The organism is Hyalangium sp. (assembly GCF_035629615.1).
In the GTDB taxonomy this organism is placed as follows: Bacteria; Myxococcota; Myxococcia; order Myxococcales; family Myxococcaceae; genus Hyalangium.
The window spans coordinates 1-57671 of record NZ_DASPHO010000392.1 but is presented as its reverse complement, the minus strand read 5'-3'; the positions used below and the strand labels follow the sequence as shown (position 1 = coordinate 57671).

The following is a 57671-nucleotide window of genomic DNA, read 5'->3' as shown; positions in this document are numbered from 1 at the left end:
GTGACGCAGCAGCTCGGGTTTCTCGAGATCATCGAGAACATCCCCGATGTCATCGTCATCGTCCGCGAAGACGGGGAGATCCGGTTCGCCAACGCGCATGCGGCGCACACGCTGGGAGCGCCCTCGGCGAGCAGGCTGATGGGCAGGAACTTCATCGAGCTGCTCGCGCCGGAGGATCGGGAGCGCTGCCGGGAGCTGCTCGCGGAGCGCCAGGCCCGGCCAGCGGACGGCGGGTGCGCGGTGCTCCGGCTGCTGCGGGAAGGCCGGGAGCCCGCGGTGGTGGAGGCCTCCCTGCTCAGAGAGATCGACCTCGACGACGAGCGCTCGCTCCTGCTGGTGGCGCGGGACATCACCGAAGAGCAACAACTGCGCCTGCGGTTGCAGTTGGCCAACCAGCTCGCCTCCGTGGGCACGCTGGCGGCGGGGGTGGCACATGAGATCAACAACCCGCTCTCGTTCGTGTCCGCGGCGCTCGTGTTCGTGCAGGAGAGCATGACGGAGCTGGTGACACACCCCGCGCCGGAGCTGTTGTCCGAGGTGAAGCAGTCCCTGGTGGAAGCACTGGAGGGGACGAACCGCATTCGCGACATCGTTCGAGACCTGAAGACGTTCTCGCACAGCGCTCCAGAGGTGGGACAGCAGGCCGATCTGCGCGCCGCGGCGGGGTGGGCCCTCAAGGTCACCGCGCACCAGCTGCGCCACCGCTGCACAGTCCGCCAGGAGCTCAGCGCCGTGCCGCCTGTCGCCGGAAACGAGGCGCGCTTGGGCCAGGTGCTGGTGAACCTGCTGATGAACGCCGTGCAGGCCTTCCCGGAAGAGCGCACCGCGGAGAACCACCTGCGCGTCGCCACCTTCACGGAGAGCGGCAAGGCCATCGTCGAGGTAGAGGACAATGGCCGTGGCATTCCGCCCCAACACCTGGCGCACATCTTCGATCCGTTCTTCACCACCAAGCCCGTAGGACAAGGCACAGGGCTGGGGCTCGCGATCTCCCACGCCATCGTGTCGGAGGCCGGCGGAGAGATTCAGGTGCGCAGCCACAGCTCGACCGGTACCTGCTTCCGCGTGGTGTTCCCCTCGGCAGCGCCGGCGCCCGCGCGCGGCGAAGTCACCGGCCCCTCGCCCCAGCCCTCGCGCGCCCTGCGGCTGCTCATCGTGGATGACGAGGCATCCGTTGGCTCGGCCCTGAAGCGAGCGCTCAGCCGGAACCATGAGGTCGTGACCACTACCGAAGCGCGTCAGGCCCTGGAGCGGCTGCGCCAGGGGGAGCGGTTCGACGTGATCCTGTGCGACCTGATGATGCCGCACATGAGCGGAATGGAGTTCTACCGGGTGCTGCAGGAGCAGTTCCCCGCCATGGCGCGGCGAGTGGTCTTCATGACCGGCGGCATCTTCACGGACGCGGCGCGGGCCTTCATCGCCCAGGTGCTCAACCCCATGGTCGAGAAGCCCTTCGATCGCGACCACATCGAGGCCGTGCTCTCCCGGCTCGCGCCCTCGGACTGAATGCCCCGGCGGATCCTCCGTCAGACAAGACAACACGACGGAGGAACTCGCACATGGCTCTCAAGATCGGCTTCTTCTCCCTGGCTCTCGGCGCGCTGCTCCTCGGTTCTACCGCTCAAGCGGCGGACGCCCAGGCCGAGCATGACGCTTCCAGTGTGGTAGCACGGGACTTCCGCGGCCCCGGCTGGGGGAATGGCTCCAACGGCGGCCACGACAACCGCCGGGCGCCCCCTGCGAACCAGAATGGCCGCTACGAGCTCCGGATGGTGAAGAAGTGGGTGGAGGGCCACTACGAGCAGGTGTGGGTGGCGGAGGACTGCCGAGGCGGCTCGCGGCGCTACGTGAAGAAGTGCGAGGGGGGCCACTATGCGCAGAAGTGGGTGCCTGGGCGCTACGAGCAGCTGGAGCAGTGGGTGTGGGTGCCCTCGCCGCGTCACGGCGGCTACCGGAGAACGTAAGCGCCGCTCCCTCCCGCATCATGCGCTCACAGCCTGGGGGACGGTGCGCTCCTGGCTGCGCTCGGGCACCACCCCGCGCGAGCGCGCTAGGAGATCCTCGAACAGGACCTGCGAGCGCTCTCTCCAGGTGGGCCACGAGAAGTCTGTCGGCCGAAGGCCTTCATGGAGCAGCTGCTCCACCTTCCCGCCCAGCTCTCCTTCCCGGTGGATGTCGAAGAATATCGCATGCGCCCCGACCAGCTCACGAAACACGGGGATGTCATTGGCGAGCACCGGAGTCCCCTGCGAGAGGGCCTCGATGAGCGGGAGCCCGAAGCCTTCGGCCTCGGAGGCCTGGATCAACCCCGCCGCATCCCGGTACAGCCCGGTGAGCTCCTCATCGCTCACGTTGTCCCGCCAGATGAGCGACGCATGCAGGTGCGAATGGCCACGCAGCGTCTGCAGGATCTGCTCGTTCTTCCATCCACCGCTCCCTGCGATGACGAGCTGGACCCGGACGTCGCGGCGCCAGAGGGCCTCGAACTCCGCGAGCACCTTCAGGTGGTTCTTCTTCGGCTCAATCGACCCGACCATCAGGAAGTACGGAGGCGCCCGGCGAACCGCCTGAGTTGCCGTCTGCGCCTCCTGGGGAGAGGCGAGCGCGTGGTCCGAGAACCCGCTCCCATGGTGCAGGATGGTGCTGCTGGGAAGGCTCCGCTTGAACCTGCTCGCGTTGACCGCGGTCACAGCCCGGCGGGTGGCCTCTGAGACGTAATAGATGTGATCGCTGTGGCTCAGCACCTCGAACACCCAGCGCTCGAACTGCTCTCTCCACGGAGACTCGTAGAACTCCGGGTGGGTGATCGGGAGGATGTCATGCACCAGCGGGCAGATGACGAGCCCTCGCTGCCGCAACTGCATGTAGTGGCCTGGCGGGGTGTCATGCCAGTACGCGGGCATGAAGAGGACATCGCCCGGCTGGAACTCCACGCGCCGCCCGAGGGAGTCGTTGACGAGCCGCTTGAGCGAGAAGTAGCCCTTGCGAAAGCCGGCATGGAGCACGTTCCGCCAGAGATCGAAGAACTCGAACGAGAAGAGCCAGCTGGCGAGCCGGAAGAAGGGAACCGCGCACGAGACGGCGAAGAGCCGCAGCACGTGCAGCATGAAGTACATCCCCGACCTGAAGAGCTGGAGGAGGCTCCCGAGGCTCGGCTGGCGACGGAAGCGGCGGAGGTTGCTCCCGACGAGAAAAGGGCGTGCATCGATGAGCTCGCCATTCTGGAGGTACACCGGGAGGAGATCGAACCCGAGCTCGCGTCCGAGCAGGTACCCCTCCTCGAGGTACGCATAGGCCACTCGCGGGATGCCTGTCACCCGGGTGCGGTAATCCACCAGCGAGAAGTCGACAAAGATCCGAGGTCTGCCACGAACCTCCACCTCTGGTTCCATTCCGGGCCGCACGGCTCCCCCCTTCTGTCTGCGCGCCGTATGTCTACGAGAAGCGCGGCGGGGCTGTCAGCGAGTGCTCCGTGGACCTATCCACTCGCGTACACCTCTCCCGGACTTCTGACACTGGCAAAGGTCCGATCCCGTACTTACGTGGCGTTGGACTGACTCCATGCCTACTTCTCCCTGAGCCATGCTCAGGATGCGAGGAGCCATAGGAGTGCTTGCGGTGGCACTGCTCGCGGCGCTGCCGGCCTGCACTCAGGGGGCAGCGGCGCTACCGGACGCCGCGGGTCCGGCGCGCGCCTTCGATACCCGCGTCCTCCACCTCATCTCCATCCAGGTGGCGTCCGAGCACCTCGCCGCGCTGGAGCAGGACCGCGAGCAGCGCGTCCCGTGTGACATCTCTATCAATGGGGTATCTCTGCGCAACGTGGGCATCCGCCAGAAAGGGGGGAGAGGCTCGGTGTCCTCCCTTGCGGGGAAGCCGGGCTGGAGCTTGAAGTTCGATGAGTTCGTCCGCGATCAGACCTATCAGGGGCTGGACCGGCTGCTCCTGAACAACTCGATCCAGGACCGCAGCCTGCTCAATGAGCACCTCGCGTACGAGCTCTACCGCCAGGCAGGGCTCGTCGCTCCCCGAAGCGCGCACGCGATGGTGGTGTTCAACGGGAAGCCCCTGGGCCTCTACGTGATGAGGGAGGCCTATGAAAAGACCTTCCTCCGAGCGGAGTTCGGCGACGGCCGCGGCAACCTCTACGAAGGCCCCTGCTGTGTGGACTTCGCCGCTCCACAGGGAAGCCCCGCCCTGCTGGACCTCAAGAACGAGCAGGAGGAAGAGCGGACTCGCAAGGATCTGGAGGTGCTGGCCACCGTTGTCGAGCAGACCCCAGATGACACCCTGGAGCAGACACTGGAGGCCGTGCTCGACGTGGAGGCCTTCCTCACCAGCTACGCCCTGGATGCGGCGCTGGCGCACTGGGACGGCTACTCCCTCAACCTCAACAATTACTACCTCTACCACCGGCCTGGGGATGGGCGCTTCGTCTTCCTCCCCCATGGAATGGACCAGCTGATGGATCGGCCAGAGCTCGATCCGCTCCAGGTACCTCGGGCCCGTCTGCCTCAACGGGTGCGGGAGCATCCGCGCCTGAACGCTCGCTTCCGCGCGCACCTGAGCCGCGTCGTGACGGACGTCTGGAGCAATTCGGCGATGCGGAACCGCGCCGACGCAGTGCAAGCCCTGCTCGAGACCGCGCCCCATGACGACCCGCGGGTCCGCCAGGAACTGGAAGACTTCGCGACGGCCTTCCCCGTTCAGCTCGAGCGATTCAGCGCCCGCCGCACCTTCCTCGAAGAGCAGCTTGGGCCCACGCGATGACACCCCACTGCGTCGTTCACGGTCTCCCTTTGTCGGCAGCAGCCTGGGAGCTGAGAGGGACCTCCGTGTCATCGAGCAGCAGCTCGAGCGCGCCCAGGTATGCGCGGTAGGTGGGGCCAAGAGTGGAGACGTCAATGGCCTCGTCTGGCGCGTGGATGTTCCGGTAGCGCACCCCGAAGCCGCACGTGGCGGGAATGCCCTGCGTGGCGAGCAGGTTCCCCGTGTTCGAAGGGCCCGCGATCTCCAAAGGTATCGGTGTGCCCCGGACCTCCTCGACGGAGCGCTGAAGCGCCCGGGCCAGCCCGGACTCGGGGGACAGGACGTATGCGGGCCAGCCTGGGAGCACCTCTATCTCCGTGGAGCGCGGCCCAGGTCGTGCCTCATCCACCTTCCGCACGGCATCGCGCACAAGCGCCTCGGCGGCGGCGGCCTCGAAGACCGGCGTCAGGCGCAGGTCCACCTCCACGATGGCGCTGTCCGGCACGAGTGCGAAGTCTCCCCCTCCCCTTACCCCTGTCACCGTGAGCTTGGGCGGCAGCGGGAAGTCCTCGCGCATCTGCTGCGGGAGCGGGGCCGCCTCCAGCGCGCGCACCAGCAGGGCTGCCTGGCTCAGTGCGTTCGTCGCCTTCCGGCGCCCGGCCCCCGAGTGACCCGGCTCCCCATGCACCCGCAGGCGGGCCCGCCAGAAGCCGCGGCTGCCGATCATGATGCGCTCGTCTCCCGGGTAGCCGATGAAGACTCCCGCCACACCCTCTGGCCGCCGGGCCAGCCACGCCCGCATGCCTCCCAGCCGTCCCGTGTGCTCGTCCGCATCGAAGAGCAGCTCCACGGAGCCCTTGCCGAACAGCCTCCTGCGATGGAGCGCCGCGGCGATGTGGCAGAAGATGGCCACCGCGCTCTTGCTGTCGCCGCTCCCCCGCCCGTGCAGCCACCCATCCTGGAGCAGGCCCGAGGCCGGTGGGTGCGTCCAGCGCGCCTCGTCTCCGTAGGACGCCGTGTCCAGGGGTGCGTTGAGCACGAAGCTGGGACTTCCCTGGCCCACTCGCGCATGCAGGGCGACGGGCTGCCCGCGCTCGTCCATCAGCACTTCACTGGAGACCCCCTGCCCATCCAGCCAGTGACGAACGAGGGTAATGGCCGAGTCATAGGCGTCGAGCCCTCCTCGGCTGGGGGTCCGTACCAGCTCCTGGAGCAGCCGGAGGATCGACTCGACCGGAGCCGTGCTCTGGGCGAAGGCCTCCAGGCTCTCTCCCGGCTGCAGCCGATAGCTTCGAGCCATGACCCGGTTGCGCTCCACCTCGTAGACGGACATCCCCTGCTCTTCTCCCGGCAGTCGGATGCCCAGGTTCTGCAAGGCGATCAGCGCCTGGTAGAGAAGGTTCGGATCGCGCTCCAGGTGGTGCTCCAGCACCTCGTCGAAGAGGGGCTTCAGCCCTGGGTAGTGCAGCTTTCCCAGAGCCCACACCGCCAACCCCGCCGACGGGTGCTCCATCCATCGATGAATGAAGCGAGTCAGCGCGTCGCGCAGCAGGTGGACTCCTGCCTCGGAGGTCTCCTGGTCGATGACCTCGGGCGGCCACCCCATGGAGCGTGCGAAGTCCTGGGGATCCTGCGTGGCGGACGACAGGACCGCCTTCTCGAAGAGGAACGCCGCGTTGAGGAGCACCTCCTGGGCGCTCTCGGGCGGGTCGTTCTCGAGTGCATCAGACAGCTGCTCGTAGAGGCTCATCACCCGAGAGCCTACTGCCGCCAGGCCCTCCCACACATCGAGCGTGAGGCCTCATCCCCCTGGGGAGTCCCCCGGAATGAGCTGCTGTCGTCAGTTCAGGGCCTTGGAGAGCGCCTCGGCGATCTCCTTCGCGTAGGCCTCGTTGCGCGCCCCGTCCTCGCCCTCGATGAGGATGCGGACCTTGGGCTCGGTGCCGGAGAAGCGCACCAGCACGCGGCCGTCGTTCCCCAGCCGCTGCTCCACACTGTGGATGGCCTTCATGACCTCGGGCAGCTCACCCAGCTCGCGCTTCTCCCTCACCACCACGTTGAGCAGCGTCTGCGGCACCGGCTCGAAGATGGAGGCCAGCTCGCTCAGCGGCTTGCCCTGCCGGCACATCACCGCCAGCAGCTGCAGCGCCGCCAGCGTCCCATCACCCGTCGTCGACTGATCCAGGAAGATGAGGTGACCGCTCTGCTCGCCGCCCAGGCTGTAGCCGTGCTTGCGCATCTCCTCGACGACGTAGCGGTCCCCCACGCGCGTGCGAGCCACCTTCACGCCCCAGCGCGACACCGCGCGCTCCAGGCCGATGTTGCTCATCACCGTGGCCACCAGCGTCTTCTTCTTCAGCTGCTCGCGCGCCACCAGCTCGCCCGTGCAGATGGCCATGATGGCGTCGCCATCCACCACCTTGCCCTTCTCGTCCACGACGATGAGCCGGTCCGCGTCCCCATCCAGCGCCAGGCCGAGGTGCGCCCCGTGCTCCACCACCGCGCGCGCCAGGCCCTCCGGGTACAGCGCGCCGCACTTCTCGTTGATGTTCTTGCCGTCCGGCGACACGCCCAGCGAGATCACCTTGGCGCCCAGCTCCTCCAGCACCGAGGGCGCCGTCTTGTAGGCCGCGCCGTTGGCACAGTCCACGACGATGGTCATGCCCTCCAGCGTCAGCTCGCGAGGGAACGTGGCCTTGAGGAAGACGATGTAGCGGCCCCGCGCATCCTCCAGGCGGAACGCGCGGCCGACGTTGTCCGCCGTGGGCCGGATGGTGTCCATGTCGCCCGTGGACACCAGCTCCTCCAGCTTCGCCTCCGTCTCGTCCGGCAGCTTGAACCCGTCCCGCCAGAAGAACTTGATGCCGTTGTCCTGGTATGGGTTGTGGGAAGCGGAGATCACCGCGCCTGCATCCGCGCGCATGGAGGTGGTGAGGTTGGAGATGCCCGGAGTGGGCAGCGGCCCCGTCAGCCACACGTCCACGCCCATGGAGGTGATGCCCGCCGCCAGCGCCTGCTCCAGCATGTAGCCGGACAGCCGCGTGTCCTTGCCGATGATGACGCGGTGCCGGTGCGGCCCGTTGCGGATCAGGTACGCGAGCGCTCGCCCGAGCTGCATCGCCACCTCGGCCGTCATCGGGTGGACGTTCGCCACGCCCCGCACGCCGTCCGTGCCAAACAGCCGCTGCGACGCCCGCTCCTCTTTGGGAGACATATTCATCTTGTAAGCCATGTGTGCCGCCTCTCACCTTTTCCCGCGCCGGAGCACCTCCGGCATCCCGCCCGAGCGCCTTATACCGCGCGCTCGACACAGGCTCGAAGCTAGGAAGTCAAACGCCTCGGGGCAACCATGCCAACCATGCGTATTCCTTGGGATCACCTGCCCCTTCAGCCACCCACCTTGGTCGTTGCGTAGAGCGCGCCTCCGTCCGAGGCGGCACGGATGGCCTCTGTCACTGCCAGCGTGTCGCGCGCCTCCGCCACGTCGTGCACTCGCACGAAGTCCGCGGCTCCCAGGGCCGCAACCGCCGCGACCGAACCGAGGGTGGCGGCCAGACGCTCGCTCGCCGGCTTGCCCCCAGTGAGCGCGCCAAGGAACCCCTTGCGGCTGGTTCCCACCAACACCGGCAACCCCAGCATCCGTAGATCACTGAGCCTCCGTAGCAAGAACAGGTTGTGGCCTATGGACTTCCCGAACCCGATACCCGGGTCCACCAGGATGGACTCGCGAGCCACACCCGCGGCCACTGCACGTCCTATGCCGTCCTCCAGAAAAGCGAGCACCTCGTCCAGCAGATCCTCGTAGCGCGGTGCATTCTGCATCGTCTGCGGGGTGCCCTGGATGTGCATGAGGCAACACGCCGCGCGGGCCTCGGCCACCACGCGCGGCAGCTCCGGATCGAAGTGGAAGCCGCTGATGTCGTTAATGAGCACGACACCCGCCTTCAGCGCCTCGCGCGCGACAGCCGCCTTGGTGGTGTCCACCGAGAGGGGCACCTGCGTGCGGGCGCGCAGCCCCTCCAGGACGGGCAGCACGCGGGCCAGCTCCTCCTCGGTGGAGACGGGCTGGGAGCCTGGCCGGGTGGACTCGCCGCCCACGTCCAGCACGTCCGCACCCGCCTCTGCCAACCTCAGCCCGTGCGCGATGGCCGCGTCCGTGGAGGCATACCGTCCCCCCTCGGAGAAGCTGTCCGGCGTCACGTTCACCACGCCCATCACGAAGGTGCGCGAGCCAAAGGTGAACGTACGCCCACCCAGCGTGAGCGGCGCCGGCGCCGCCACCACGCCCAGCGCCCGAGTGAGCACCTCGGCCAGCCCGGAGAGCTCCGAGTCGGCCCTGGCCGCGGCGATCAGCCGATCGAACTGCTCCCGCCGTCCCGCAAGCATCCCGCTGCCCAGGCGGGTGCGCGGATCCCCGGCGACATAGGAGGGGTACTCCTCCCGCCCAGGAGCCTCGGAGGCCTCGAAGAGCCCCTTGAGGAAGCGCCCCTCCACGCGCGTCAGCCCCGTGAGCAGGAGCCGGTACTGGGGCACCTTCTCCAGCAGGTACTCGCGGGCGGGCGTCGGCAGCCCCATCCGCCGGAAGGCGAGCGCGAGCTCCTCCGGACGCTCGGCAAGCAGAGGGTGGGCGCGGATCATGGCGCGGGCTCCAGAGAGGCGGCGAAGAAAGAAGAAAGGCCCTCCCAGCACGGAGCAGGGAGGGCCTGGGTTCTACCGGAGCAGCAGGCTTACGCCTTGTTCGGCTCCATCTTGGGGATCGCCTCGAGCGCGTCGAGGATCTTCCGCTTGTCCTTCTTCTCGGTGGACTTGGGCGGCGGGGCGGTGACGCGCGGGGGCGGCCGCTCGCGGGTGAGGGCTCCGCCCTGGAGGAGGATGTTCACGTCCTCGGCATCCAGCGTCTCGTACTCCACGAGCGCGTCAGCGATGCGCTGGAGGACTTCCTTGTTCTCCGTGAGCAGCCGCTTGCCGTTCTCGTAGCAGCCCAGGACGATGCCGCGCACCTCGGCGTCGATCTGCCGCGCGGTGTCCTCCGAGTAGTCCTTCGTGGCGCTGAAGTCGCGGCCGAGGAACACCTCACCCTCGCTCTTGCCGAAGGCCAGCGGCCCAAGCTTCTCGCTCATGCCCCAGCGGCACACCATGGCGCGCGCCGTCTCCGTGGCGCGCTCAATATCGTTGGCGGCGCCGCTGGACATCTCATCGAACATGATCTCCTCGGCGAGCCGGCCGCCCATCGCCATGGTGATCTGATCGAGGATCTGCTTCCTGTACCCGTTGATCTTGTCCTCGGTGGGCAGGCTCCAGGTGACGCCCAGGGCCTGGCCGCGAGGAATGATCGTGACCTTGTGGAGCGGATCGCAGCCGGGCAGCAGCTTGGCCAGCAGCGCGTGGCCAGCCTCGTGCACCGCCGTGTTCCGCTTCTCCTTCTCCGTCATGATCATGGACTTGCGCTCGGGGCCCATGAAGACCTTGTCCTTGGCGGCCTCGAAGTCGCTCGTGTCCACGCGCTCCTTGTTCTGCCGCGCGGCCATGAGCGCCGACTCGTTCACCAGGTTCTCCAGGTCCGCGCCCGTCATGCCCGGAGTTCCGCGGGCAATCACCTCGAGGTCCACCTCGGGGGCCAGCGGCACGCGCCGCGTGTGCACCTTGAGCACCCCGAGCCGGCCCTTCAGATCCGGCCTCGGCACCACAATGCGCCGGTCAAAGCGGCCGGGGCGCTGCAGCGCCGGATCCAGCACGTCCGGGCGGTTGGTGGCCGCGATCAGGATTACTCCCTCGTTGGACTCGAAGCCGTCCATCTCCACCAGGAGCTGGTTCAGCGTCTGCTCGCGCTCGTCATGACCGCCGCCCAGGCCCGCGCCACGGTGGCGGCCCACGGCGTCGATCTCATCGATGAAGATGATGCAGGGGGCGTTCTTCTTGCCCTGCTCGAACAAGTCACGCACGCGGCTGGCACCCACGCCCACGAACATCTCCACGAAGTCCGAGCCGGAGATGGAGAAGAAGGGCACGCCGGCCTCACCGGCCACCGCGCGGGCCAGCAGCGTCTTGCCCGTACCCGGCGAGCCCATCATCAGCACGCCCTTGGGGATGCGGCCGCCCAGCTTGGTGAACTTCTTCGGATCCTTGAGGAAGGCGACGATCTCCTCCAGTTCCTCCTTGCACTCGTCCGCGCCAGCCACGTCGGCAAACGTCACCTTGTTGTGGCTCTCGTTGAGGAGCTTGGCCTTCGACTTGCCGAAGGTCATCGCCTTGCCGCTCCCACCCTGGAGCTGGCGCATGAAGAAGATGAAGAACAGGAAGAGGAAGACCACCGGCATCCACTGGCCGAGGATGGTCAACCACAGGTTGTTCTGCTCCTCCTTCTCGTACTTCACGTCCACGCCCTTCTCTTGGAGCGTGTTGAGCATGGAGGTGTCAGCCACGGGGCCGGTCGTCCGGAACCGTGTCTTGTTGGGGCCGTACTCGCCCGAATAGATGTTGCCCTTGACCGATAGGGCTCGGACCTCCTTGTCATCCACCTTCTTCAGCAACTGAGTGAAGGTGGGCTCCTCTACCTGGTCGCTGCCTTGAGAGAAGAAGTTATAGAAGGCCACGAACAGGACGATCAGGATCACCCAGAGGCCGATGGTCTTGTAAGTCGAACGCACGTGTCTGCTGCCCTTTCGATGCTCGGCGGATGCGGGCCGCGCTGGAAAACGCCCAGCTAATTCAACAATTTGGGCCGACGCATGGCGAGCCGCCCTGCTTCGGACCGTATCAGCAACAGCAAAAAGCCCTCAACTATTTAGGGGTACGCGGCCATCCCTCATCCGCCCCGTGATGACTCTATAACGGACCGCTACCCCCGTTGCTTGGGCTCGGGGGAAGCCCCCAGAGCGACTGTCCGGAAAAAACCTTGCCTTCCGGCGGCACCCAGAGACCTGGGACCCAGAGCAGCTGCCCCTCCGCGTCCGTTACCACTGGATGGAGATCTCGACGCTCGGCGGGGACCCGGAGGTCCACGAAGAGGTCCTGCAGCTTTCGCGAACCCCCAGCCCCCCGCACACGATCCCCTGGCCTCCGCGTCCGCACGGTGAGCGGCCAGCGGAGCTCCTCCGGGAGCGGCAGGCAGAGCGCTCCCTCGGGCCCAGGCGTGGGGCCAACCATGAAGCGCCAGCCCGTCCCCTCCAGCACCCCCGAGGCGCCCTCTCCCCTCAAGGAGAGTGAGCTGCGCACCGCGGCCCGTGGACGGCCACAGCGCACGGTCCCGCCCGAGGCGCGGAGCTGAAGGCCATGGCTCAAAGTGGCAGAGCGCCCTCGGCCCACTGCATCCAGCGCCCGTCCGAGCGTGGCGTCATCCACTGTCGCTCCGTGCTCGTAGAGCAGGCGCGCGAGCACCCGGCGCCGCAGCGGAGGCTCCAGCGCGCGGACTCCCACCGCGTCCAGGCCTCCCCCGGGCAGCACGAGCCTCTGCCAGGCCGTGGCCGCCAGCTCCTCCAGCAACGCATCGTCCTCGGCGGCCAGCCGCGAGAAGGAAGCCAGCCGCTCCACCACCGAGAAGCCCGCCGCTCGAGAGAGCGCAGGCAGTGCGTCCCGCCGGACCCGAACGCGGAACAAGCGAGGATCGGCATTCATCGGATCCGTCAGGAAGCCCGTGCCCTGCTCCTGGAGGAAGGCCTCGAGCTCCTCGCGCGTGCGCTCCAGCAATGGACGAACGAGCATGCCACGCCTGGGCAGGACGCCTGCTGCTCCCCGCAAGGCCGAGCCTCGCGCGAGCCGCATCAGCAGTGTCTCCGCCTGATCAGAAGCCGTGTGCGCGGTGGCCACCGCCGCGAGTCCCCGCTCGACGCGGAGGGCCTCGAGCGCCTCGTATCGGGCAAGGCGCGAGCGCTGCTCCACGCCCGCTCCGAGTCGCAGGTGCAGCTGCCGCACATGACATGGCAGCGCGTGGAGTACAGCCAGCCGCTCGACCGCTCGTGTGTCCTCTAATGCCTCGGGCCTCAGACCATGGTCCAGGGTGGCCACCTCCACCGTGAGCCCCAGCCGTGCTCGCACGAGCGCCGTGCCGGCGAGCAGCGCGGTGGAGTCCGCACCGCCGGACACCGCCAGCAGCACCGAGCGTCCCGCGAGCCCGAAGCGCCGGTAGGCGGCCTCGAGTGTCAACGTGATCAAGTCCGTGTCGCGGCCAGTGCGGGGCATCGAACAGAAGGGGGAATGGTTTTTCCGGCGGCTGCGTTTACCCATGCGCCATCGGTTGAAGGTACTGGGGGTGGTTCTTATGATCTCCCTACCGGATTCAGGAGCGGAATGGGGGGCGCGCCCGCCGGTGTTGAGAAGGATGATTTTCAAGATTTCATGGCGTTGGGCCTAGGGGTCCCCCCCCTCCCCCTCTGGGCCCACGGGACCGCAAGGACTTGTTCCTCGCGGTCCCTCTTTCCGGAACGCCCCGGGCCTCGCTTTCGAGGCCCGGGGCGTTTCCCTTTTGGGCCTCCAGCACGTTTTGCGCGCGGGTTCCAGGGATTTCACGTAGCCACGACGCTTCTACATGGGGCAGAAAGGCTGCGCGGTGTCACACCCTCGGCTTATGAAGGGGAGTCGTTGAAACCGTTGACCCGCTGGGGCGTCTGTCGGATAACCCCGCCAGTGTGTCTCAGGTCGTCACCTCGCATCCGCTCCGGAGACTCGGTATGGCTGGCACCGACAAGCGCAAGCAATCGCTGTACTTCCCCGAAGAGATGTTGAAGGAAATCCAGGAGGAGGCGACCCGGCAAGACCGCTCCCTTTCCTGGGTCGTGCAGCAGGCGTGGAAGATCGCCCGCGAGCGAATCAAGTCCTTCCCGGCCGTCAACGACGTCACCGGCGACGAACGCCAAGATCCTCGCGAGGAGTAGGAAACCGCATGTCCTCCACTGACCATCGTAAGCAAAGTCTCTACTTCCCCGAGGACATGCTCGAGGAGATCCAGCGCGAGGCGACTCGCCAGGATCGCTCGCTCTCCTGGATCGTCCAGCAGGCCTGGAAGGTGGCCCGCGGTGACATCCGCAAGATGCCCTCGGTCAATGACGTGCTCACCCCGGCCCCCAAGCCGGTCCCCGTGCCGGTAGCAGCGGTGGCGGCTCCGCCCGACGGTGAGCCCAAGCCCTGAGGGGCTGAGCCCGCCCGGCCCTCAGCGTGTGGGCCGGACGGGCCTCGCGCAGTTCTCAAAAACGATGCGCTCGGCCTCACGCAGGGGCCGAGCCTCGGTGGGATACGTCGCCCTCATGTAGGCAGCGACGATGTTCGAGTCCACTCCTCCCTCTTTCTGGGAGTAGACCGGGTTGCGGGCAGGGTCCTGTCCCGCGGTGCCGAAGATGGGCCCGTAGCCGTCGCCCCCTCCGAGCAGAAAGCTGGTCATGCCTACCCGGTAGCGGGCCACCGCATCCCCGCGGGGAGGCAGGGGCACCGGTGTGCCGCCCACAGTGAGTTCCCGCACCCGCTGGCCGCGTGGGTACTCGCAGTCCACGCGCAGCGTGGTGCTCTCGGAGACGTGGAGGAACGCCCCTGAGGGGTTGGGGACGGGCTGCCCGGCCGGGAGGAGCGCCCCCACCGAGTGCTCGAACATGTCCACCAGCTCCTTCTCCGTGAGGTTCACCGTGACGACCTGGTTCTCGAAGAGGAGCACCTCGTGGAGGACGCCGTCCGTCAGCGGGCCATGGGGCAGCATGGTGCGGGTGATGCACAGCCCCTCGGCGCGAATGGAGCCCCCGTTGACGACGCCCAGCACAGCCCGGAGGGAGGAGTCGTCCTCGATGTGCTGGTAGGAATCCGCCGCGAGCTGGCCCAGCGCGTGGTTGTCATGCCGGGCGAAGGGCCGCTCCAGGTAGATGTCCTCGCCCAGGTAGCCCAGCACGGCATCCGGATCGTCCACGAGGGGCTGGCACGGATCGTTGTAGGCCAGGCAGCCAAGCCCTGGGACGAGCGCGGTGGCCAGGAGAGCGGCGAGCGACAGGCGGTTCATCAGTAGCGAGCCCTCAGGGTGAGGTAGACGGACTGGCCCTCGCGCGGCAGCAGGCCCGGGACGCGATCCGGCCGGGGCACGTCGTCGCGCAGGTCATGGTCGAAGAGGTTCTGCGCCACCAGCGAGGCCTCGAAGTGCTCGGCGATGGGCTCGGTGCGCAGCTGCACGGTGATGAGGCTGTAGGCGGGGATCTGGTAGCGGCGGATCAGCTCCAGCACGGAGCGGGTGTTGTTGCGCCGCTCAGCGCCCGCGCGCACCACCACGTCGAAGTTCACCCAGTCGCCAATAGGCATGGACACGCCGGCGTTGAAGCGGGCCTGGGGGGTGTCAGTGAGCAGGCGCGACTGCGAGGGCAGCTCCAGATCCTCGGCGCGGAAGAAGGAGGCGTTGACCCAGGCGTTGGCGCGCTTGGAGGCCTCGAGCCGGGCCTCGGCCTCCACGCCAATCACGCGCACTCCCAGCTCTCGGTTGCGAAGCGGGACGATGTTGCCGGAGGTGTCCACGGGGATGATGGGTGAGCGGAAGCTCTCGTAGAAGAGGTTGCCACGCAGGCGCACGCGCGAGTCTCCCGCGGCCTGGATGACATCCACCCCCAGCTCCACGGTGTCCACGGTGGCGGGGCGCAGCGTCGGGTTACCCTCGAAGCGGCCCTGGTTGTAGTCGGTGTCGGGGATGCGCTCCACGAGCTCCTGGAGCGTGGGGGAGCGGAAGGAGCGCCCGTAGAGCGCCTTGAGCACGAGCGCGTCGGTGGCGGCGAAGACGAGGCCCGCGCGCGGGTTGATGCTGGGAACGAGTCGGGTGCCGGAGATGACGCCGGCGTCATCCGTGGTGGGCAGCTGGGTGGCGTCCACGCGCAGGCCGAAGGTGAGCGTCAGCGGGCTGATCACCGTCCACTGATCCTGGGCGAAGAACCCCAGCGTCATGCGCTGGGCGGCGGCCCCGTCGGCGATGTCCTTCACATTCACCAGCCCCGCGGGCGGGGCGAGCGTGGGTAGGACCCGGTTGTCGAGGGTGTAGTTCGTCTCGTACTCGTAGCTGGCGAGCATCTGCAGCTCGGCCACCAGGCCCACGGAGAGACGGTTGGTGTGGCCCAGGACCATGTCCGAGTCCATGCCCAGGCCCAGGGTGCGCACGGTGACGCGCGTCTGCTCGAGCAGGCCATCCGGGAAAACCTGGTCCGCCCCTTCCCCGGTGCGGAAGCCGTCCGGGGCGAGCTGGAAGAGGCGGTCGGTGTTCTGCTGATCCGCGTAGCCGCGCACGCGCAGGAGGATGCCGTCGGCCACGGCCCGCTCGTACTCGAGGTCCAGCATCGCCACCGTCCAGCTCAGGTCCGAGTCCTCGCCGACGGTGTCGAACAGCCCCACGAGGGCGGTCCGGTCCTCGGTGAGCAGGCGGATGGAGGAGTTCAAGCGGCCAGCCGTGCCGAGATCGTAGGACAGGCCGAGGCCAACGTTGAGGAGCAGGCGCTTGTCATGGGTGTTGCCGGCCGGCTGGTTGGCCTGACGCAGGTTCTGGTTGAGGGTGTCCTGGTCCAGCGAGTCGTTGACGACGGGTGAGGAGTCGCCCGACTGGACCCACACGTCCAGATCCCCGAAGAGACGAAGGCCCCCAGCAGAGACGGCCGAGGAGGCATGGGCGTCCAGCGTCGGGGCGAACGGCTCCTCGCCTCGCTCGGGGAAGCCGCCGCCCGAGACCGAGACACGCACGCCCTCGCTGCGATCGGTGACGATGTTGACCACGCCCAGGAACGCACCCGCCCCGTAGAGGGAGGAGCCCGGGCCCCGGATCACCTCGATGCGATCCAGGTTCTCCACCGGCAGGTTCAGCAGCGCCCGCCCATCGAAGAAGTTGTTGAGCCGGTGTCCGTTGAGGAGGAAGAGCACCTCCGCGTCGTTGCGCAGCCCGCGAATGGCGACGCGGTGGAAGCCCTGAACATCCCGGCTCACGGTGAGCCCGGGCACCACATCAAGCACATCCGCCACGGTCCGCGCACCGAGCGCCCGGAGCTGATCGCGCCCGAAGGACGCGGCGATGGCGGGCACCCGCGTCACGGACTCCGTGTGGCGCGTAGCGAGCGCGAGCGTGTCCTCCGCGCTGTAGAGGGCCAGGTCCTCCTCCAGCTCCGAGCGCGACGGGGACTTCGCTCCACCCAAGGCCTCCGGAGGCTCGAAGTTGATCGGCTCCAGGGGCTCCACCGGGGGAGCCGCCGGAGTGGCAGGGGGAGCAGGGTCGCTCAAGGGAGCGGGGGCGCTCGAGGGGGCAGGCCTGGCCGCGGCCGCGCCCGGGGACTTGCGCCCATTGGGTCGGGCGGGAGGTTCGGGCGGCTGCAGCTCGCTGGAGACATCGGCCGAGAGCACGGCCAGGGCTTCGTCGGGCTCAGGCTCCTTCTTTCGCGAGGTGCCCTTGGCGGGAGGAGCAGACGGCGGGGGTGCCGGTGGCTCCCGGGGCTCTACGACGGCCACCTTGGGGCGCGGGAGCTCTCCCGGGACGATGACGCGAGTAGGTTTGGCGTCCGAGTGGAACACGGGCACGCGCTCGCCCCCCTTGTAGACGGCCTCGATGTAGTACTCGACGCCCGGGGGGATCATGTGCTCGGCGGGGATGGCGCCGCGGTACAGATCGCCGTACTGCCGCTCCATGGCTGCCTCGGCGTAGGGCTCGCCCGGGCCACGGTAGCGGATGATCAGCTCCGTCGCCTTCCGGGCGTCATCTACCAGGGTCCCTTCGAGCCGGAGCGGCCGGTTGGGCTCGGCCTTGCCGGGCGCAGAATGCAACAAGACCGCCTGCTCCTCGGCGCGCGCGGGGGACGCCGCGAGGAGCACGACAGCCATCAGAGTCGTTCGTGCGAGAGCGGTCTTCAAGAGCATGGCGATGGTCCTTTGCCACTGCTGGTGAAGTCAAGGAAGGGGGGTGGGCCGAGAACGCCGTTTTTTTGCCGCCCCTGACGGCACATGAGACGTTGATCAGCGCTTCTCCCTTCCATGCGCGCGTCGCTCGCCCTCCATCTCGCACTCTTTCGCCGGCAGAAGGCACAGATTGCCCGTGCCGTCGACGGCCAGACGTCCGCCTTCCGCGCCTACGAGGCCCGGTACCGGCGGCGGACGGCCAGCTACCGCCACGCGCTCCCCCTCTCCGCAGTCCACCAGCGGGTCCGGGCCGCGGACGTGGTGTACGTGGGCGACTACCACACCCTTCCCCTGGCTCAGGAGACGTACCTGGGGCTGGTGGAGCGGGCCCTGGAGTCGGGCCGCCGGGTGGTCATGGCGCTCGAGTGCGTGGAGGGGCGGCACCAGGCCTCGTTGGATGACTACCTGACAGGGCGTCTGCCTGAGCGCACACTCCTGGAGCGGCTCGGCCGCGCGCCGGGCCCTGGGCTGGACGGATGGTCCGGCTTCCGTCCCCTGCTCGCCTTCGCCCGGCGCCACCGGCTGCAGGTGGTGGGCATCGATCGGCGGGTCCAGGGGAAGCGCTCGCTCGAGCTCCGGGACGCGTATGCGGCGGAGCGCATCGCGCGGGTGGCACGAGCGGAGGATCGGCCGCAGGTGCTGGTGCTGGTGGGCCAGTACCATGTGGCGCCCTGTCACCTGCCTGCCCAGGTGGAGCGAGCGCTCGGAGAGGCACACGCCCGGAGCGGGCTGGTGGTGTACCAGAACTGCGAGGGCGTCTACTGGCGGCTCGCCCGAGAGGGCCAGGCCGGAGCGGTGGAGGCCGCGGAGCTGGCGGATGGCTCGCTCTGCCTGCTCAACGCCTCACCGGTGGTGTGCCAGCAGAGCTTCCTGGACTACCTCGAGGCCGAGGCGGGGGATGCACCTCTCCGGGATCGAAGCGCAGCAGAGCGCTTCCGGGAGATGGCGAGCCTGATCGCGCGGCTGGCGGGCGTGCAGGTGGGCCGTGCCCTGGAAGAGGTGGAGGTGGCGACGGCGGCGGATGGGGATGTGCTGGCGCGCATCCAGCAGCGCGGCCGGTTCACGCAGACGGAGTTGGCGCAGCTGCGGCGGCACATCCTCTCGCGGGAGAGCAGCTACATCCCCCGGGCGCGGATGGCGTACCTGGCGTCGCTGTCGCTGAACCACGCGGCGGAGGAGGCAGCCCACTTCGTGCGGCACTGCGCCGTAGGGGACGCGATGGAGGTGCCCCGGCGGGCGTCCGAGGCGTTCTACGCGCGCTGCATGGAGGAGGCGCTGGGCTTCTTCGGCTCGAAGCTGGTGAACCCGCGGCGCGGATGCGCAGGGCTGGCGGAGTGGGCCCGGCGGGTGGCGCGGATGCGAGGAGTGGAGCGGCAGATCGCGGCGTTCGTGCTGGCGCACAAGGCGGCGGAGTCCGAGGGACCGGACGAGGCGGTAAAGCTGCTGCCGCTGCGGCGGGACCGGCTCTTCCACGGGGTCAGCCACGCCCTGGGGTACCTGCTCGGAGAGGCGCTGTACCGGGCGTTCGACACGGGCCGGGTGGAGAAGGCGGAGATTCGCGCCCTCTTCCGAGACCCGCTACCGGATCCCCGAAGCACCTACTTCCAATGGGTGCACCGGCTGAGCTGAGGCCTCGAGCCGTCTCTCAGCGCACCTGCTTCGCGCGCGTCCCCGCCTGCTTGCGGGCCGCGGGCTTCTTGGCCGCCGCGGGCCTCTTGGGTGCTGCTGCCTTCTTGGAGCTCGCGGCCTTCTTCGCCGCCGCGGGCTTGTTACGCGCTGAGGCTCCCTTGGCACTGTCCTTGGCCTCGTTCCTCTTCGGAGCGCCCTGCCCCGCCGCCACCGAGCTGCTGCCGAGCTGGTCCACGAGCTTCTTCGGGGCGACCGCGCGGTAGCTCTCGTCGACCCACTGGCGCAGCATCTCCATCGGAGGCTTCTCGCCCTTGGCGAAGCTGGCCGAGACCCAGCCGCTCTTGCCCAGGCCGTACCCCGTGGGCGTGGCAAACGGCATCATCAGCGCCGCCGAGTTGGACTGAGGCAGCTTCACGGAGAGCCCGAGCCCGCCCCCTTCATGTCCCATGAAGAGGAAGGCCTTGCCCTTCACCTTGAGGGCGCGGTGGCCCCACGGCATGTCCTCGTGGGCACCAGGGTAGCCGAGCGCGAGGTCACGCAGGGCCAGCTCGTACTTGTTGTCCAGGCTGTTGGACTGAGACATGGATCTCCTCGGGTGGAGTCGGTGAGGCGCGCGCCTATCTAGCGGGATTCCCCCCGTCCGGCGAGCCCCCTCGGACGATCTGGAACCGCAGGGCCTGGGAGCGCAGGGCCTCCGAGTCCCGACTTCCCAGCGCATTGGGCACGTACCAGAAGGCGCCTTCGGCGGAGAGAGCCCAGAGCTGATACTCGCCCACGGGGATGGACGCGAGCGGCGTCACCCCCGCCAGGGCCACCGGGATGACAAAGAGCTGCACGCTCGTGGCGGAGGCCTCGCGCGTGACGTCGCCCTGTAGGAGGGTGACGAAGGGCACCGGGTTGATGACGAGGGGCACGATGACCTGCGAGGCCCCACCATCCGTCTGCAGCGGCACCGCCTGTCCTGGCCGGGGCACGAAGCGCAGGAAGAACTGGGGGAACAGCTCCGGCACCCCATCCCCGTTCAGGTCATCCGCGCTCCCATCTCCATCCGCATCTCGCAGCCGGACGAAGAACCGCGCCTCCTCCCCTCGCAGAAGCCCCAGCCCATCGGCCTCCACGTTGAGCGATGTGAGCGCCAGCGGCGAGTCCGGCACCGTCACCACGCCCCCATCGGTCCCCTCCCCCGTCACCCGGAAGGCGGGAGGCCCATGGTGCATCCGTCGGGTGAGCATCAGCTCCCGCTCCACGAAGCTCCCCGCTGGAACCTCCACCTCCACTCCCGCCTCCGACACCGAGTCTCCGGCGCCAGGCTGGGCGAGCACATCCACGGACAGATCCACGTCCCCGTTCACATCCAGGAAGCCCCACAGCCGGTAGGGCCCCGGAACGAGCTCCGCAAACAGGAACCGGGAATCCCCGGCGCTCCGCCGCAGCTCGGGAACGGCAGTGACGGAGCGAGGCGTGGCCGGCCCCTTGGGAGGACCCTCGCCCGGAGCGAACAGGAACACGTACGCGTCACCCCGAGGGCTGCCGGACCCCACCACCTGCCCCTCGAGGCGACCGGACTGTCTTCCGGGAACGCCCTCCTGCGGGCACCCACCGAGCACCAGGCAACAGGCGAAGAGGGCCACGCGTGAGGAGTTCACGGACACGCCTCACTCTACCCTTCCGGTTGCCCCCGCAAGGGGGTTTGATTCGGGAGTCAACCTCTGGGAGTCCGCCGAAATGAAGATGAAGGATCGCGTGGAGAAGCTCGCCGAGCACCGCCGCCGCAACGAGGGCATGGGAGGCCCCGAGCGCGTCGAGCGCCAGCGCGCCAAGGGCAAGCTGGATGCTCGCTCGCGCCTGACGCTCCTCTTCGATCCGGGAACGTTCGAAGAGCTGGGGCTGCTGGCGGCGCACCACGGCAACCTCCCGGAGGAGGACGAGGCAGACAAGCCCTCCTCGGCGGACGGGGTGATCACCGGCACGGGCGAGATCGGCGGCCGCCCGGTGGCCGCGGCCATCTACGACTTCACGGTGTTCGGCGGATCGATCGGCGAGATCGGCGAGCGCAAGGTCGCCCGGCTGAGGGATCTGGCACTCAAGAACCGGATCCCCATGGTGTGGCTGGTGGACTCGGGGGGGGCTCGGCTGGACGCGTCCGCGGGGATCGATCCCCGGCGCATCGCGGGCTTCGCGGACACGGGCTACCTCTTCCGTGAGCAGGTGGTGATGAGCGGGGTAGTCCCCCAGGTGGCGGCGATGATGGGACCGGGAGCCGCGGGCACCGCGTACATCCCGGCGCTGGCGGACTTCCTGCCCATGGTGAAGGGGACGAGCTCGATCGCCATCGGCGGCCCGTACCTGGTGGAGTCCGTGGTGGGCGAGAAGGTGACGGAGGAGGAGCTGGGCGGCTCCAAGGTGCACAACGAGCTCTCCGGCGTGGCAGACGCGGAGTACGCGGACGACAAGGCGTGCATCGAGGCGGTGCGCGAGTACCTGTCCTTCTTCCCCTCGCACTGCGAGGACAAGCCGCCGCGCCGGCCCTCGTCGGATCCCTTCGATCGGCGCGACGAGGAGCTCCTGAAAGTCGTGCCGGACAGCCCGCGCCAGGCGTTCGACATGCACAAGGTCATCCTGTCGCTGGTGGATGACCGGAAGTTCTTCCCGCTGAAGCCTCGCTGGGCGCGCAACGTCATCACGGGGCTGGCGCGCATCGACGGCTACCCGATGGGCATCGTGGCGAACAACTCGATGTACCTGGGCGGCATCCTGGACGTGAACGCGGCGGACAAGGCGGCGCGCTTCATCAACCTGTGCGACGCCTTCAACCTCCCGCTGCTGTTCCTGCAGGACGTGCCCGGCTTCATGGTGGGCACCAAGGTCGAGCAGCAGGGCATCATCCGCCACGGGGCGAAGATGATGTACGCGGTGGCGAGCGCCACCGTGCCCAAGTTCACAGTGGTGGTGCGCAAGGGCTACGGCGCGGGCTACTACGTGATGAACGGGCGCGCCTTCGAGCCGGACCTGCTGCTTGCCTGGCCGGGAGCGGAGATCGGGGTGATGGGGCCGGAGGGCATGGTGTCGATCGCCGCGCGCAAGCTGCTGCAGAGCGCGGAGAGTCCCGAGGCGGCTGAGGCCCTGAAGAAGGAACTGGCGGAGAACCTGCGCCAGCACATCCGCATCGAGCGCACGGCCGCCCTGGCGATGGTGGATGACGTGGTGGATCCGCGAGACACACGACGGCTGCTGGCTCGGGCGCTCAAGCGCACGGCGAACAAGAAGGTCGAGCGCCCCTTCCGCCGCCGGGAAATCTCACCCGTCTAGCCCCCTGGAAGTCCCAGGAGACAACCTGCGCCCATGTCAGGCTCTCTGCTCCTCCTGGGCTGAATCCGTGCGCTCGATTCGAAGAAGTTCAGCCCAAACAGCTAAAAACGAGCTGAAGCCGAAAAAGAGGGAAGTCCCTTCTTTTTCCCAAGATCCAAGCAAGCGGGTTGTTCCAAGATCCTCTGAGCCCCGCGGTCCGCGGGACTGGCTCGTATCTGAGCCCCGCAGTCCGCGGGGCAGGCTCGTAGCAGAGGAGGCGTGACATGAACCATGGACGCGACAGTCGGGAGACACAGGCTCAACGAAGCCTGGTCTTTGTCGCACTGGTGGGGCTGACGCTGGGATCCGCTTGCGACGTTCCTGGCGGAGCGGAGGAGCTCAACGACCGGAACACGGACAACTTGGAGGGGGTCTGCGAGGTCGTCCCTCCCTTCACGCCGAACTTCGAGCCGGAGCTGCAGTGGGCGTGGACGGGCAGCTCCGTCCTCCCCGAGTTCAACCAGGTGATGATGACGCCCGCGGTCGCGGACGTGAACCAGGACGGCACCCCGGACATCATCTTCAGCTCCTTCCGCGACATCCCCAATGACGACTTCGACTGGCGCGAGGGAGTGCTGCGCGCCATCAGCGGCAGCGATGGGCACGACCTGTGGGCCGTCACGGATCCGGCCCACCGCATCAAGGGCGCCGCCAGCATCGCCGTGGGCAACATCGACGGCGATCCGATGGTGGAGATCTGCGGCATCCCGATGAATGGCCGCGGCATCATCTGCTACGAGAACGACGGCACCTTCAAGTTCCGCTCGGCCGAGGACGCCTTCGACTACAACGAGTGGGGGGGCCCCTCGCTGGCGGATCTGGACGGTGACGGCACCGTGGAGATCCTCGACGGCAACCGCGTCTACAGCAACACGGGCGCGCTGAAGTGGGTGGGCTCGGATGGCATGGGCGGTGCGCAGCACACCGGCCCGGTGTCCTTCTCGGCGGACATTGACGGGGACGGGAAGCAGGAGGTCGTCAACGGCCGCTCCGTGTACCGGTTCGATGGCAGCCTGAAGTGCGCCAACACGAACGTTCCCCAGGGTCTGTCCGCGGTGGGCAACTTCGACGGCGACATCAAGGGTGAGATCGTCGTGTCGGGCCACGGCAAGGTGAGCCTGCTGGATGACGACTGCTCGCTGAAGTGGAGCGTGAACATCCCCGGCGGCTGCGTGAACGGCTGCGGCGGTGGGCCCACCTTGGCGGACGTGGACAATGACGGCCTGCCGGAGATCGGCGTGGCGGGCGAGAACGCCTTCACCGTCTTCGAGACGGACGGCAGCGTGAAGTGGACGAGCGCCATCCAGGACTGGAGCTCAGGCAAGGCCGGCGCCACCGCCTTTGACTTCGACCATGATGGCCGCATCGAGCTCGTCCTCGCGGACGAGGTGTCGCTGCGCATCTACAACGGCGCCACGGGAGCGGTGCGCTGGCAGACGCGCCACAGCTCGGGCACGACGCACGAGAACCCGGTCATCGCGGACGTGGATGGCGACTTCGCCGCGGATCTGGTGGTGGCAACCAACGATCTGGCGTATCCGCCGTACCACGGCATCCGCGTGTACCACGACTCGCAGGAGGGCTGGGCGCACACGCGGAAGATCTGGAACCAGCACGCCTACGCCGTCACCAACGTCAACAATGACGGCAGCATCCCAGCCCACCCGGCGAGCCACTGGCAGCAGCCGAACCTCAACACCTTCCGCTCCAACGTGGCGGGCTACCTGGGCGACGTCTCCTACGCGGCTTCCGATCTGGTCGTCGTTGCCTCCTCCGTGTCCCTCGCATGTGGTGAGGAAGGCACCCTCCTGCTCAGCGCGCGTGTCAGCAACCAAGGCTCCTCCGCGGTCGCCGCGGGGCTCAAGGTCGCCTTCTACCGTGGCAACCCGGCCTCGGGGGGCACGCTGATCGGGGTGGCCACCCTCGTGGACGCCATCGCCCCGGGCGCGAGCGTCCTGGCCTCCGTGACTTCTGGAGCGCTTTCGGGCGGGAGTGTCGAGCTCTTCGTCGTGGCGGATGACGACGGCACGGGCACGGACCGGGAGACTGAGTGCGACGAGGCCAACAACAGCGTCTCCACCACGGTGGAGCTCACCTGCGAGCCCCCGCCGCCGGCCAACCAGCCACCCGTAGCCCTCTGCAAGGACGTGACTGTCAGCGCGGATGCCCAGTGCGGGGCCAGCGCCAGCGTGGACAACGGCAGCCACGATCCGGACAGCCAGCCCGGGCCGTTCTCCATCTCCGAGTCGCCCCCGGGCACGTTCAGCCTGGGCAGCCACACCGTGACGTTGACGGCCAACGATGGGGCCGCCACCGCGCAGTGCGTGGGCCACGTCACCGTGGTGGACACCTCGAAGCCCGCGGTGAGCTGCCCGGCTTCGCGGACGATCGAGAGCTGCGCTCCGAATGGTGCCCAGGTGTCCTTCCAGACGCCGGCGACGGACAACTGCGGCCCCGCGCAGGTCTCCTGCTCGCACGCCTCCGGCTCCACCTTCCCAGTGGGTCAGACGGCCGTCACCTGCTCCGCTTCGGATGGCTCCGGTAACAGCGAGTCCTGCGGCTTCAACGTGACGGTCCAGGGCGATAGCACGCCGCCCGCCATCACCTGCCCCATCTCGGTGGACGCATCGATCAGCCTCGGAGAGATCTCCATCATCGTCCAGTTCGCCGTGTCGGCCACCGATAGCTGCGGCCCGGCGCAGGTCACCTGCAGCCATCCTCCCGGCTCGCTCTTCATCCCGGGCCTGACGCCCGTCACCTGCACCGCCACGGATCCTTCGGGCAACACGGCCTCGTGCAACTTCGGTGTCCGGGTGAGCCTCGACCTCTCCCTGCCGTAGCAGGCGGGGGCTCGAGGGCCCTTGCACCGGCTGCGCGAGCCGGGTGATACCGGGGCTGCTGTCTGCGTCCCCGAGAGCCCGAATGTCACGCCTCCTGGCCTTCTTCCTGTGTGCCCTGCTCCTCCCGGCTGCCTCCGTTCGCGCGGAGAGCACCGGGACCAGGCGGATCGTCGCCGTCCTCTACTTCGACAACAACACCGGGGATGCCTCGCTCGATGTCCTGCAGAAGGGCTTCGCGGACATGATGGTCACGGACCTGTCCTCCGTGGAGCAGCTCCAGCTCGTGGAGCGAGAGAAGCTCCAGCAGATCATCGACGAGCAGAAGCTCCAGCGGACGAAGTACTTCGACAAGAAGACGGCGGTAAAGCTCGGCAAGCTCGTCGGCGCGCAGTACGCGGTGTCGGGCTCGTTCCAGTCCATGGAGCCGGAGCTGCGCATCGACATCAAGATGTTCGAGCTCCTCACGGGCAACGTCCTCGTCACCGGCCAGGTCGTCGGCCTGAAGAACAAGCTCTTCGAGCTTCAGCAGCAGCTCGTGTCCCGGTTTGTCACCGGCCTCGAGCTGAAGCTCCCCCACGCGCCCCGGCTCAGGAGCCGGGCCCCGGACGTGGACACCCTGCTGAGCTACTCCAAGGGCATCGATCTGGTGGATCAGGGCAAGCTCGAGGAGGCTCGCAAGCAGCTCGCTGCCGTCGTCAGCAAGGCGCCCACGTTCCTGCTCGCACGGGAGCGCCATGAGCAGATCCTCGCCCGGCTCAAGGCCGCGGAGGCAAAACGCAAAGAGACGCTCACGGGCACGAGCGACTCGCTCGGGCAGCGTGCCGAGCAGTTCCTCCAGTCCACGCAGCAGGCCGGGCTCGATGAGGATGGGTCCGCCAGGCGCCTCGGCTACCGGCTCGTCCGGATGCGGTACCTGCTCCGCATGCTCCGGCCCCACCTGGCCAAGAGCTACCCGTACGTCATCCTGCCCGGCCACGAGAGCCAGGGCCTCGCCCTGCTGCAGCTCTGGCGCGAGCAGGCGCGGGCCTATGTCCAGGAGAGCCGAGAGCACTTCCGCCGGTTCCAGGTGCTCCTGGAGGGCTTCCCCCGCCTCCCGAGCTCGACCCTGAAGCTCCTCCCCGAGGACGAGGAGCTCCTGCGTGTGGCGAAGTATGGCTCACTGTCGTTCGACGATGAGGCGACGCTCTCCGTGGCGGAGTTCATCCTCCTGGGCCGGACCCGGGGCGACGCCGAGTCTTTGGAGATGGGGCCCACGCTCGCGGATCTGGATCCCACCGCCATGGCGGAAGGCCTCCAGCTGATGGAGCAGGCCCTCAAGGAGGCCGAGGCCACCTCGCCCAGGGAGCAGGAGTTCCGCGTGCGGCGGGTGCTGGAGCTCCATGGAGATGCGCTCCAGCTCCGAGGCCACGTGGAGGAGGCCATCGCGAAGTGGCAGATGATCCTCGATCGCTTCCCCACCTCGAGGGCCTTCCCGCAGATCAGCGACAAGATCAAGACTGCGCTGGGGGTGGGTCCCAACCAGCGCGACAACGCGGGGAAGCAGTACAACGTGGCCCTGGCCTCCTGCGAGTTCAAGGGCATCCGCGAGGGCTTCGATCACGAGACGAACCGGCGCATGAGGACCCAGGGCTACAAGGCGGCGCGCGAGATGTACCTCGAGCTGGAGGCGAAGTGCGGCCAGGAGAAGGAGGCCAGGTGGTACCTCCGGACCCTGCTCGTCAGCGCCAGCATGGACGCCGCGCGCTCGGGGGACTGCGACACCTTCCACGCGCTCTCCCCTCGCTTCCTGGAGCTGAAGGGCAGCCAGAGCGATCTCGACGGGTATCTGAAGAACCATATCCCCCACTGCCGCCGAGAGCCGGAAGCGGGGGCCGTGAGCCCGTCAGCGCCTGCGCCAGCTCAGTAGCCGTGCCGCAGCCACCGTGCCGAAGACGAGCACCGTGAAGGCCGCGGTGTAGCCGAGGAAGACGAACCAGCCCGTCGTCGCCCCTGGGATGCCCACCGAGGGGCTGAGCTCCTGGAACTGGGCCCCAGAGAAGAAGCCGCACGCCAGGCTCACGGGCAGGAAGACGAACACCAGCAGCCCCACCATCCGATCGAACTGGTCCCGCTTGTACTGGTCCAGCTCCGAGGCCTGATCCTTCATCGCCGCCACCGTCTCCTGCAGCCCGTGGATCGAGTGCCACGCGAGGTAGCGCGCGTTGAGATCCGGATCCTCACCCACGCGCGAGTGCCACAGCGAGTTGGTGAACATCATCACATCCGAGCGGACGCTGCGCGCCGGCCGCAGGCTCTGCCAGCGCGAGGTGCGGTAGCGCTGCTCCACCTCGGCCATGCGCCGGCTGATCTCGAAGGCCGAGTAGCGCTGGCCGGTAGCGAGCAGGAAGAGGAGGAAGTCCTGATCGCACCGGAGCGGCGCGCCCTCCTCCGCATCGAGCAGCAGCTCCAGCCGGGCGCCCCCCGTGGGGGTGAGCCAGTGCTCCGTCTCCCCCGCCGCGTCCCTCAGCACCCGGCGGCTCTCCGATGCGGCCTCCGAGGGCAGCCGCTCCAGCGTGGGCACCGTCCCCGAGGCCAGCGCGTGAAAGAGCCCCTGCATGGCGCGCGAGTCGTCCAGCATGGAGGAGCGGCTGCGGGAGATCCGGTAGGCGCCGTAGACGAGCCACCGCTCCGATCCGAGCGGCTCGAGCCAGGGACTCAGCTCCTTCATGGGCGCCAGCTCTAAGAGCGTCCGCCCCTCCGCGAGCGCCGCCTGCTCCTGGGCGAGCGCGTACAGAGAGATCTCCTCCGTCCGGGGCCGCTCGATCCAGACCACCACGAGGCGGTTCGGGTAGACGGAGACGTGGACGGTCTGCCCCTCGGCCGACAGCTCATGGTGCGCCACGTCCGCCTCCTGGGAGTCCCCCAGGAAGGACTGGATCACCGCGGGGTGGAAGGTGCCCGCCTGATCCGAGAGGTTGCGGCGGCGGAACCCTCGCGACAGGAGCTCCCGCTCCGGCTGCTCCCCCTTCCACAGGAAGGGCCGGGCGTAGACAGTGTGGGCCCGGAGGACGGGGACGTTGCGGCCGACGTTGAAGCGGCTCCAGAGCGCCTCCCACAGCTCCCGGCGCGTCAGGCGGGTGCCGGCGTACGGCGGCGCGACCAGGGTGGCACGGCCTCCGGCGCTGGTGTAGCCGTCCGTGTACCAGGGATCGGAGTAGTCATTGGGCTGGTGCTCGAAGCGCCGAGTCCCTCGGGCCCGAGGGGAGCCGTCCGGCAGCCGATCCCCCTCCAGCGTGTCCAGCTGCTGCGCCAGCCCCACCAGGGTGCCGGCCCGCTCCGGCGCGAGCGTGAAGGTGTGCCGGTAATAGGCCGTCTCCAGCTGGGGAGCGTGGATGGCCATGAAGTCGAAGCCCTGGCCGTAGTGGGTGTGCTCGGTGTCGGACCGGGCCAGGAGCTTCAGCACGGAGACGTCCTGGAACGAAGAGAGGAAGAGCGCGTCCACCCGCCTCACGGGAGCGTCCTTCGCCTCGGCGAGCGGGATGTCGAGCTGCACCCGCTGGGCCCGAGACAGCTCGGCGCGGTACAGCAGCGCGTCCGCCTTCAGCCGCCGGGAGACCGGCGAGGGGATGAGGGCGTCCGGGAGCCTCGTCAGCTCCGAGGGAGAGCGCACCGCCTCCAGCACGGCGGCCAGCAGCTCGAGCACCTCACGGGCAGGCCGGCCCTTCCGCGAGGGCCAGAGGCGCAGAGCCCCGTAGAACACCGGCCCGAGGGCCCGCTCGTACTCTCCCGCCAGCTCGGTCTGCCCCTGCTCCCAGGCGTCCACGTACTCGCTGAGCGCCTCGGCTCCCTCGGGGAACTGGGCATGGAAGAGCCGGTACATGGCCAGCAGGGCCGCCACGATCCCATCCAGGGTGGCCTCGTGGATGCGCAGCACGAGCGGTCCGGTCACCCCCTCGGTCTCCTGCCGCTTCAGCTCCAGGGCGAAGGCGTCCAGCTCCGCTCGGGCCATCAGCACCACGCTGGTGGAGGAGCGCGCCGCGCGCCGGGCCCACTGCGGCAGCTTCCAGGACAGCATGCGTGGGTGGGCAGGCATGGCCTCGCCTCGGGCCCCCACGGTGAGGAACAGCTCTCGTGGACCGGGCTCGACTCCCGGTGCGGGCTTCTCGGTGCTCCACTCGACCTGGCCTTCTCGGGACAGGAACTCGATCGCTTGTCGCAACCTGGAATCCATCGGGTTGCAGCATACAGGCGCACCCGTGCCAGAATCGCTCTTCGTGCGTGCCCTGCTCTCTCTTCCCCTGCGCCTCCTCTGTCTCTTCCTGGGGCTGCTCGCCCTGCCCGCCCTTGCCGCGGCCAAGCCCACGGTGGCGGTGCTGTATTTCGGGTATGGCGGCAAGACCCCCGAGCTGGAGGTGCTCAAAAAGGGCCTGGCGCAGATGCTGATCACGGATCTGTCGGGCTTCGGGACCGTGACGCTCGTGGAGCGGGATCGGCTCCAGGAGATCATCGAAGAGCTGGACCTGGGCAAGTCCCAGAAGTTCGACGCGGCCACCGTCGTGAAGATCGGCAAGCTGGTGGGCGCCCAGTACCTGGTGGTGGGCGACTACTTCGACCTGCTGAGCTCCCTGCGCATCGACGCCAGGGTCATCGACATGAAGACGGGCCAGATCGTCCGCTCCCTGGGAACGCGAGGCAGTGCGGACGAGTTCTTCACGCTCGAGCAGAAGCTGGCGCAAGACCTCAACAAGGTGCTCGAGGAGCTCGTCGCCACGCTCCCTGAGCCATCCGATCAACCCGCCCCCAAGCCCGCCGGCAGCTTCGGCGCGCCCCAGCCGGCCTTGGCGCTGAAGCTCACCGCGAGGACAGCGCTGCGCTACTCCCGGGCGCTCGACGCGAAGGACCGCAAGGACGTGGAGACGGCGAAGAAGGAGCTGAAGGCGGTGCTCGAGGAGCAACCGGACTTCACGCTCGCCTCCATGGATCTGGCCCGCTTGATGAAGTGAGGCCTCATGGCCTGCAGAGGATGGCGGCCTGGGAGGCACCCCGCTCGCGGGCGCGGCACCACGCGGCCTTCGCGCGCTCTCGATCGGCCGTGGCCTCTTCCTTCTTGCCGGACGCCTGGGCCGCCGCAGCCCTGGCCGCGTAGGCGTGCCCCAGGAAGAGGGAGGGCTCCGCGACGTCCGGAGCCAGCTCCGCCGCGCGCTCCAGCAGGGGCACGGCCTCGCCGACGCGCTGCTGTTGCAGGTGGATGAGGCCCAGGTTGAAGCGCGGCTTCCAGAACCGTGCGTCCAGCTCCGCGGCGCGCTGGTAGTGCGCCCTGCTCTCCTTCAGATCCTGGGCGAGCGCCGCCATCCTCCCGGCCAGGTTCTCCGCCGCCGCGAAGCCCTGGCACTTTAGCGCCGCGCTCATGGCCGCCGCATCCGGGTGGCCCGCCGCGAGGCTCGCCTTGGCCACGTAGAAAGCCCCCTCCGGGCGCCAGCGCTGACTCCAGGCCCGGAGCGCCTCGAGGGCCATGGTGGCCTCCTGGGCCCGTGACGCCTCGGGAACCCGGTCCGAGACCCTGGGAGCCACCTCGAGCAGCGCCGCGAGCGCCGGAGACTCCTGCTCCTGACAGGCCACCGGCGGCGGGGGCTCTCCGTTCTCCGCATAGAGCGCGTCCAGCTTGCCGCGGAGCTGGGAGGTCTGATCAGAGGCCCGGAGCGCGAGGACCCCCAGGCCGATGACGACGGCCATGAGAAGCCCCCCTCCCACGAGGGCCATGCGCTTGCTGTGCGAGGGAGCGGCCTTTGGCGGTGGTGCACCGGGAACCAGCTTCTCGGAGGACGCAGCGGGCGCCGGAGTCTCAGGCGCTCGGGCGTAGCTCTCCTTGTACCAGCTGAGGATCGCGACGAGCGAGTTGAGGCTCGTCACCGCCTCCTCGAGCCCGACCTTGACGCCGGCCTCGTGGAGCCCGCCCGAGTGATCGTGCGAGCTGAGGTTGCCCCAGGCCTGCACCGTGCCCATGTGGGCCAGGATGTTGGTGGGGATCAGCCCGGCGTAGCCCTGCTGCCGGAACTTGCTAAGGAGCTCGTCGAGCATCGCCTTGCCGGGCGTCTGCTTCATCTCGACGCTGACCAGGGAGCGCAGGAGCATCTCGACCACCAGCCGCGCGTTCTGCAGCACCCCCTTGTAGTCCTGGTGCCTGGCCCGGGCGGTGAGCGCCGTCAGATCATCCCGGGCCCTCCCGAAGTATGGCGTGAGCTGCTCGAGGCGCTTGAGCAGTGGCTCCAGCTCGGTCATCACTCCCCCTCTCTCTCGCAACGTACCATCGTTGACGCGCTGCGCAGAGGGCGAACACGGCGGCGGAGCGAGCCCGAGAGCCCGAGGGCGCTACAGGTTCGGCAAGAGTGCGCCGTCGGGGAGGCCTCGAATCGGTTCAGCAGAGCTTTACCGTGAAGCGTGGGAGCGCGGGACGGCCGGCGCGGGAGGAACCATCCGCTGACGGGAGCCCCGCACCGACTCGGGCACTCGCCTACCGCGAGCCTGGCTTGGGCGGAGCGTTAGGCTTGCGATCGTCCGTCGTGCCAGGCGTGGCCATGGGGCCCTCAGGGGGCGGCCCGGGATCCTTTGCAGACGGGTCGCGCTTGTCCTCCTGCGCCGCCGCGGCCTGCGCGGCCTGGTACTTCGCGTTGATCTCCGCGAACTTTCCCTGGCGCTCCAGCGCCCACAGATCCTCGTCCGTCACATACGGCCGGTTGAGGATCTTCCGTGCGGCGACGATCTTCGCCTTGAGCAGCGGATCCGCGACGGGGTTGCTGTTCTCCTTGGTGGGCTTGGGCGGCGGGCGCATCACGGAGAAGGCGCCACGCGCCGGCAAGCCCTCCGAGTCCTTGCCCTCCACGGAGTGCTCCAGCGAGAAGACGTCCGCGTCCTCGTTCGTGTCCAGCTGCACCTCGAACTCGAGCCCCTTGCCTGGAGGGATGATGCTCGATCCCAGCAGCGACGAGGGCTCCACCCTCTGCTCCTGCGCCAGCCCCGTCGGGTTCATCCGGTGCTTGAAGAGCACCGCGCTGTGGATGAAGACGGGCCGCTCGCGGGAGTGGAAGAGGCGGACCTTCTGCCGCACCACCCCATCGCTGCCCAGCTCCGGGAAGCGCGGCGTGAGCTGCACCAGCAGCGTCACCACGCCCTTGGTCGCCAGATCCTCGTAGGCGGGGTTGATCAGCTGCAGCGAGCTGCGCCCTCGCACCGGCTCCTCCCCATGGCTGCCGTGCACCTTCACCTCGATGAGGAGGTGGGAGAACATCGCGTCCTGCTTGCGCCCCTCATAGTTGTGGGTGACATGGGGCACCTGGGTGGTGAGCGTCTCCCCGTCGCCAAAGGTCCACTCGTAAGAGCGCGGCTTGAACGGGAGGACCGACACGTTCCCCGGCGGCGGGTTCTCGATGAGCTTCACCTCGAAGTCGAACTCGCCCCAGGTGTTCGCCCGGAGGTTCGAGGTGATCAGCGCCATGCGCGTGGGCTTGCACGGCTTGACCGTGAAGGCAGGCACCTCCACCTTCGTCATCACGTTGTCCTTGCCGAAGGCCACCACCTCGAGCTTCGGCTGCTCGCCATCATCCGCGATCCACGAGCGCACCGGGACACTCGGACCCAGCCGTCCGCCGATCGTGTAGTGCAGGAAGGCATCCGTCCCATCCGGGGTGTGGGCCCGGACGGTGATCAGGTTCTCCTCGCCCTCGCAGACCTCGGTCTTCTCGACGGTGATCTCATCGATCACCGGAGCGGCCGGGTCCGCCTGGGGCTCGGGAGGAGGCTCAGGCGGGGCCTCGGCAACGGGCGTGGGTTGCGGAGCAGGAGCCGGGGGGGCCTCCGCCAGCTTCGGACCGGGCATAGCCGGCGGTGGAGGGGGGGCCTCGGCGGGAAGAGGTTCCTCCCGCCACAGCCATGCCACCAACGCCGCCAACACGCACGCGCCGAGCGCGGCGGTTCCCGCCTTCCGTCTCCTGCTCTCGCTCACTGCTCAGTCCTTAGAACCAGCACCCGTAGACGTTGCCGCCAGAGTTCCACTGGATTGTGTTGGAGGTGTCGTAGGCCCACACGCTCACGCCAGCGCCCGTGTACGGGTGGCCGCTCCAGCCGCCGAGCCGATCCGGGCTGATGGACCGCGCCACCGTGCCACCGTTGTTCTGGATGTTGTTCCAGACGTTCCCGTCGTCGGTGTCGCAGCGGCCCGCCGCCATGCAGTTGCGCACCTGGCGGCCCGCATCGTCACAGATGTTCTCGAAGCAGGTGATCGAGGAGCCGACACCGCCCCAGAAGCCCAGGCCCGAGCTGCACTCGTTCTGCACCGAGTTGTAGAGCGAGTTGCCCGCCGTCGTCAGCTTGGCGTGATCGTACGTGTACGCATCGACCGCGCCGAGCCCCGCCTTGTACTGGGCGTGAGCGATCATCGTGGAGCACACCATGCCGTTGTTCCAGCCGGCGCCGCCGTAGTTCACCTGCTCCAGATCCCGGTACTGGTAGAGCACGTAGTTGAGCGGGCTGCCGTTCGGCCCCTTGTAGCGGAGGAACGTCTGGCCGCTGTTCTGCTTCGAGGTGACGGCCACCGTGGGCATGGAGTTGAGGAGCCAGTTGGAGACGGCCTCCCCGTTGGCGTTGAGGCCCGCGGTGTTCCGGCTGCGCTGGTAGCCCAGGTACTGAAGGTTGCCGCCGCCGCCGTAGAGGTACTGATAGATGGCGCCCTGGTTGATGCGTCCCGCGCCGGGGAAGCCCGTGGTCAGCTCACCCGCCTTGACGGGCGTGCTGCAGTAGGTGGGCCAGCCGTTCGTGCCGGGGGTGTACATCGTCTCGTGAGACACCATGCCGCCGGGCCCGTGAGAGAACATCGAGTGCGTCCGGTACTCGCCAACAGCGTCGAGCACCGCGGCGATCGGGCCGCCGCCACCGCCCCGGCTCAGCACAAGGCCGCCGTTGGGCACGTTCCAGCCAGCGGCGGTGCTCCCACACGCCACATCCGAGGTATCCGAAGCACCGGCAAACGCGGTCGACGCAGCAAAGGCAGCTGCTACAAAGACAGCGGTGCGGATGGACTTCACTACACGGTTCGACATGAGTCCTCCCTAAGAAAATCGAAGCGCGCGGATTGTGTCCCCTCTACACGCTCCCTGGCAAGGCGGGGAGCACCTCCGCGTCGAGCCATGTGTCGACAGGGTTATGAGGCACCCACCTCCTGTCCACAATGGCGGATGTTTCGTCTGGGATTGCTCAAAAATCTCAGCCTGGCCCACTCCCTTGGAGCACTTGAAGGAGCGTCTCGGCCTGCTGTCGCTGCTCGGGATCCGTCTCGCGCAGCGCCTTCTCCGCGTGCTCGCGCGCGCTCAGGGGATCTGTCTTCGCCAGCGCCATGGCCATGTGGAGGTTGGCGCGTGGGTGATCCGGATGGGCGGCCAGCACGGGCGTGAGGACCCGCTCGGCCTGTGCGTCCTGCTCGTTCTCCAGGTACAGCATCGCCAGAAAGCTGGCCGACTCTGGATCCACGGGGAGCTGTGTGTGAGCACGCTCCAGCAGCTCCACGGCCCGGGTGCGCTCTCCCGCCATCTCCAGCGCCAGGGCCAGGCTCCGCATGATCTCCACCGAGTCCGGCGCCTCCGCCCACGCCGCCTCCAGGAGCCTGCGTCCCTCCTCCACTTCCCCCCGCTTCAGCCGTGCCACTCCCTCATGGTAAAGGTCCGTTTTCACAAGAACTCCCCTCCTCTTTTCCACATCATGCGCATTTGTAGGCAACTCTGCCCCTACACTTTACGACAATTCAAGAAAGCCTTCCCCCAGAGGACTCCATGATCGTCCGAAATGATCGAGTCGCCCCCCGCCTCCCGTCGGTCTCCAGCCCTGAAGTCGCCGTGACGAACAAGCCCGCGGTGGCCGAGACGCCCCGCCCCTTCGCGCGCGACACGTTCGAGGGCCCCGCCGCGACGCAGCGCACGGCCCAGGTGGCTGCGGCGCCCGCGGGAGACCACGGCAAGCTGATGCGGGAGTACCTCACCGGTGCGCGTCCCCCGCCGGCCGACTTCGAGCAGGTGATGGGCTACAAGCCCTACAAGATCGACACGAAGCACGGGCCGCGGATGCAGGACCCGCACGGCGATGCGTCGGCCCCTGGCAAGATCGGCCCGGACAAGGAGTTCGACCCGGCGGCCAAGACGCACGACTACGGCTACGATCTGCTCCGGTACTACGAGCGCAAGGGCACGCCGCTCAGCGGCGACGCGCGCAAGGCCGCGGATGCGCAGTTCCGTGATGACCTCTTCAACTACGCCAACGATCAGAAGAGCTTTGGCTCTCGCTGGAAGTTCAAGGCCTGGGCGCAGATCTACGCCACTGCGGTGGAGCTGAACTCGCGCCGCCAGGGCTACGGCCCTCCCTGAGGCTGGACGGCCCGCGGCGGCTCCTAGAGCACTCCCGTGATCAGCACTTCGTGCTCCGCTACCGCCACCTGAGCCTCAGGGATCCTGCGTGTCGGCGACCTCGGGCGAAGGCTCGAAGACCACAGCCTCACCGCTCAGCGGGAGGATCCACTCCGCGTTGCCCACGCTGCGCTCCTGAGCGGCGAGGTTGACCTTCGGATCCACCATCGGCTGGGGCGGGCGGCCATTCAGCGACACCTTGACGTCCGCGTAGATCTGGACGCCCGGTCTCCCGTGGCGCTCGTTCCGGCGTGCGATCAGGTGTGCCAGCTGCAGGATCATGTCGGGCCGCGTCGTCATCTTCGTGTACTGCCGCCTGCTGAGGATGCGATCGAGATCGACCTTCCAGCGCTTGCCGCTTCCTGGATCGTACGCCTCGAGCCGGGCCTCCCCGCTCTTGTTGCGCAGCTTCATGTGCCAGGAGAAGTTGTGGCCCTGCTCGGTCCAGTTGACCTCGCCCGGATAGAGCCAGTGGCGCAAGGGCACCAGGCACTGGATCGTCAGCCAGATCCCGAAGAAAGCCAGCCCGGCCCGCTGCCACCGTTGGCTCTCGGCCACCTCCGCCCCTCCCTGGGGAGTGCGCCCAGGCAGCAACCGCTCGAGCCACTGGCGCACGGTCTGGGGCTCGAAGAACAGGGGCAGCGCGGCCATCATCAGCCACGGGAAGATGCCGATCCTGAAGAGCTGTGAGTTGGTGAGGTGGAACGCCACCGCCGCGGCGACGGCCCAGGGGCGTGAGCGCCGCCAGAGCAGCGCGGGGAACACAAGCAGATCGAAGGAGGTGCCGCCGAGCGCGAACAGCCGGGCCGTCCACTCCGTCTCGGCGAGGGGCGCGGTGAGCTCCCAGCTGCTCAGGAACATGGCGCCCGGCTTGCCGCTGAGCCAGTCCGCGTCGAGCTTGGCGATCCCTCCGAAGAAGTAGACCAGCCCCACCTGCGCGCGGACGAGCCACAGCATCCAGGCGGGCGCCGTCTCCCGCGGGCGCACGAGCCCCAGCCGCGTGTCCACCGAGAACGCCGCGCTCCCAGGCATCCAGATCAGCAGGAAGGCCAGGAGGCACACCATGTACATGTGGTTGAGGTAGTTCGTCTGGTCCAGCAGGAAGACGTAGGTGATGCCGAGCCAGAACAGCGGCGCTGCGATCCGGTAGAGCAGGCCCGCGGCGATGAGCGCGCCCAGCACTCCGAGCAGCGCGAAGTGCAGGTACATCCAGTCGCCGGGCCAGGGCTTGACCCAGTCGAAGCCGTAGTAGCTGAAGAAGAAGTCCGGCTTGATGTAGTAGCTCTTGATCCACCCCTTGGAGAAGAAGCGGAAGACCTCGACCATCATCGTGATGCCGAAGACGATCCGGAAGTAGGCCAGGGGCGCGATGTCGACCGGGGCGAGCAACCGGTCTCGTAGCGGGCTCATTGCCGCTTTGCTGAACATTGGATTTCCTCCCATCGTATCACCGCTGCACCTGGGCCAGGATATCGTTCAGCATCTGCTCGGTGAACTTGCCTTCCGAGAAGGCAATCAGCTTGTAAACGGGCAGCTCGTTGACGAACGCCATCGTCGACATCTCTGCCTTCTTCCTCGCGCGCTCCTCCTGCAGCGTGCGCTTCACGCGGCCTGGCTCCTCGAGCGTCTCTCCCGTGATGACCTTCGCCAGCCGCGAGTAGAAAGCCTGCCCCTTGGGATGGTTCTTGAACTCCTTCAGCAGAGAGCTGCGCGTCAGCGCGGGGACAACCACCTGAGCCGGCTCGACCAGGACGTGCTCTCTCAGGGGCAGGTCCCTGGACGAACCACCGACGAGGATATCGAACCGGCCAGGATTGACGGACCATCGGTGGAGGGCGGTGTTGTAGTAGGCGAAATCACGTGGCTTCAACGTGAAGCGCACCGTCTTCTCCTCGCCAGGCTCGAGCGCCACCTTGGTGAAGGCCTTGAGCTCCTTCTCCGGACGGCTCACCACGGGCCTGTCTTCATGGATGTAGAGCTGGATGACTTCCTTTCCTGCCAACCGCCCCTCGTTCCGGACCTTCAGCTGGACGGTCAGCTTCTCGGTGTCCTGGATGGACGGCGCGCTGAGGGTCAGCTCTGAATAGGCGAAGGAGGTGTAGCTCAGCCCAAAACCAAAGGGGAACAGCGGCGTGATCTTCTTCTTGTCGTAGTACCGGTAGCCGATGAAGACCCCTTCGCCGTAGTGGGCCCGCTGATTCAGTCCGGGGAACTCGATGGAGGTCGGCGTGTCTTCCAGCCTCAGCGGGAAGGTCTCGGACAGCTTCGCTGAGGGGTTGACCCTGCCAGTCAGGATATCGGCGATGGCACCTCCGCCCGCTTGTCCCGTCAGCCATCCCTCCAGGATGGCCTTCACCCGGCCCACCCAGGGCATGGTGATGGCAGAGCCGTTCATCAGCACCACCACCGTGTTGGGCTGGACCTGACTGACCACCTCAATCAACCGGTGATGCCCTTCGGGGATGTCCAGGGAGGAGCGGTCGAATCCTTCGGACTCGTAGCTGTCCGGCAGTCCGGCGAAGACGACGGCCACGTCCGCATTCCTCGCCTGCTGCCGTGCTTCCTCGAGCAGCTGGGCGGTGGTGCCCCCCTCCGTGTCGTAGCCGCTCGCGTAGCCGATGCGCTCGCTCTTGCCCACAATCGCCAGCAGCTCGTCATACGCATGGGAGACGCGGGTCGGATTCACCTGCGAGCTTCCAGCGCCCTGGTAGCGGGGCTCCTTGGCGAACGCGCCAATCAAGGCGATCTTCTTCCTCCCCCCGGCATCCAGCGGCAGGAGGTGGTCCTCATTCTTCAGCAGGATGATGCTCTCAACCGCCACCCGCCTCGCCAGGGCATGGTGCTGATCGACGTCGAAGCGAGCACCCGTCCGGCGGCTCTCCGCGGCCTTGAGGATCACGGCGAGCAGCGAGGCCACCACCTCGTCCAGGCGGGACACCGGCAGCTGTCCAGCCTGGACGGCCTCGATGATCCTCTTGCGGTTCACGTCGCCGCTGCTGGGCATCTCCAGGTTCAGCCCAGCCATGACGCCCTTCACGCGATCATGGACGGCGCCCCAGTCCGACACGACGAACCCCTCGAATCCCCACTCCTCCCGGAGAATCTCCTGGAGCAAGAGGGGATTCTCAGAGGCATAGACACCATTCACCTTGTTGTAGGCGCACATGACCGACCACGGCTGGGCCTGGGTGATCGCGATCTCGAACGCTGGCAGGTAGATCTCGCGCAGGGTCCTCTCATCCAGGTTCGAGCTGCTCACCATCCGCTCGAACTCCTGGTTGTTCGCCGCGAAGTGTTTCAGGGCTGTCCCCACCCCCTCGCTCTGGACACCTTGGATGTAGGACGCCGCCATATGACCGGCCAGGACAGGGTCCTCGGAGAAGTATTCGAAGTTGCGTCCCCCCAGGGGAGAGCGCTTCATGTTGATGCCCGGCCCCAATAACAACTGCACGTCGTTGGCCTGGCTCTCCCGGGCCAGGGCGGCGCCCACTTGGTGGATGAGCTCTGTGTCCCAGGAAGAGGCCAGGGCGGAAGCGGTGGGGAAACAGGTCGCGGGAACGCTCTCCGCGAGGTTCAGCCCCTGCGCCTTCCTGAGCCCATGTGGACCATCCGTCATGAAGATGGAAGGGATGCCCAGCCGCTCGATCTTGTGGGTCCTCCACGGGCCATCGCCGGACAAGAGCAGGGCCTTCTCCTCCAGCGTCATCTGGACTACCAGTTCCTGTGCTCTTGCCTGGGTGTCTTTGGATCGTTCGAGCATTTCAGAAGCTCCTCAGGACCGGACTCAGCGCCGTGTCCGAACAGGTGGCACCGAACCCAGCGTTCTTGATCAAGCTGCGTCGTGCCGGGCATCTCCTGGCGGCACACCTTCATCACACTCGGGCACCGGGCGGCGAATGGGCACCCGGGCGGCGGATCAATCAGCTGAGGCGCACCCGACTTCTCCTGCAGCGCGCTCTTCATCGAGCCGTTAGGGTCCGGCACCGCGGAGAGCAGGAGCTGCGTGTAGGGGTGCGCGGGCCTCTGCATCAGCTCCTCGCTCGGCGCGCCCTCCACGAGGTGCCCCGCGTACATCACCATCGTCCGGTCTGCGAAGTAGCGTGCACTCGCGATGTCATGCGTGATGTACAGATACGAGATTCCCCGCTCCTCCTTGAGGCGCTCCATCAGGTTCAAGATGCCGACACGGATCGACACGTCGAGCATGGAGATTGGCTCGTCAGCGAGGATCACAGAGGGCCCTGGTGCCAGCGCTCGAGCAATGGCCACGCGCTGCCGCTGCCCGCCCGAGAGCTGATGCGGGTACCGGGCCTCGAGCTCGACCGCTGGCTTCAGCTCAACGGTCTCGAGCAGCTCATGCACGCGGTCCCTGAGCTCAGCGGCGCCTCTCGCCTTTCCGTGGAGCAGGAGCGGCCGCTCGAGGTGATTCGCAATCGTATGGACGGGGTTCAGCGACGCGAACGGATCCTGGAAGATCATCTGCACCTGCGCCCGGTAGCCGAGCGAGGCCCGGCGCGGCTCCTCCTGGAGGATGTCCTTGCCACGGAAGAGGATCGTCCCGGCCGACGGCTCCATCAGCCGCACGAGCAACCGCGCGATCGTGCTCTTGCCGCTGCCTGACTCGCCAACGAGCGCGACGACCTGCCGTGGCCTCAGGGCGAAGGAGACCTCATGGAGGGCGCGCAGCTGCTTCGGCCTGAAGCCCCCTCCCACCTGGAAGTATTTACCGACGCCTCTCGCCTCGAGAATCGCCTGGCTCTCCTGGCCGATGGTCGTCATGGTGAATCCAGGTGGCAGGCCTTGATGTGGCCGGGCCCCTGCTCGCGCAGCTCGGGCGAGTCGGCCTGGCAGCGCTCCATCGCCGATGGGCAACGCGGGTGGAAGCGGCACCCCGCGGGGAGCTTTCTCATGTCCGGGGGCGAGCCAGGGATGCCCACGAGCTTCCTGCGCGGCCCTCGAACCGAGGGGACCGAGCTCAGCAGCCCCTTCGTGTAGGGGTGCCTGGGCGCGTGGAAGAGCTCCTGAGAGGGTGCCAGCTCCACGAGCTTACCCGCATAGAGGACCGCGATGCGCGTGGAGAACTCGAGGATCAGCGAGAGATCATGCGTGATGAACAGGATCGAGAACCCGAGCCTGTCCTTGAGCTCCGCGACCTGGTGCAGGATCTCCTTCTGTACCACCACGTCGAGCGCTGTCGTCGGCTCGTCCATGAGCATCAGCGGCGGTTCGAGCGCAAGCGCGATCGCGATCACCACGCGCTGCCGCATCCCGCCCGAGAGCTGGTGCGGATAGCTCGTGAGCCTCGCGCTGTCGATCCCCACGAGCTTCAGCAGCGAGACGGCCCTGTCGACGGCCTCGGAACGCTTCACCCGCTCGTGCGCCAGGATCGTGTCCACGATCTGCTCACCGATCGTGAGGATGGGGTTGAGCGAGTTCATCGCGCTCTGGAAGACGAGCGACACCTTGCGCCAGCGCAGCTCCCGCAACCGCGCCTCGCTCATCCCCAACACGTCCTCGCCCTCGAAGAGCACCTGCCCGCCCGTGATGACCGCGGGTGGGCGGAGGATCCGCAGGAGGGCCTGCGCCACCGTCGACTTGCCACTGCCCGACTCCCCGGCGAGCCCGAGCACCTCGCCTCGCCCGATGTCGAAGGAGACGCCGTCGACAGCGCACACGGGACCCGCGGGCGTCAGGTACTCGACCCGGAGATCACGCACCGAGAGCAACGTCGAGGGCTCAGCTTCCACTGGTCCTCACCACAGGGGTCGAGAGCCCCCCTTCCAGATCAGGGTGCTTGAGGAGCCGCGTCCACGTCCGCTCAGCCCTCAGCCGCGGGTTGCTGAGCTCGTCGATCGCGAAGTTGACGAGCACGAGCGCGAACCCGATGAGCGCGACGCACACGCCCGTGGGGACGACGGTCCACCACGCCCCCGTCAGCAAGGCCGCGTCGTTCGCCGCCCAGTACAGGTTCGTGCCCCAGGTGACCACGCTGACATCCCCGATCCCCAGGAACTCGAGCCCCACCTGCGCGCCAATCGCGTACACCGTCGCCGAGATGAAGCCACTCATCAGGAGCGACGTCATGTTGGGGAGGATCTCCCGGAAGATGATCCGAAGGCGCCCCTCGCCGCTCACGATCGCGGCCAGGACGAAGTCCTTCTCTCGCAGCGAGAGGATCTGCGCGCGCAGCATCCGTGCATTCCACGCCCACCCCGTGATGACCAGCACGAGCCCGATGGTGACGGGCCCAGGGTGCAGGTACGACGCGATCACGACGGCCATGGGCAGCCCGGGGATGATCAAGAACACGTTCGTCATGAAGGACAGGACACTGTCGAGCCACCCGCCGAAGAACCCGGCGACCATCCCCACGAGCGCGCCAATCGCCATGACAGCGAAGCCTGTGAGGAACCCCACCGCGAGCGAGGTGCGAGCCCCCGCAACCGTCTGCGCGAGCACGTCCTGCCCCTGCCCGGTGGTTCCGAGGAGATGCTCGGACGAGGGAGGCTGGTGCGGCGCCCCCACAAAGTCGGACGGGTCGCCCGGCACGAGCGCCGGTCCGAAGAGGCCGAGCAGCACGAAGAAGAGAATGAGCGCCGCCCCGACCGATGCCTTGCGATTCTCGAGGAGCTGCCAGATGAATGACATGCCAGGGTCCCTCCTTCCTGCCGTCAGCGGGTCCGCGTCCGGGGGTCGAGCCACACGTAGAGGATATCCACGAGCAGGTTCGCGCCCAGCACGGCCAGCGTGATGGTCAGGAAGATGCCCTGCATGAGCGGGTAGTCCTGGTTGCGCACCGCCTGGATGAGCAGGTAGCCCTGCCCCGGGTACGAGAACACAATCTCGGTCAGCAGCGAGCCCGAGAGGACGAACCCCAGCGCCATCCCGAAGCCCGTGACGTTTGGCAGGAGCGCATTGCGAGCAGCGTAGTGGAACATGATCCGTTTCTGGGACAAGCCCTTGGCGTTGGCCAGGGTGATGTAGTCCTCGGCGAGCACACCCACCATCGCGCTCCGCATGCTGAGCATCCAGCCTCCGAGCGTCGCGATCACGATTGCCGACGCTGGGAGCACCAGGTGCTGGATCACGCTGAGGATGAACTCGCCGCTCAGCGCGGGCGCGAGCGAGTCGCTGTAGGCATGCCGCAGGGGGAAGGCGCCGAGCACGAACCCGAGCGTGTAGAGGAGCACCATCGCGAGCCAGAAGTAGGGAAACGCGCCCAGGAAGACGAGCACGGGCGGCATCACCGAGTCCAGCCAGCCGCCACGCCTCCACGCGGCGACCACGCCGAGGGTCGTCCCGAGCACGAAGCTGATGATGACCGCGGCCCCCGAGAGTAGGAGGGTCCAGCCCAGTCCTGTGCCGATCACGTCCGTCACCTTCGCGGGGAAGTACGCGATGGAGATGCCCAGATCGCCCTGGAGCAGGTGCCGGACGTAGGTGAAGTACTGCTGGTGGAGCGGCTCGTTCGTGAAGCCGAATGCCACCCGCAGGGCGTCGATGGCCTCGGGCTGGAGCTGACCCGCGAAGCGGGCGAACATGATCGAGGCAGGATCTCCCGGCATGAGGCGCGGGATCAGGAAGTTCAGCGTGAGAGAGGCCCACGCGGCGACCGCGTACACCGCCAGGTTTCGCAGGAGATGTCGCACGGTGTCGGGTGCGCCTTTCTTAACGCGCGGACGTCACTTGGGCTTTACCTCGACCAGGACGAACAGGTTCTCGGGGGAGCTGTTGGGCGTGAGCTTCGCGTAGGGGTTGTCCTTGTTCGGGAAGTTCGTGAAGCGGCGCGTGCTGTACTCCCCCCAGGACGGGCCCGGAAACAGTGGGATGACCGGCGCGTTCTGCACGAAGAGCAGCTGCATCTGCCCGGCGAGCTTCTTCTGCTCCGCGGGGTCATTCGTGCTCTCGAACGCCCGCAGGAGCGCGTCCGCGTCCTCGCTCGCGAATCGGCCCCAGTTGCGGGCCGACACCTCTCCAACGGGCCTGAGCGTCTCGGTCCCCATGAGGTCGCGGTAGAAGTGATACGGCGTCGGCTCATCCGACGTCCACCCCATGCTCAGGTCGAACTCGCCCTTCTGGAGCCTCTCGAACCAAGGACTGAAGTCGTAGGTCTTCAAGGAGGCCTCAACGCCGATCTGCTTGAGGTTCTGCGCGATGATCTGCACGGCGCGCACCCAGTCCGACCAGCCCGTGACGACGTTGATCTCGAAGCGCAGGGGCGTCTTGTCCGGCGCTGCGCGAATGCCACCTTCACCGCGCTTGTAGCCGGCCTCGTCGAGCAGCGCGTTGGCCTTGGCCAGATCGAGCCGGGTCCAGTCGCCCGCCTCCACAGCCTGGGGATTGCGCCAGGCATTGTGCGCGTCACTGAGCGCCGTTGAGTCTGAGGGCCGCGTGTAGCCATACATCGCCACCTTGACGATCTGATCGCGGTCGATCGCCATGCTGATCGCCTTGCGCACTCGGACGTCATTGAAAGGCTTCTTGGTGGTGTTCACGTAGAGGGTCGTCGTATTGCCCACGAGCGGGAACCAGTAGTGGTTGTTCTCCTTGTCCTTGGAGACGAAGACCCGCTCGATGTCGGGCACGAAGCTGCCTGCCCAGTCCAGCTCACCTGTGAGCAGCGCGAGGTTCGCCTGATCGTTGCCCGGGTACGCCGGGAAGCGGAGGCTCTGGACGGCGGGCTTGCCCGGCTGCCAGTAGTGCGGGTTGCGCCCGAGCTCGAAGATCTGATTCTGGAAGACCTTCACCTCGGTAAACGGGCCCGTCGCCACAGGCGTCTCGTTCGTGAAGGTGACCGGGTCCTTGACGTCCTTCCACTTGTGCTCCGGCACGATCGGCTGATGAACGATGTAGACGAGGCCGGGCACGTAGGGGCGCGCCAGGGTGAACTCGACCGTCGTCTCATCCTTGGCCTGGACCCCTTCCAGGAACGCCCACACCGAGGGGAAGTCCAGGGCCTTGTGCTGCTTGAGGAGCTCGAAGGTGAATGCCACGTCCTTGGCCGTGAATGGCTGGCCATCCGACCACTTCACGCCGGGGCGCAGGGACAGGGTAAGCTTCTTGCTGTCCTCACTCCACTCGTGCTTCACAGCCAGCCAGGGCACGAACTCGCCCTTGAGCGTATTGAAGATCATCAGCGGCTCGTAGACGCCGGCGCGGGTGGGAAAGCGCGCGGTGCCCGGCGCGATCAAAGGATTGAAGTTCCGGATCCAGGAGGCCTGCTGCTCCTGAGCGAGCGTGAGCGCCGTGGCCTTCACGGTGGCTGCGGCCGTGGAGGCCGCCGGGGGAGCAGGCTGGGCGCCTTCCTGCGGGCTCTTCTTGCAATGAACGAGTCCCCCAAGCGACAGCAGGGACAGGCACATCAGCAGCAGGCGGTGAGACATGGTTCGACCCCTCCGTAAAGTGTGCCCCATATACGCCATTCACCTCATTGCGATCAGACGTGAAGGCCTGGAGACAAGACTGTCATCGCGTGGGACGGACGCCGCACTGCGTCACAACCAAGCACTCCGGGCGCTGCCCCCTTGCTTGGAAGGGAGTGTGATATCCGCCGGCCTGCCGCGAATAACGGGGTGAGCATGTCAGCGGCGCCACGCGCGCCGGACGCAACCCTTGGAATCGCGATGCCTGAGCAGGACCGACAAGAACGCTTTCTCGCCCTGCTCGAGGACCACCGGCGGATCCTCTACAAGGTGGCGCGTGCGTACGGCCGCACGGACGCGGATCGGGATGATCTGGTGCAGGAGACGATCGCTCAGCTCTGGCGGTCCTTCCCGCGGTACGACCCGCGCTTCCGGTTCTCCACCTGGATGTACCGCATCGCCCTCAACGTGGCGATCTCCTTCCAGCGCCGCGAGAGCACGCGGACCCAGCACCTCGCGGCCGCAGGCGAAGAGTTCCTGCAGGTCGTCGGCAAAGGGGACGTGGAGCCAACCGAAGAGGTCGCGCTCCTCTATCAGTCCATCGGGCGGCTCGATGACCTGAACAAGGCCCTGGCAATGCTCTACCTGGACGGGCACAGCCACGCGGAGATCGCCGAGGTGCTCGGCATCAGCACCACCAACGTGGCCACCCGGATCGGCCGCTTGAAGGAACGGCTCCGGAGCGAGCTTCACCCCACCCCTTCACGTCAAACCCTGGAGGCATGACGATGGAACTCGACGAGCTTCGACAGCATTGGGCGGCGTACGATCGGCGACTGGATGAGGTGCTCCGCCTCAACCGGCAGCTCTTGCGTTCCACCAACCTGGGCAGGATTCGGTCTGCGATGCAGCGCCTGCGTGCAGTGCTCGGCTTCGAGCTCGTGCTCGACTTGATCCTCGTCGTGGCGCTGGGCGCGTTCATGGCCGCTCACCTCTCCGAGCCCCGCTTCCTGATCCCGGCCATCGTCCTGAACCTGGTGGTGCTGGGTACACTGGTGGCGACCCTCCAGCAGTGGGTGAGAGCGAGTGCGCTCGACTACGACGCCCCGGTGGCCACGATCCAGCACCGCCTGGAGGCAGTACGGGTGTCCAGGATCCGGAGCACGCAGTGGCTGCTGCTACTCGCGCCGCTCCTCTGGACGCCGCTCTTGATCGTCGCCCTGCGCGCGGGGCTCGGCGTGGATGCGTACGCACTGCTGGGCGTCAGATACCTGATCGCCAACCTGCTGTTCGGCCTCGCGTTCGTGCCCGTCATGTGGTGGGCCTGCCGACGGTTTGCGGATCGCCTCGACCGCGCTCCGTGGGTGCAGCGCCTTGCTCGGGACGTCGCAGGGAGGAACCTCACCGCGGCCCTGGACCAGCTGGCGAGCATTGCCGCCTTCGAGCGCGAGGAGGACGGATCGGACCGCCCGGCTCCGCCCGTCCCGCCGGCCTGACGGCAACCCTTCCCCAGAGCCCCTGGCAGGAGGCACACTCCCGAGGGAATGCGCCCGAGCGTGGCCCTCACCGCTGATGACACTCGCGACTGGGGATTGCCCCTTGCGGGCCCGGGGCTGCTGCTGGACGTGCCTCACGAGGGCCTCTGGGCCCAGCGACCTGCCCTGCACTTCGATGCCGCGCCGGGCTACCGGCTGCGAGTGGCCAGCGGGGACCAGGCACTGCTCTGGGTGCGCATTGACGGCTATTGGGACCGGTGCGGCTTCCTCCGAGGGCCGCCCGGCGCTCCCTGGGGTCTCCCCTCGTTGTCAGCGGCGGAGGTGCGCGAGGTAAAGCATGCACCAGGCTCGCCCCTCTGGTGGGAGGCCTGGATGTGGCGGCTGGGCCGCGCGCTCGCGCAGTCGGAGCATCCGGTGCTCTACGCGGGGCGCTGGTGTCTGCGTCCCGTGCGGACCCTCCGCCCCCCCGAGGGGTACCGCTACCCCATCAGCACGATGGAGTGGCGGTTCGGCCAGCCCCCCTGCCTGCCTCACTCCCTGGAAGCCGTCACGCGCTTCGAGCGGTTCTGGGTGGAGGACTGGACGGCGTACGGACCTCCCTCCGAGGAGGGGATGTTCCAGGGGGCCGTGGTGCCGCTGCGGACTCCTTCGCCCAGGGAGGATGGCCGGGTGAAGAGCTGGCGCAAGCGCTCGCGTGACGGGACGTTGCCGCCCGCGGTGCTGCTCTACGTGGACCTGCTCGGGAAGTGGCTGGTGCTCGACGGACACGACCGGATTCACGCGGCCCTGCTCGAGGGCATCCCCCCTCCCCTGCTGGGACTCTGGCCCGTCCTCGAGGAGGTCCAGCCTTCGAGCCCAGAGGGGCAGCGGGGCGTCCTCCAGGCGGCGGAGTTCCATCTGCGCGATGGGGCCAGGCCGAGCGTCGTCGACAGGGTCAACCGCATGCTGCTGCTCAACTTCCAGGGGAGCCGGCGCAGCACCGTGACGCGTGCCTGGCCACTGAAGGGGGGGCTCCCGGCCTGGAGGGCTGAGGTGCTCGCCTGGCGCCGCTCGAGCGCCTTCCCAGCGGACGCTCAAGACTGGGAGTGGTTCGTGGCACCCAGGAAGTGAACACCTTCCATGCTGCCCAATCCCTCCGGAGCGCGGGGGTGTTCTAGGATCTTCACCATGGAGAACGTCCCTTCGGGAACGAGCAAGGCCGGCCACCCCGTGGCCTACCTCACGGACGTGGAGGGCGTCTGGGAGAAGCTGGCCAGCTTCTGCCAGGACAATCCGCATGTCTCCCTCGAGGCCGGAGATCGGCTCGTGGTGCGGCCGGGCGCGACGTTCGTGTACGGGGGAGATGCCATCGATCGAGGCGCTGCGGGGCGTCGGGTGGTGCGGGCGCTGCTGGAGGCCTGGCGTCAGCAGCCCTCGCAGGTGGTGCTGCTGGCGGGCAACCGCGACATCAACAAGCTGCGCCTGGTGCGGGAGCTGAACGGACATCCCCCAGCGAGGACTCCTGCGGAGCTGCGGGAAGCCCCCCGGCCAGTGCTGCTGCGGTGGATCTTCGAGAACACCATGGGCGCGCGCGGGGCCTTCGAGTACCGCCAGACGGAGCTGGCCAGCACCGGCACGCCCGTGAGCGAGGAAGACGTGGTGGACAGCTTCCTCGAGGACCTGGGCCCCAAGGGAATGCTGAGCGACTACCTCGCCGCTTGCCGGCTGGTCCACCGCATCGGCAACACCCTCTTCGTCCACGGAGGGGTGCACGAGCACAGCATCGGCCGAGTGCCCTCACAAAGCCCGGTGGAGGGGGTGGACGCGTGGGAGGAGGTCCTCAACCGCTGGTACAGCAAGCAGCTCGAGGCCTTCACCGAGCGGCGCTTCGAGCGGGGGGGCACCCCGGCCTGGGAGCCGCTCATCGCCTACCAGGCACCGACTCCTGGCCAGCGCATCAACACCGCCAGCGTGGTGTACGGGCGCATGGCTGACGAGAACAACCACCCCACCCTGCCCTCCCAGTCCCTGGTGGCGACGCTGGCCCATGCGGGAATCCACCGCCTGGTGGTGGGCCACACCCCGAGCGGGGACAGCCCTTCGGTGCTGCGGGGCGAGGAGTTCGAGCTCATTCTCGCGGACAACTCCTACGGCCGGGTCGAGGGGGCCTCTCAGCTCTTCCTCCGCGCGGACAGCGTCTACGTGGAGGGCCGGGCAAGACTGGACGACGGGCGGCTGGAGCAGGTCCGCTTCCGGCTCTCGCTGGGAGACGACTCCTCCTTCATCGGACGGCAGCTGCTCGACACCGGGCAGCTGGTGAAGGGACCGCTCGAGAGCGAGGACTGGCTCCTGTTCCGGGCGTTGCCGCAGCGGCGCATCGAGCAGCTCTCGGCGTCACCGGGCGAGCTCGCGAGGCGGAGCCTGGGCCTTGCGCGGGCCAGCCTCTGATTGGAAGGTGACCCACGGCCCATGCGGCGGCACTCAAGGCGCGTCCGTGCTCGTCTCGGGCGGCCTCGCCGCGACGTAGGTGTACCCCTGCTCGCTGGGGCTGGGGGTGTTCCAGGCATTCTGGAACTCCTCCCATGAGTACACTTCCTCGCGGTTCTGGTACGGGTTGTAGACCCGCACGTAGGTCTCTCCCTGGGCATTCTCGCTGACGGCGAGCACGCTCACCCAGTGGGTGATGTCGTCGGCCGAGTCCCCCGCCGAGGCCAGCATTCCATCCTGGGCCCCGTCGATGTTGACCAGGACGGTCAAGGCGCCTCCATCCGCCAGGAGGCGCTGCACCTCCTCGGAGGTGGGCTCCCGGGCGTGGTTGTTGTTGTAGGTGTTGGCGGCGCTGTGCCCGCCATTCAGATCCTTCATGGCCGGGGCGTTGCCATCTCCATCCTCCCCGACCACCTGCCACCCGTTCTGGCGGAAGAACTCCTCGAGATGGGTGGAGTTCGTCAGCGCCTCCCCATCGCTGAGGATGGCCGTCCCATCCTGGGTCGTGAGGCCGAGCGCGTTGAAGTTCTGCAGGCCCTCGGCGATGCCGAGACCGACGACGGACATGACCGACAGCTCGCCACAGAGGTTGCCGTGGGTGTAGTCATCGCCCTCGCCCCCCAGGATGAGGCCCGTGTTCAGGTACTGCGCGATGGGGTCCTGGCCCTCTTGATGATACGTGGCCCACTCGCCACTCATCCCCTGTCCCCAGGGCGCGCCGTTCGTGGAGAGCAGGAGCGGCTCCTCGGCCGGGAGGCCCCCCTCGGGGATCTCGCCGAAGTAGAAGGCCAGCTCCTCCTGGACGGTGGCCTCCCACTGCGACAGGGCCCGCTCCTGCTGCTGCTCGGGCGAGAGCTGGTCCCAGTCCTCGCTCAGGGGCGGCGGTGCCGTGCCCTCACGCATCCACGGCGGCTCCATGGCCTCGACATGGCTGGCCCAGTCCGCGCGGATCTCGTCGAGGATGGCGGCCTTGTCCTCCGGGACGAGGTGGTTCCACTCCGCGGCGTTGAACCAGGGAGGCCTGCTCCCCTGCTCGAGCCAGCGGGGCTCGGGGAGCCCGCCACCGACGTCCGCCACCACCATCTGGGCGAGGTGGGGCGGGAGGTTCGCCTGCTCGAGGGCGGCCTGACGCGCGAGCCCCGGCTCTGCCGAGAGGATGGAGTGCACCACCTCTCCCGGCACCGTGCCCGCCACCTGGTACTCGGGGTGGTCGCGGAGATAGTCCGCGGACTCCGACCACTGCTGGGTGGCTGGATCGTAGATGTGGTCGCCCTGGTGGATGACCACGTGACCGGTCTCGCCCTCGGCGCCGGGGCGCGTATCGGTCAGGAAGAGGACCTCGGAGCGGGCAAGCTCGTCGGGAGCGGCCTGTGCCAGGACGTCTCCCACCCCGTCCAGGCAGTTGACACTGCCGTCGCCCGTGTTCTCTATCAGCAGCGAGCTGCCCTCGGCGGGGACTGTCTCTCCCGAGAGGCTTGGCCCCTGGGGCGTGGAGGTGGAGGTAAAGGCGTCACTCCCTTGAGCGGAGCTTGCAGCCTCCGCGGCGAGGCGAGCGGCTTCCTCCGCGGCGCGGCGAGCAGCCTCCTCCGCAGCGCGGCGAGCGGCCTCCTCCGCGGCGCGGCGAGCGGCTTCAGCTGCGGCCTGGGCAGCAGACGGTGATTCGTTCGAGACTCGGATGGCCATGACTCCCCCTGTGCGGGCTTGAAGACAAGTCTAGGACGGCCAGTGAAGATGGCGAAGTTCCTCCTGGGTTCGTGGGTGGCCTCCCAAGCTCGCTCCCGTTGCCACGGGGGTGGAGGTACGCTCTGCGGGCATGACGATGGCTCCCGGCCTGACGCTCGCTCCCGGCCACCGCGTGAGGTGGATGGAGGATCGCGTCCTCGTCGAGTCCGACGACGACCGCAGCCGTCTCCGCGCCGCGCTGGAGCGCCACCTCAGGGTGGGCGACGGGGGACAGACGCTCGTGCTCGGCGGACAAGTCCGCGCTCGCCTGGGCGACATCCTGCCCGTGGAGGCGCTCACGGCCTTCGAGGCGCGCTTCCTGGCCGACAGCGATGTGCCGATGACGCTCCCCGCCGGTCCGCCATCGTTCTCGCCACGCACGGACCTCCACACGCACTTCGCCGCCGCCCTCCCCGGACGAACCCTGCTCGAGCTGGCCGCTGAGGAAGGAGTCACCGTGCCCCGCGGGCTGCTCGCGGAGGCAGGCATCGATGCCCGCCAGGATGTCCCTGCCACTGTGCTCGAGGTGCTGGCGCGCGAGCGGCTCGCGCGCAGCCTCGACGTTCCCCTCGATCGGCAGATCACGTTCCATGACATGGAGCGCCTCTACGCGCGGCGCAGTCCGTTCACCAAGCACCCCAGGCTCTTCGTCCCGCAGCTGCGCGCCATCTCCCAGGAGCTCGCCGCATCCGGGGTGTCCTATGCCGAGCTCTCGCTGTCCACGGCGGTGGAGCCGGAGGTGCTGGCCGCGCTCCATGCTTCGCTTGAGGACATTGAAGCGACCAGCGGCGTGCGTCTCCGCTTCCTTGTGGCGTTGTCGCGTCACGACGATCTCGAGTGGGACCTCGATGTGCTCGATCGCCTCGAGCAGTGCCTGACCAGCCGGGCTGTCGTGGGCGTGGACATCATGGGCCATGAGACCTGCTCCACGCGGGCCTTTGTCCCGGTGCTCGAGCGTGCCGCGGCGCTCGGGGGAGCGCGGCCCGGCTTCGTGGTCCGTGTCCATGCGGGCGAGAACCCCGCGTTCCCCGAGAACGTCCGCGTGGCGGTGCGCACGCTGCTGCCCTTCCCGGGCGTCGAGATCCGCATCGGCCACGGCCTCTACGGCGTCGACGACGACACCCTCGCGTCCATGGCCCGCAACGCGGACCGGGTGGTGGTGGAGTTCAACCTCACCTCCAACCTGGCGCTCAACAACATCCAGACCACGCTGCAGGTGCCCTTGCGCCGGTACGTGGACGCTGGCGTGGCGGTCGTCCTCGGCAGCGACGGTGCGGGCCTCTATGGCACCTCCGCCCTCGAGGAAGCGCGCGCCGCACTCGCATGCGGCCTTGACGAGGCACGGCTCGCCCGGCTGCGCCTCACGGAAGACACGCTGCTGGCGCGGCGCCAGGAGCGGGAACACGCAGCGCCACCGCTGCGAGACTGGCTCCCTCCTCCGCTCGCGCCGCGGCGACACTTCACCCCCGCTCGCGCCGCCGAGCTTGCAGCCCTCCGCGGTGCACTGCGCGCGGCTCAGGACCAGCGGCTGCGCGAGCTGGGGGCCACCGTCGTTGACGAGGTTCCCACCCTGGCCGATCGCCCGGTGTTGTGGCTCGCGGGGGCGTGGCGTCACGCATTTGCCGCCTGGTCACCGGACGCGGTCCGACATGCCACCACAGTCCTCGAGGAAGTCCTTCGCGGCCTCGCGGCGCGCGGGGGCGTGCTCCTGACAGGAGGAACGCTCCACGGAGTGGAAGGGCTGAGCCACGGCCTCGCCGCGCTGGCGGGCGTCGAGGTCCTCGGCGCCATCGTGGGTGAGACACTGGCGGATGACCTCGATGGGCGCGTTCAGAAGTTCTGGCGCTGCGCGCGTTCTTTGTACGAGAAGGCTGCGCCGGTGGTGCGCCTGGTGCGAGACACCCATGGGCTCGGGCTCTTCCTCGGAGGCGGCCTCATCGTCGCGGACGAGCAGCAGGCGGCGCACAACGTCCGGGCCCGGCACGTGCTGCTGTCGGGGCTGCGGGGTGCCGCCGTGGACGCCGCGCGTGCCAGCCAGCACGCCCGCTTCGTCGACGACGCGGCGGGTGTGCTAGCAGTGCTCGATGACACGCGTCCTTGGGGCCGGCTCCACTATCCGGGGCCCAACGACGCCGCCGACGTCATCCTCGTCCGGCGCGGCGCCCTGGGCGATGAAGAGCTGCTCCTGATTCGGCGCCACGACGACAGTGACGCCGCCGCGGGGCGGATGTCCTTGCCTGGAGGGTTCGTTCAACCGGGTGAGTCGCCGCGCGACGCCGCCGTCCGAGAGCTCTTCGAAGAGACCGGCATGCGGGTGCCGGCGAGCGCGCTGGTGCCCGTCTGCGTCGTGGCTGGCGGCGGGCGCGACCCTCGAGACACCGACGAGCGGTGGGTGCGCAGCCATGTCTTCGCCATCCGCATCGACGGCGCCGCTTCTCACGACACCGCTGGAAGCCTTGTGCTCGGTGGCTCGGACGCCGCGGCGGCACTCTTCGTGTCTGTCGAGCGGCGGCCTCGCCTGGCCTTCGACCACGACGACCTCGTCATCCAGGCCCTCGCGGTGCTCGCTGCCCGCTGAACGAGCGCAGCCAGCACGCCGAATCGCACACGACTACTGCTGGACCGCGTAGATCTGACCGCGCATCTCTCCGTAATAGGTATGCGCCTTGGTGTGGAGATTGAAATAGAGCACACCCTTCTTCGCCAGGTACTCCAGGCTGGCAAGGGTCTTGGCCTGGGCCAGGAACCCCAGCTCGGCGGGGCAGCTCTCGGGCAACGAGGGCTTCAGCCCCGGCATGTCCTTGATGAACCTCACATTCTTGTTGGTGAGCTCCACCGACAACTTGCCTTCGGAGAGCTGCTTTGCCGGGCTCTCGGACTCTCCAAAGTCCACGATGATGGGGCCGAGGACGCCTGGAGGGCCGCAGTGAATGTGGAACATGAGGATGTCGGCGGGGTTCACCCCTTGAAACTCGACCTCGACATAGGCCTTGCTCAGATCCCGAGCGAACCGGATCTGCCCATAGCCCCGGGACTTTCGGCTCTCTCGCGGCACCGAGGGGGCTGTGGCCCCGAGGCTCTTCTGGAGCGCCTTCGGCGTCTCTGACTCCTCACCTGGCTCCTGGGCGGGGCTCAGGAAGGCCTCGTAGACGGTGAAGGTCGTCGCGCCGAGGGACGGGTCCTTTGCCTGGGCGGGCAACGAGAACAGAGCGATCGTGAGCGCGAGGGTCGTGAGTCTGGGCATGGTGCATTCCACCTGGAAGTTGGTGGCTTCATTCATACCGACGAAGTGGAGCGGCTGATGTCCAAAGACGGCCATGAGGTGGCCGTTCGCTGTGCAGCAAGCGACCCGCTCCTGTTCACCGACTTCTCCTTCACAGACAATGAATCAGGCCTGGCTGTGAGCGCTCCAACCTCGCTCAGGGGGCAGAGCGCCCGCCGATCTCCGGGAAGCGCTCATAGGTCCGCAGGAGCGCGCCCAGGTGAGTGGGGTTGTCGAGATAGAGCGGCGCATGCGTGAGCTGCACAACCCACCCGCCCGACGCCGTGCGCCGCGCCCGCGTGAGCAGCTCGGCGTCGCGAGCAGCATCCGGGAACCCGATGGCTCGTGCGGCAGGGGCAGACCCATAGTTCAGCCACCCCAGGCGATGCGGAATCTCAGGCGAGCGCATGGCACTAGGCTAAAAGGGGCCGCGCCGCCTGGAAAGGTTGCACGGCCTCGATTCCCGCCGCCTCCGGCTCCCGGTGACCTTGCACCGGTTGGCTAGAGCAATTTCATGTAAGCGACAATGTCCGCCTGCTCCTGCGGGGTGATGACGATGCCGTCCAACACCATGAACACGTTGGCGTAGTGCTCCATCAACTCCTCGAGCGTCTTCGCCGAGTTGTCATGGAAGTAGGGCGCGGTGTTCTTGATGTTGCGCACGCCGGTGATCTTGAACGCGTTGAGGTCGGCATTGTTGCCGGTGATCAGGAAGCGGCCGGGGTCAGGCGTGGAAACGGTGGTGGTGGTGCCGTCGGGGTTCGTGATGACAAGCGTCTGGACGGGGAGATTGCCCGGGTTCAGCTCGGAGACCAGGTGCGAGATGAAGTCGAGGCCGGGGGGCAGCCCGAGGCCATTGTTCACCGGGATCTCGTTGAGCAACGCGCCGGAGTGGCACGAGCCGCACAACCCTTCCGGGTTGAAGAACACGCGCCCACGCTTCTCCGAGAGGGTGTTGCCCGGCGGCAGCCCCGGCTGAGGCCCCGTCCCCTTGGCATAGTTGCGCAGCGCCGAAGAGGAGAACAGCGTCTTCTCGTACGCGGCGATGGCGTTCAACTGGTACAGGGTGGGCGCAAGGGTGTTCTGCGCGTGGCCGTGGATGGCGTCCAGGGCCTGAGCCTGGAGGGTGGGCGCGCGGCCATCGGCCATCAGCACGGGATCCAGCGCCGGCGTGTCCAGGGTGGAGGGGATGCCGCGCTGCAACGTGATCGTCCTGGCCGTCGGGTTGCTCGCCAGGCTCACGTTGGGAGGCAGCGGCAGGGTGACGAGGATGGTGGCGTTGTTCAGCAGCCGGCTGTAACTGCTGCCCAACCCATTGTCCGAGTCCAGCGGCCGGAAGATGGGATCGTTGGGATTGGCGGCATAGCGCGCCTGAAGCTGTGCGGGGTTGACCGTTCCGGTGGTAGCGAGGTGGCAGGACTGGCACGTGCGCCCGTTGCCGCCGAAGGTCCCATACCTGAATAGGAATGCGCCGTCGCTGACGAGCGACTCCTGATGAACCGAGCCGAGCTCAACCTCTTGAGGTTGGACCTCCTCCGAGCCTCCACAGCCCATGAGTGAGATCAGGGCAGCGAGTGGAAGGGCGGTTCCCCAATTTTTCAGTGAGAATGTAATCATCTGTCGTTCCTTGACTGCTGGGATGACATGTGGGCGTTAAAGCGCCAAGCGCATACTGCAATATGCAAGTATGACCGGAATTTTAGCGATTACAAGCTTTCCTTGCTTGGCGGCTATTACCGGCCTGCACGAGCCAAGGGGCGCAGAGGCATGGATGACGTCTGGGCGTGGGCGGCGAGGACCTAGCCAGGCTTCGGGCGCACCGCTTGGAAGGCGCGCTTCGCCGCTGTTACGCCCAGCAGGACAAGCGCCCCGGCAACGACCCCGGCCAGCGCATCCACCAGCGTCGGTGCCAACGCCTGCAGGGCCCCTCCGATGACTGGCACGGTCCCTACACCGTGCGCGAGATTCTCGCTGAGGTGATGCAGCGCGGGGATGCCGTGCGTGAGGATGCCGCCGCCGACCATGAACATGGCGGCTGTCCCTGCGATGGAGAGCCCCTTCATCAGGTAGGGGGCGGTCAGCAGCAGCCCCCGGCCGAGCGCTCGCTGGAGCTGACTGAAGGAGCCGGTGCCCGACTTCTTGCTGAGGTAGAGCCCCGCATCGTCGAGCTTCACGATGCCGGCGACCAGGCCATAGACGCCAACAGTCATGATGAGGGCGATGCCGACCAGCACGGCGACTCGCTGGCCAAAGGTCGCGGAGGCGATTGTGCCGAGCGAGATGACGACGATCTCGGCCGAGAGGATGAAGTCGGTACGAACCGCGCCCTTGATCTTGTCCCTCTCGAAGGCGACGAGATCGACCGCGGGGTCTATGACGGCTTGGACGAGCTCTCCGTGATGGAGTTCCTCCTCAGCCTTGCTGTGCAGGAACTTGTGGGCCAGCTTCTCGAAGCCCTCGAAGCAGAGGAAGGCCCCCCCCAGCATCAACAGCGGGGTGATCGCCCAGGGCACCAGTGCGCTGATGGCCAGGGCGGCAGGCACCAGGATCGCCTTGTTCACCATCGAGCCTTTCGCGACCGCCCAGACGACGGGCAGCTCACGATCGACAGCGACGCCTGCCACCTGCTGGGCGTTCAGCGCGAGATCGTCACCGAGGACACCAGCGGTCTTCTTGGTCGCGACCTTGGTCATGGCCGCGACGTCGTCCAAGAGGCTGGCGATGTCATCAAACAGTGTCAGGAGGTTGCTGCCGGCCACGATGGTCTTCCTGTCTCTACGAGGCTCTGAGCCTCATCCGACAGCTCGCTCGGGCCGCTGGCCCGGGGGAGCCCGGTCCTGGCAGGTTAGTGGGGATACCTCGTCGCGTCGAGCAGGGACCGCATGCCAGGTTCACCCGGGCCAGTGGCCACGAGCCCCGTCACCAGGGTCGAGTGGTAGCGTGGCCTCTAGCGCGGTGAAGGGGAAGGCCTCCGCGCTGCCTCATTCCGCGTGGCACCTCTGAGCCTCACCCTGCCCCTCCTCCCACGAGGGCACAGCCACCAGCCGGCAGGGCAGCAGCACGCGCGCGGGCGTGAGGTGTATTGGGGAGATGCCATCACCGATCGACCCGCCGGTGTTGCTGCCCCAGCTCACCGCGGTGCCGTTCGCGCGTACGGCCAGCACGCGTGACTCCGTGGAGTCCATCGAGAGGGACACGGCGTCCGTCAGCCCCGGCACTTGCACCCAGTCCTCGGCCCGGATCACGCCCGGCACCCCGAGCACCCCCTTGATGTTGAGGCCCCTGCCCCAGACGGTGCCATCCGCGCGCACCACGTGGAGTGCGGCCCCATTGCCCTGCGCCACCGCCACTACGCCCGTGATGCCCTCCACCTGCGTGGGGGGGGCCGTGCCGGTCCCGTGTCCGAACCACTGCCAGAGGGTTCCGTCCGCACCGAGGGCATAGGTGCCCATCATGCCCACGCTCACGGCGCGGATGTTCACGAGCCCTTC

Annotated in this window: 42 protein-coding genes and 2 pseudogenes (1 of these 44 running past the window's edge); 16 read left to right on the top strand and 28 right to left on the bottom strand. The window is 67.8% G+C overall.

The features are described from left to right. Nucleotides 1-1506, top strand: partial view of an ATP-binding protein gene (locus tag VD972_RS20250; protein ID WP_324989436.1) — the 3' portion only. 33 nt of this gene lie to the left of the window's left edge; the window shows 1506 of its 1539 coding nt (coding positions 34-1539); its start codon lies beyond the left edge, outside the window; it ends in the stop codon at nt 1504-1506. A gap of 53 nt (nt 1507-1559) precedes the next feature. Then, a complete protein-coding gene (locus tag VD972_RS20245; protein WP_324989435.1) occupies nt 1560-1964 on the top strand; it encodes a hypothetical protein in 405 nt (134 codons plus the stop codon). A gap of 18 nt (nt 1965-1982) precedes the next feature. Here VD972_RS20245 and VD972_RS20240 read toward each other — a convergent pair whose 3' ends face one another. Beyond that, nucleotides 1983-3392 carry a glycosyltransferase family 1 protein gene (locus VD972_RS20240; protein ID WP_324989434.1) on the bottom strand — a complete coding sequence of 470 codons (1410 nt, stop codon included), beginning with the start codon at nt 3390-3392 and terminating at the stop codon, nt 1983-1985. A 226-nt stretch (nt 3393-3618) separates the two neighbouring features. On the opposite strand from VD972_RS20240, the gene VD972_RS20235 reads away from it, so the two are divergent. After that, nucleotides 3619-4770 carry a CotH kinase family protein gene (locus tag VD972_RS20235; protein ID WP_324989432.1) on the top strand — a complete coding sequence of 384 codons (1152 nt, stop codon included), beginning with the start codon at nt 3619-3621 and terminating at the stop codon, nt 4768-4770. A 16-nt stretch (nt 4771-4786) separates the two neighbouring features. Here the strand turns inward: VD972_RS20235 and VD972_RS20230 are convergent, their stop codons facing one another. The 5 genes from VD972_RS20230 to tilS all read right to left on the bottom strand — a co-directional run bounded on the left by VD972_RS20230 (nt 4787) and on the right by tilS (nt 12900). Further along, nucleotides 4787-6499 carry a M20 family metallopeptidase gene (locus tag VD972_RS20230; protein WP_324989431.1) on the bottom strand — a complete coding sequence of 571 codons (1713 nt, stop codon included), beginning with the start codon at nt 6497-6499 and terminating at the stop codon, nt 4787-4789. A 90-nt stretch (nt 6500-6589) separates the two neighbouring features. Further along, complete coding sequence (gene glmM, locus VD972_RS20225) at nt 6590-7981, bottom strand: phosphoglucosamine mutase (protein WP_324989429.1); 1392 nt, start codon at nt 7979-7981, stop codon at nt 6590-6592. Nucleotides 7982-8136: 155 nt separating this feature from the next. After that, the gene (gene folP, locus VD972_RS20220; RefSeq protein ID WP_324989427.1) at nt 8137-9387 is read right to left on the bottom strand and encodes a dihydropteroate synthase; all 1251 of its coding nucleotides are present in this window, start codon (nt 9385-9387) and stop codon (nt 8137-8139) included. 89 nt (nt 9388-9476) lie between these two features. Next, nucleotides 9477-11396, bottom strand: a complete 1920-nt coding sequence (gene ftsH / locus VD972_RS20215) for an ATP-dependent zinc metalloprotease FtsH (RefSeq protein WP_324989424.1) — start codon at nt 11394-11396, stop codon at nt 9477-9479. A 178-nt stretch (nt 11397-11574) separates the two neighbouring features. Continuing rightward, nucleotides 11575-12900 (bottom strand): tRNA lysidine(34) synthetase TilS, encoded by a 1326-nt coding sequence (gene tilS / locus VD972_RS20210; RefSeq protein WP_324989422.1) that lies wholly within the window; start codon nt 12898-12900, stop codon nt 11575-11577. 515 nt (nt 12901-13415) lie between these two features. On the opposite strand from tilS, the gene VD972_RS20205 reads away from it, so the two are divergent. Beyond that, nucleotides 13416-13619 carry a TIGR04563 family protein gene (locus VD972_RS20205; RefSeq protein WP_002638649.1) on the top strand — a complete coding sequence of 68 codons (204 nt, stop codon included), beginning with the start codon at nt 13416-13418 and terminating at the stop codon, nt 13617-13619. Nucleotides 13620-13627: 8 nt separating this feature from the next. Further along, the gene (locus tag VD972_RS20200) at nt 13628-13873 is read left to right on the top strand and encodes a TIGR04563 family protein (protein ID WP_324989409.1); all 246 of its coding nucleotides are present in this window, start codon (nt 13628-13630) and stop codon (nt 13871-13873) included. Between the two features lie 21 nt (nt 13874-13894). Here the strand turns inward: VD972_RS20200 and VD972_RS20195 are convergent, their stop codons facing one another. Together VD972_RS20195 and VD972_RS20190 are read right to left on the bottom strand one after the other, a co-directional pair. Beyond that, on the bottom strand, nt 13895-14725 hold the full coding sequence (locus tag VD972_RS20195; protein WP_324989407.1) for a 5'-nucleotidase: 831 nt from the start codon (nt 14723-14725) through the stop codon (nt 13895-13897). Continuing rightward, nucleotides 14725-17556 carry a TonB-dependent receptor plug domain-containing protein gene (locus VD972_RS20190; RefSeq protein WP_324989405.1) on the bottom strand — a complete coding sequence of 944 codons (2832 nt, stop codon included), beginning with the start codon at nt 17554-17556 and terminating at the stop codon, nt 14725-14727. Before VD972_RS20190 ends, VD972_RS20195 begins: the two co-directional genes overlap by 1 nt. A gap of 150 nt (nt 17557-17706) precedes the next feature. Here VD972_RS20190 and VD972_RS20185 point away from each other — a divergent pair, with 150 nt between their 5' ends. Beyond that, nucleotides 17707-19260 (top strand): ChaN family lipoprotein, encoded by a 1554-nt coding sequence (locus tag VD972_RS20185; RefSeq protein ID WP_324989403.1) that lies wholly within the window; start codon nt 17707-17709, stop codon nt 19258-19260. Between the two features lie 16 nt (nt 19261-19276). Here the strand turns inward: VD972_RS20185 and VD972_RS20180 are convergent, their stop codons facing one another. Both VD972_RS20180 and VD972_RS20175 read right to left on the bottom strand, forming a co-directional pair. Beyond that, a complete protein-coding gene (locus VD972_RS20180; RefSeq protein ID WP_324989402.1) occupies nt 19277-19843 on the bottom strand; it encodes an MmcQ/YjbR family DNA-binding protein in 567 nt (188 codons plus the stop codon). A gap of 34 nt (nt 19844-19877) precedes the next feature. After that, entirely contained in the window at nt 19878-20912 is a 1035-nt protein-coding gene (locus VD972_RS20175) for a hypothetical protein (protein ID WP_324989400.1), read from the bottom strand. A 73-nt stretch (nt 20913-20985) separates the two neighbouring features. Between VD972_RS20175 and VD972_RS20170 the strand changes: the two genes are divergently transcribed. The 3 genes from VD972_RS20170 to VD972_RS20160 all read left to right on the top strand — a co-directional run bounded on the left by VD972_RS20170 (nt 20986) and on the right by VD972_RS20160 (nt 27354). Beyond that, entirely contained in the window at nt 20986-22569 is a 1584-nt protein-coding gene (locus VD972_RS20170; protein ID WP_324989398.1) for an acyl-CoA carboxylase subunit beta, read from the top strand. 263 nt (nt 22570-22832) lie between these two features. Then, nucleotides 22833-25448, top strand: coding sequence for an HYR domain-containing protein (locus tag VD972_RS20165; protein ID WP_324989396.1), 2616 nt, complete (start codon nt 22833-22835; stop codon nt 25446-25448). Nucleotides 25449-25530: 82 nt separating this feature from the next. Beyond that, nucleotides 25531-27354, top strand: a complete 1824-nt coding sequence (locus tag VD972_RS20160; RefSeq protein ID WP_324989394.1) for a CsgG/HfaB family protein — start codon at nt 25531-25533, stop codon at nt 27352-27354. On the opposite strand, the gene VD972_RS20155 is transcribed toward VD972_RS20160, so the two are convergent. Then, entirely contained in the window at nt 27331-29646 is a 2316-nt protein-coding gene (locus VD972_RS20155) for a hypothetical protein (protein ID WP_324989392.1), read from the bottom strand. The two genes, VD972_RS20160 and VD972_RS20155, sit on opposite strands and share 24 nt — an antisense overlap. 37 nt (nt 29647-29683) lie before the next feature. On the opposite strand from VD972_RS20155, the gene VD972_RS20150 reads away from it, so the two are divergent. Then, nucleotides 29684-30430 (top strand): CsgG/HfaB family protein, encoded by a 747-nt coding sequence (locus tag VD972_RS20150; RefSeq protein WP_324989390.1) that lies wholly within the window; start codon nt 29684-29686, stop codon nt 30428-30430. Nucleotides 30431-30434: 4 nt separating this feature from the next. On the opposite strand, the gene VD972_RS20145 is transcribed toward VD972_RS20150, so the two are convergent. The 4 genes from VD972_RS20145 to VD972_RS20130 all read right to left on the bottom strand — a co-directional run bounded on the left by VD972_RS20145 (nt 30435) and on the right by VD972_RS20130 (nt 35147). Further along, nucleotides 30435-31706 (bottom strand): tetratricopeptide repeat protein, encoded by a 1272-nt coding sequence (locus VD972_RS20145; protein ID WP_324989388.1) that lies wholly within the window; start codon nt 31704-31706, stop codon nt 30435-30437. 232 nt (nt 31707-31938) lie between these two features. After that, entirely contained in the window at nt 31939-33300 is a 1362-nt protein-coding gene (locus VD972_RS20140) for a PKD domain-containing protein (protein WP_324989386.1), read from the bottom strand. A gap of 136 nt (nt 33301-33436) precedes the next feature. Beyond that, nucleotides 33437-34519, bottom strand: a complete 1083-nt coding sequence (locus tag VD972_RS20135) for a hypothetical protein (protein WP_324989384.1) — start codon at nt 34517-34519, stop codon at nt 33437-33439. A gap of 163 nt (nt 34520-34682) precedes the next feature. Further along, nucleotides 34683-35147, bottom strand: a complete 465-nt coding sequence (locus tag VD972_RS20130; RefSeq protein WP_324989382.1) for a tetratricopeptide repeat protein — start codon at nt 35145-35147, stop codon at nt 34683-34685. A 98-nt stretch (nt 35148-35245) separates the two neighbouring features. On the opposite strand from VD972_RS20130, the gene VD972_RS20125 reads away from it, so the two are divergent. Continuing rightward, on the top strand, nt 35246-35833 hold the full coding sequence (locus VD972_RS20125) for a hypothetical protein (RefSeq protein ID WP_324989380.1): 588 nt from the start codon (nt 35246-35248) through the stop codon (nt 35831-35833). A gap of 75 nt (nt 35834-35908) precedes the next feature. Here the strand turns inward: VD972_RS20125 and VD972_RS20120 are convergent, their stop codons facing one another. The 7 genes from VD972_RS20120 to VD972_RS20090 are packed head-to-tail and all read right to left on the bottom strand — an operon-like array spanning nt 35909 to nt 45255. Next, nucleotides 35909-37282, bottom strand: coding sequence for an HTTM domain-containing protein (locus VD972_RS20120; protein WP_324989378.1), 1374 nt, complete (start codon nt 37280-37282; stop codon nt 35909-35911). 37 nt (nt 37283-37319) lie between these two features. Continuing rightward, on the bottom strand, nt 37320-39632 hold the full coding sequence (locus VD972_RS20115; RefSeq protein WP_324989377.1) for a glycoside hydrolase family 3 C-terminal domain-containing protein: 2313 nt from the start codon (nt 39630-39632) through the stop codon (nt 37320-37322). Continuing rightward, the gene (locus tag VD972_RS20110; RefSeq protein WP_324989375.1) at nt 39584-40651 is read right to left on the bottom strand and encodes an ABC transporter ATP-binding protein; all 1068 of its coding nucleotides are present in this window, start codon (nt 40649-40651) and stop codon (nt 39584-39586) included. Before VD972_RS20110 ends, VD972_RS20115 begins: the two co-directional genes overlap by 49 nt. Continuing rightward, complete coding sequence (locus tag VD972_RS20105; RefSeq protein WP_324989374.1) at nt 40648-41619, bottom strand: ABC transporter ATP-binding protein; 972 nt, start codon at nt 41617-41619, stop codon at nt 40648-40650. The genes VD972_RS20110 and VD972_RS20105 overlap by 4 nt, the downstream gene beginning before the upstream one ends. Then, complete coding sequence (locus tag VD972_RS20100; protein ID WP_324989373.1) at nt 41609-42520, bottom strand: ABC transporter permease; 912 nt, start codon at nt 42518-42520, stop codon at nt 41609-41611. The genes VD972_RS20105 and VD972_RS20100 overlap by 11 nt, the downstream gene beginning before the upstream one ends. A 23-nt stretch (nt 42521-42543) precedes the next feature. After that, nucleotides 42544-43521, bottom strand: a complete 978-nt coding sequence (locus VD972_RS20095; RefSeq protein ID WP_324989371.1) for an ABC transporter permease — start codon at nt 43519-43521, stop codon at nt 42544-42546. A gap of 33 nt (nt 43522-43554) precedes the next feature. After that, nucleotides 43555-45255, bottom strand: a complete 1701-nt coding sequence (locus VD972_RS20090) for an ABC transporter substrate-binding protein (protein ID WP_324989370.1) — start codon at nt 45253-45255, stop codon at nt 43555-43557. 240 nt (nt 45256-45495) lie between these two features. Between VD972_RS20090 and VD972_RS20085 the strand changes: the two genes are divergently transcribed. Genes VD972_RS20085 through VD972_RS20070 form a run of 4 tightly spaced genes read left to right on the top strand, consistent with a single transcriptional unit; the run spans nt 45496 to nt 49157 of the window. After that, nucleotides 45496-46020: an RNA polymerase sigma factor gene (locus tag VD972_RS20085; protein ID WP_324989368.1), complete on the top strand. Its 525-nt coding sequence runs from the start codon at nt 45496-45498 to the stop codon at nt 46018-46020. Then, entirely contained in the window at nt 46017-46730 is a 714-nt protein-coding gene (locus VD972_RS20080) for a hypothetical protein (protein ID WP_324989366.1), read from the top strand. Before VD972_RS20085 ends, VD972_RS20080 begins: the two co-directional genes overlap by 4 nt. Nucleotides 46731-46790: 60 nt before the next feature. After that, the gene (locus tag VD972_RS20075; RefSeq protein ID WP_324989364.1) at nt 46791-47840 is read left to right on the top strand and encodes a hypothetical protein; all 1050 of its coding nucleotides are present in this window, start codon (nt 46791-46793) and stop codon (nt 47838-47840) included. Nucleotides 47841-47897: 57 nt separating this feature from the next. Further along, nucleotides 47898-49157: a hypothetical protein gene (locus tag VD972_RS20070; RefSeq protein WP_324989362.1), complete on the top strand. Its 1260-nt coding sequence runs from the start codon at nt 47898-47900 to the stop codon at nt 49155-49157. A gap of 33 nt (nt 49158-49190) precedes the next feature. Here the strand turns inward: VD972_RS20070 and VD972_RS20065 are convergent, their stop codons facing one another. After that, on the bottom strand, nt 49191-50879 hold the full coding sequence (locus VD972_RS20065) for a hypothetical protein (protein ID WP_324989360.1): 1689 nt from the start codon (nt 50877-50879) through the stop codon (nt 49191-49193). 130 nt (nt 50880-51009) lie between these two features. On the opposite strand from VD972_RS20065, the gene VD972_RS20060 reads away from it, so the two are divergent. Beyond that, nucleotides 51010-53496, top strand: coding sequence for an NUDIX domain-containing protein (locus VD972_RS20060; protein WP_324989358.1), 2487 nt, complete (start codon nt 51010-51012; stop codon nt 53494-53496). Nucleotides 53497-53529: 33 nt separating this feature from the next. On the opposite strand, the gene VD972_RS20055 is transcribed toward VD972_RS20060, so the two are convergent. From VD972_RS20055 to VD972_RS20035, 5 genes and pseudogenes are all read right to left on the bottom strand, one after another. Beyond that, nucleotides 53530-54162, bottom strand: coding sequence for a CHRD domain-containing protein (locus tag VD972_RS20055; protein ID WP_324989356.1), 633 nt, complete (start codon nt 54160-54162; stop codon nt 53530-53532). Between the two features lie 175 nt (nt 54163-54337). Then, a pseudogene (locus tag VD972_RS20050) lies at nt 54338-54598 on the bottom strand (DUF5953 family protein); the annotation flags it as partial. An 83-nt stretch (nt 54599-54681) separates the two neighbouring features. Continuing rightward, nucleotides 54682-55734: a hypothetical protein gene (locus VD972_RS20045; protein WP_324989354.1), complete on the bottom strand. Its 1053-nt coding sequence runs from the start codon at nt 55732-55734 to the stop codon at nt 54682-54684. A gap of 245 nt (nt 55735-55979) precedes the next feature. After that, on the bottom strand, nt 55980-56939 hold the full coding sequence (locus tag VD972_RS20040) for a DUF808 domain-containing protein (RefSeq protein ID WP_324989352.1): 960 nt from the start codon (nt 56937-56939) through the stop codon (nt 55980-55982). Nucleotides 56940-57161: 222 nt separating this feature from the next. Continuing rightward, nucleotides 57162-57671 (bottom strand): annotated as a pseudogene (locus tag VD972_RS20035) (RCC1 repeat-containing protein); the annotation flags it as partial.

Excerpts from the sequence above, each read along its gene's own strand:
- VD972_RS20245 (WP_324989435.1), top strand. The coding sequence starts at position 1,560 with ATGGCTCTCAAGATCGGCTTCTTCTCCCTGGCTCTCGGCGCGCTGCTC.
- VD972_RS20240 (WP_324989434.1), bottom strand. The coding sequence starts at position 3,392 with ATGGAACCAGAGGTGGAGGTTCGTGGCAGACCTCGGATCTTTGTCGAC.
- VD972_RS20230 (WP_324989431.1), bottom strand. The coding sequence starts at position 6,499 with ATGAGCCTCTACGAGCAGCTGTCTGATGCACTCGAGAACGACCCGCCC.
- glmM (WP_324989429.1), bottom strand. The coding sequence starts at position 7,981 with ATGGCTTACAAGATGAATATGTCTCCCAAAGAGGAGCGGGCGTCGCAG.
- folP (WP_324989427.1), bottom strand. The coding sequence starts at position 9,387 with ATGATCCGCGCCCACCCTCTGCTTGCCGAGCGTCCGGAGGAGCTCGCG.
- VD972_RS20205 (WP_002638649.1), top strand. The coding sequence starts at position 13,416 with ATGGCTGGCACCGACAAGCGCAAGCAATCGCTGTACTTCCCCGAAGAG.
- VD972_RS20200 (WP_324989409.1), top strand. The coding sequence starts at position 13,628 with ATGTCCTCCACTGACCATCGTAAGCAAAGTCTCTACTTCCCCGAGGAC.
- VD972_RS20195 (WP_324989407.1), bottom strand. The coding sequence starts at position 14,725 with ATGAACCGCCTGTCGCTCGCCGCTCTCCTGGCCACCGCGCTCGTCCCA.
- VD972_RS20190 (WP_324989405.1), bottom strand. The coding sequence starts at position 17,556 with ATGGCTGTCGTGCTCCTCGCGGCGTCCCCCGCGCGCGCCGAGGAGCAG.
- VD972_RS20185 (WP_324989403.1), top strand. The coding sequence starts at position 17,707 with ATGCGCGCGTCGCTCGCCCTCCATCTCGCACTCTTTCGCCGGCAGAAG.
- VD972_RS20180 (WP_324989402.1), bottom strand. The coding sequence starts at position 19,843 with ATGTCTCAGTCCAACAGCCTGGACAACAAGTACGAGCTGGCCCTGCGT.
- VD972_RS20170 (WP_324989398.1), top strand. The coding sequence starts at position 20,986 with ATGAAGATGAAGGATCGCGTGGAGAAGCTCGCCGAGCACCGCCGCCGC.
- VD972_RS20165 (WP_324989396.1), top strand. The coding sequence starts at position 22,833 with ATGAACCATGGACGCGACAGTCGGGAGACACAGGCTCAACGAAGCCTG.
- VD972_RS20160 (WP_324989394.1), top strand. The coding sequence starts at position 25,531 with ATGTCACGCCTCCTGGCCTTCTTCCTGTGTGCCCTGCTCCTCCCGGCT.
- VD972_RS20145 (WP_324989388.1), bottom strand. The coding sequence starts at position 31,706 with ATGACCGAGCTGGAGCCACTGCTCAAGCGCCTCGAGCAGCTCACGCCA.
- VD972_RS20140 (WP_324989386.1), bottom strand. The coding sequence starts at position 33,300 with ATGCCCGGTCCGAAGCTGGCGGAGGCCCCCCCGGCTCCTGCTCCGCAA.
- VD972_RS20135 (WP_324989384.1), bottom strand. The coding sequence starts at position 34,519 with ATGTCGAACCGTGTAGTGAAGTCCATCCGCACCGCTGTCTTTGTAGCA.
- VD972_RS20125 (WP_324989380.1), top strand. The coding sequence starts at position 35,246 with ATGATCGTCCGAAATGATCGAGTCGCCCCCCGCCTCCCGTCGGTCTCC.
- VD972_RS20120 (WP_324989378.1), bottom strand. The coding sequence starts at position 37,282 with ATGAGCCCGCTACGAGACCGGTTGCTCGCCCCGGTCGACATCGCGCCC.
- VD972_RS20115 (WP_324989377.1), bottom strand. The coding sequence starts at position 39,632 with ATGCTCGAACGATCCAAAGACACCCAGGCAAGAGCACAGGAACTGGTA.
- VD972_RS20110 (WP_324989375.1), bottom strand. The coding sequence starts at position 40,651 with ATGACGACCATCGGCCAGGAGAGCCAGGCGATTCTCGAGGCGAGAGGC.
- VD972_RS20100 (WP_324989373.1), bottom strand. The coding sequence starts at position 42,520 with ATGTCATTCATCTGGCAGCTCCTCGAGAATCGCAAGGCATCGGTCGGG.
- VD972_RS20090 (WP_324989370.1), bottom strand. The coding sequence starts at position 45,255 with ATGTCTCACCGCCTGCTGCTGATGTGCCTGTCCCTGCTGTCGCTTGGG.
- VD972_RS20085 (WP_324989368.1), top strand. The coding sequence starts at position 45,496 with ATGCCTGAGCAGGACCGACAAGAACGCTTTCTCGCCCTGCTCGAGGAC.
- VD972_RS20080 (WP_324989366.1), top strand. The coding sequence starts at position 46,017 with ATGACGATGGAACTCGACGAGCTTCGACAGCATTGGGCGGCGTACGAT.
- VD972_RS20070 (WP_324989362.1), top strand. The coding sequence starts at position 47,898 with ATGGAGAACGTCCCTTCGGGAACGAGCAAGGCCGGCCACCCCGTGGCC.
- VD972_RS20065 (WP_324989360.1), bottom strand. The coding sequence starts at position 50,879 with ATGGCCATCCGAGTCTCGAACGAATCACCGTCTGCTGCCCAGGCCGCA.
- VD972_RS20060 (WP_324989358.1), top strand. The coding sequence starts at position 51,010 with ATGACGATGGCTCCCGGCCTGACGCTCGCTCCCGGCCACCGCGTGAGG.
- VD972_RS20055 (WP_324989356.1), bottom strand. The coding sequence starts at position 54,162 with ATGCCCAGACTCACGACCCTCGCGCTCACGATCGCTCTGTTCTCGTTG.
- VD972_RS20045 (WP_324989354.1), bottom strand. The coding sequence starts at position 55,734 with ATGGGCTGTGGAGGCTCGGAGGAGGTCCAACCTCAAGAGGTTGAGCTC.